This is a genomic window from Pseudomonas sp. FG36 (assembly GCF_057809275.1).
The window spans coordinates 1-56605 of sequence record NZ_JBMDJQ010000033.1; the positions used below are offsets into that span (position 1 = coordinate 1).

A 56605-nucleotide genomic window follows, 5' to 3' on the forward strand; every position below is an offset into this window, starting at 1 on the left:
GCGATGACCTCATCGCGGGGCAAGCCCGCTCCCACGCAGACGCTGTTGGCCGACAGGATACCGCCGAATCAAGGCTCCCGTGTAGCACCACTGGGGCGATTGGCCACCACGCGGCGCCGGCGGATCAGCCCGACCGCCAGGATCAACCCCAGTAACAACGCCACCAACCCATACAGCTCGTCATACCCCAGCAACGGCTTTTCGATGCGCAGGTATCCCGGCTCCTTGAGCAGCTCGCGCAGCGCCGCATCGGCCTGTTTCAGGCTGACCTGGCGAAGCTCTCGCACCGGGTCGGTGAAACGCCCGTCCTCGTAGGCGTTGAGCGCCCCCCAGTAGTAGTCGGCGAGCGCCGCGTTGCCCTGGGTGGTCCAGCTCTCCCGGGCAATCGTTGCTTCCTTGATGCGGGCGAAGGTGTCCGGGTCCAGGCCATGCTTGCGCAGGTGGTCGAACAACTGCTCGAGTACCTTGAGTGCCTTGTCGAGGTCCTGGCGCTCGAGGTCGGCATTCAGGCTGAGCAGCCCGCTGTCGCCAAAGCTCTCGCGTTGTGCCGACGGCCCGTAGGACAACCCGTGGCGCAGGCGCAACTGGTCGTACAGCGCCCAGTCCAGGTAGCGCGACAGCAGCTCGAGGGTCTGGTCATGCCCCTCCTCCAGGGTCGGCTCGATGAACAGCCAGTGCAACTTGACGCTGTCGCCCAGCCAGCCGCGGGTCAGGTCGCGGCGCTGCTCGGCTTGCTGGCTGATGCTTTCGAGGTTGCGGCGTTCTTCGGGCTCGGTCGCCGGCAGCTCGCCAAAGGTGCGTTCCAGGTAGGCTGGCAGTAGGCGGTCGAGGCCGCCGACGACGATCAGCGACATGTTGTTGGCCACATACCAGTGCTCGCGCAACTGCTGGACCTGTTCCAGGGTCATGTCGTCGAGGTTGGAGCGCTCGGGGCATTTCAGGCCCAGTTCGGTGGCCAACTGGTCGCTGGCTGGGTGGCCGATGTCCTGGCGGTCCAGCCAGCGCTGCAGGCGGCCGTAATGGCCACCGTCCTCGCGTTCGATGATCTTTTTCGCGGTGGCCAGCGCCTTGGCGTCGATTTGGGTATCGCGGACCACCGCCAGCAGCAGGTCGAGCACCTTGCGCTGGTTGCGCGCCGGGGCTTCGATGACGAAGGTGGTGTCGGCGCTGCTGGTGAAGGCGTTCCACTCCCCGCCCAGGGCCTGGATGCGTTCTTCCAGGCCGCCCTCGCCCGTCTCATCGATACCGCTGAACAGCAGGTGCTCGAGCAGGTGTGGCAGCTCGCGCTGGTCACAGTCGAAGTCGTCCAGGCCCACGCCCACCACCAGGCGGATCGATACATGGTCGCGCTCGTAGCCGGACTTGAGGATCACCTGCAGGCCGTTGGGCAACAGGTAGCCCTCGACCCGCGAGCGGTCGAGGGCGAGCGTGGGCAGGCTGCAGATCAGCAGGCAAACGAACAACAGGCAACGCATAGGCGAGCTCAGGTCTCCGGGTGTCTTGGCTCAAGGCTGGCGGGCTTCGTCCGGCACGCTGTCGAGCATCAGCCCGCCGGTGTCGGTGCCGCCCAGTACCACATAGGCACTGCTGCAGAACAAAGAGTTCAAACGCTTCATGTCGGCAATGAGCTCCAAGTGTAGCGAACTGGTTTCGATACTCTGCACCACTTTACGTTGCAGGCGGCTGACATGGGCGTGGGCCAGGCGCCGCTCCTGGGCGCGGAAGCGACGTTTTTCGCGCAGTAACTGGTGCGCGCTCTGCGGGTCGGCGCTGAGGAACACCGACAGGCCCAGGCGCAGGTTGGCCAGCAATTGCTCCTGCAGGCCGGTCAACTCCTCCAGGCCGACCTGGGAGAACTCCCGGCGCTGCGAGGTTTTCTGCTGCTGCACCTTGCGCAGCATGCGCTCGATCAGGTCGCTGGCCAGCTTGAGGTTGATCGCTACTTCGATAATCTCTGCCCAGCGCCGGTTGTCCTGCTCGGCGAGGTCTTCACGGGGCATCTGCGCCAGGTACAGCTTGATGGCGTTGTACAGCGCCTCGGCATCCTCCCCAAGGGCCCGGACCTGTTGCGGCAAGGCTGTCTGGGTGCCGCGCAGGGCGCCAAGCATGGCCTCGAGCAGGCTGTCGACGATATCGCCCAGGCGCAGGGTCTCGCGCACGGCGTTGACCAGCGCCAGGCTGGGGGTGTTCAACGCGGTCGGGTCCAGGTGGCGTGGCTGGTGGTGGCCATTGCCGTTGTCGCGTTCGGGCAGCAGGTAGCTGCACAGGCGGCCCATGGGTTTCACTGTTGGCAGCATCAGCAGGCAGCGCAAGGTGTTGTAGAGCAGGTGGAAGCCGATCACCAGCTCTTGCGGGCTGAAGCTCAGGCTGTCCATCCAGGCCACCAGCGGGTGCAGCACCGGGATGATCAACAGCAGGCCGACCACCTTGTACAACAGGCTGCCCAGCGCCACCCGGCGCCCGGCGCTGTTCTGCAGGCTGGTGGTGAGGAAGGCCAGCAGGCCGCTGCCGATGTTGGCGCCAATCACCAGGCCGATGGCCACCGGCAGGCTGATCACTTCGGCGCCCGCCAGGGTGGCGGTGAGCAGCACGGCGGCCAGGCTGGAGTAGGAAATCATGGCGAACAGCGCGCCGATCAGGGCGTCGAGGAGGATATCGCCGGTGAGCGAGGCGAACAGCACCTTCACCCCTTGGGCGTGGGTGATCGGCGCGGCGGCGTGGACGATCAGTTGCAGCGCCAGGATGATCAGGCCCAGGCCGATGCCGACGCGGCCCAGCTGGCCGGCGCGGGTCTGCTTGCGCGAGAGGAAGAAGATCACCCCGAGGAAGATCAGCAGCGGCGACAGCCAGGACAGGTCGAAGGTCAGCACCCGCGCCATCAGCGCGGTCCCGACGTCGGCGCCGAGCATGATCGCCAGGGCCGGGGTCATGGCCATCAGGCCCTGGCCGACGAACGAGGTAACCAGCATGGCAGTGGCGTTGCTGCTCTGCACCATGGCGGTGACCAGGATCCCGGCGATGAAGGCCAACGGGCGCTTGTTCATGTTCTGGCCGAGCACGCGGCGCAGGTTCGAGCCATAGACCCGCAGGATGCCGGTACGCACGATATGGGTGCCCCACACCAGCAACGCCACGGCGGAGAGCAGATTGAGCAGGGTCAGCATGGTCGGGCCCCCTTTTCTTCTATGCCCCTGGGCGGGGCCAATGGGTGCAGCGGTGAGCCTGGCCCGGGGGTGGGCTGTTTTTTCCAGTGCTCACTGAAGCTTTAGTTGTTTTGCCTGGCTGGCGCCAGCTTGGCATGGGTGAAACGTATTTGAAACATGCCCTGGCCTCATCGTCGGCAACAAAAAAGGCCCCGAAGGGCCCTTTCGCTACCGCGCTTCCTGGGCTTATTGACCCGGGATGTCCTTGCGCAGTTTCACTGGATCGTGCTCCTTGCCCTTCTTGCGTGCCATCGCCGTGCGCATGCGGATGTTGATCGCCTCCACCGCCAGCGAGAAAGCCATGGCGAAGTAGACGTAGCCCTTGGGCACATGCACATCGAAAGATTCGGCGATCAGCACGGTACCTACGACGATCAGGAACGAAAGCGCAAGCATCTTCAGTGATGGGTGCTTGTCGATGAAGTCGCTGATGGTGCCGGCGCAGAGCATCATCACCAGTACCGCGACGATGATCGCGGCGATCATCACCGGCACGTGGGAGACCATGCCCACCGCGGTGATTACCGAGTCCAGAGAGAACACGATGTCGATGATGGCGATCTGGATGATGGTGTAGAAGAACTTGCCGCCCGCGCCTTTCGGCTCGTCGGGGTTCTCGTCCTCGCCTTCCAGGCCGTGGTAGATCTCCTGGGAGCTTTTCCACAGGAGGAACAGGCCGCCGAAGAACAGGATCAGGTCGCGCCCGGAGATACCTTCGCCCAGCACATGGAACAGGTCGTCGGTCAGGCGCATGACCCAGGTGATCGACAGCAGCAGCATGATCCGCGTGACCATGGCCAGGGCCAGGCCGAAGATCCGCGTGCGCGGTTGCATGTGCTTGGGCATGCGGCTGACCAGGATCGAGATCATGATGATGTTGTCGATCCCGAGCACGATCTCAAGCGCGGTGAGGGTGAAAAAGGCAACCCAGATTTCCGGGCTGGTCAGCCATTCCATGTGTATTCCTTCGAGCGGTAAAGGCAAAGCGCCCTGGTGGCGGGCGCTTTGCGGTTGGATGAGGCGCTTGTATTACAGACTGCTGAACAGCGGGAAAGTCCCCAGTGCCAGTGCGCCGAACATTATGCACAGGCACACCAGCACTGCCCACTTGAGGGTGAAGCGCTGGTGATCGCCGAACTCGATGCCGGCCAGGGCCACCAGCAGGTAGGTGGAGGGTACCAGCGGGCTGAGCAGGTGTACCGGCTGCCCGACGATCGACGCGCGGGCCATTTCCACCGGGGTGACGCCGTAGTGGCTGGCGAACTCCGAGAGTACCGGCAGCACGCCGTAGTAGAAGGCGTCGTTGGACATGAAGAAGGTGAACGGCATGCTGACCAGTGCGGTGATCACCGCCATGTAGGGGCCGAACGCTTCCGGGATCACCGCCAGCAGGCTCTTGGACATGGCATCGACCATGCCGGTACCCGACAGGATGCCGGTGAAGATGCCCGCGGCGAAGATCAGCCCGCTCACGGCCAGCACGCTGGAGGCGTGGGCGGCGATGCGGTCCTTCTGCTGCTGCAGGCACGGGTAGTTGACGATCATGGCGATGCTGAAGGCGATCATGAACAGCACCGGCAGCGGCAGCACGCCAGCGATCAGCGCGACCATCAGCGCGGCGGTCAGGGCGCCGTTGAACCACAGCAGCTTGGGCCGGCGGGCTTCCGGGAACTGTGACACGCTGATTTCGCTGTGGTCGATGTCGTCGGTCGGCAGGTGCAGTTCACCGAGGCGGGCACGTTCACGCAGGCCGTACCAGTAGGCGATGGCGAGGATCGCCAGCACACCGAAGGCCATGGCCGGGATCATCGGCACGAAGATGTCCGAAGGGTCCACGTGCAGGGCGCTGGCGGCGCGCGCGGTAGGGCCGCCCCACGGGGTCATGTTCATCACCCCGCCGGCGAGGATGATCAGGCCGGCCATGATTCGCGGGCTCATGCCCAGGCGGCTGTACATCGGCAGCATGGCGGCGCAGCAGATCATGTAGGTGGTGGCGCCGTCACCGTCCAGGGACACCACCAGGGCCAGCACCGCGGTGCCGACCGAAACTTTCAGCGGGTCGCCCTTGACCAGCTTGAGGATCTTGCGCACGGCCGGGTCGAACAGGCCGGAGTCGATCATCAGGGCGAAGTAGAGAATGGCGAACATCAGCATTACGCCAGTGGGCGCGAGCTTGCTGATGCCCTGCAGCATCATCGGGCCGATGTCGCTGTAGAAGCCGCCGAACAGGGCGAACAGGATCGGTACCAGGATCAGCGCGATCAAGGCCGACAGGCGCTTGGTCATGATCAGGTACATGAAGGTGATGACCATGGCGAAGCCGAGGAAGGTCAGCATGGCGGTACTCCAGGCGTGGCGCGGCGAAAGGAAGGACGATTCGGGCGGATCAGCGCGTCAGGCGCTGCGCGAGGAGCAGGCGGAGGGGGACTGCGAAAAGGCGGGCACAGGAAAACATCAGAATCACCATTGTTGTTGTTGATTGGGCCGGGGCGCGGAAGTTTCCGGGTGCCCTGGCTGGCCGGTCTGCTGCCGGTGGTGGCGCTATCCTATGTGGGCAAGCTTTCAGCCAGCTTTCGGCTGGTGCCAGGCGACGGGAGGTCGTTTCGATGGTGGATGTCGTAGAAGGCGGGTGCCATTGCGGTGCCCTGCGTTATCGCTTGTCGGGCGCCTTGGGCGATGTCGCCCATTGCCATTGCTCGATCTGCCGGCGGGTCAGCGGGGGCACTCTGGTGACCTGGGTCACCCTGCCCTTCGAGGCTTTTCAATGGTTGGCGGGCTCACCGCAGCGCTACATGGCGCCGGAAACCTGTAGCCGGTATTTCTGTGGCAGTTGCGGGGCGCACGTGGCGCTGGTGACGACCCATAGCCCGGATTCGATCGATGTAACCGTGGCGACGCTGGATCACCCGGAGCGGGTGCCGGCCAATCGGCATATCTGGGTGGGGAGCCGCTTGCCGTGGTTGCAGGTGGATCAGGGGTTGCCGGAGGAAGACGAGGAAAACCTGTAGGGCATTGTGCTGCCTCTTCTGGCCCTATCGCCGGCAAGCCGGCTCCCACAGGGTTATGCGATCCCTGTGGGAGCCGGCTTGCCGGCGATAGAGGCTGACCTGCCATGTACTAGGGCAGCTGCAACCCCCCGGCAGCCTTGTGCAACGCCCTCAGATGCTCGCCCACCTGCTTGATATTGGCCTCCACGGCCTTGATCTTCCTACCCCGCTCGGGCCCCAGCAGCGCCCTCACCTGCTGGTCGAGGTCGGTGCTCAGGCGCAGCAGTTGCGCCTGGCGCTCGCTGCTCACCTGCTCCAGTTGCTTGCGCTCGTCCGGCTGCGGCAGGCCGTAGCCCCCTGCCCCGAGCAATTCCGCCGGGCGACTGAGGAAGCCGCTGTTGGCCAGCATCGCCTGCAAGGTTTCGTTGGCCTTGTCGAAACTGCCGTCCTTGAGCGCCCGCCCGTTCAGGTAGCGTTGCTTGACCTCATCCTGGGCCAGCAGCAGCTGGCGCCGCAGCCCGGCCTGTTCGAGCAGCAGCAAGGCCGCGCTGGTGCGCAGGTCGGCGCGGTCGAACCACTGGCGGCGCTGCTCGGCGTCCAGCGCCAACCAGTCTTCCACCGTCGTCTGTTTGATCGGCAGCTGCTTGCGCAACACCTCGAACATCGCCTGGTAGCGGTCGCGGTAAGAGTCGAAGCGATAGCCCAGGCGCAGCGCTTCGCGTGGATCGTCGAGCACGCTGGTATCGGCCAGTCCCCTGCCCTTCATGACCTCGAGCAGGCCGTTGGGCATGATGCTGTCCAGGTCGTTCAGGCGTGGATTGCCAGTGCCGCTGCGCAGCAGCTTGAGCGACTCCACGGCGCAGTTGTTGGACAGGAAGTAGTAGTTGCCGTCGTAGCTCCAGTGCATCTCGGCGGCCTGGCGCACCAGGTTTTCGATCTCGGCGCGGTTGAGCTTGAGCGGCACCGAGGCCAGGCTGCGCAGCTCGGTCTTGGTGTACTCGTCGATCACCTGCCCCAGCGGCAGCACGAACAGCCGCGACGGGTAGGCGCCGACCAGGCCGTCCCAGCTGGACAGCTGCACATCGTTGACGAAGGCGCGGTATGACAGCACCAGGCTCTGGTCGAGGTCCAGGCGACAGGCCGGCCCGCGTGGGCGACCCGGGGCGCAGATCACCAGGCGCAGCATGCTGTGGCCCCAGCGGCTGACCCAGTTCTGGTTGGCTTCGGCCAGCAGGTAGTCAACCTCGTAGACCCGCTCCGGATCGATCTCGCCCAAGGGTTGGCGGGCGAAGTCGTTGCCGGCGTTGAGGAACGGCAGGCCCTTGGCGCAGGCGTCCTGGCGCGGCGCCCAGTCGAAGTGGTCGCGCAGGTACTGGTTCAGCGCTGGGCGGCGACAGGCGTAGCTCGGGTCGAGGAGGAAGTACTCCATGTTGACCGCGATGAACTCCTTCGGGCTGCTCAGCTCGTAGGGATCCGGGCTGCGCACCAGCTGGCCGTTGTGCTGCTCGCGCTCGCCGCGCCGGCCGACGTACTGCGGCCAGCCGGCCAGGTCCAGCAGGCGCGGGTCGTCGCTCAAGGTGAAGCGGCGTTCGGCCTGGCCGCGACAGTCCTGCGGCAGGCCGACCTTGCCAAGCGCGCCCTGCTGGCGCTTGCAGCGGCTGATCAGCTGGCGCTCGGCCTGCGGCCACAGGCGGGCGCGGTCATAGATATGGGTCAGCTCGTGGAGCACGGTGGCGAGCAGTTCTTCGCGGACCGTGCCATGGGGGCGGTTGGTCTTCTTGCGAGCGGCGCTGCCGTCTACGAGGCCCGGCAGCAGGCGCCGGTTGAGATCCAGGCTGGCGACCGGCGAGGCCTGGCCATAGGCATCCTCGGGCATGCGCGAGGCCCAGCTGACCAGAATCTGCCGATCAAGCTGCTGCTTGAAGCGCGGTGGCAGCTTGGCCATGGCTTCGTCGAGCAGCAGTTGGCTGGCCTGCTGTTGCGAAGGGTCGAGGCCGTCGGTCTGCAGCACCAGCTGCAGATCGGCCAGGGCGGGCGTGCCAAGCAGCGTCAGGGCGCAGCCCAGCAGCCAGGCACGCATGCGCTTCACAGGGCGAGGATGGCTTCGGCCAGCACCTGGTCGCTGGCGTCGCGGGCTTCGGGCACGCGGGCGCGCAGGGTGTCGAAGGCGGCTTCGAGCTGCGCGCCGCGGATGTCGCCATTGCTGGCGACGAAGCTGGCGGCGTCGGCGTGGGCTTCACGCACCACTTTCGAGTCGCGGATCGAGGTGGTGGTGTCGGAAGTGAAGTCGATCGACCGGCCAAAGGCGCGGACGATGATGTTGCTGGTGGCCACCAGGGTGTGTGCCTGGGCCAGGTCGGCGAGCAGCAGCATGCCGAGGGTGGCGGCGATCAGCGGTTTACGCATGGAGCATCTCCGGAAATGCAAGGGAGCGGGTGTAGTTATTGGACGAGAATCGCCTCGGCCAGTTCACGGTCGCCGACAGAGTGCCGGGCGCAGCCTTGGCGCAGGGCGTCGAACGCCGCCTCCAGGCGCGCGCCACGGATCAGGCCGTCGCTGGCGACGAACACGGCGGCATCGTCACGGGCCGCGACGATCCGTTTGCGGTCGAAGGGGGCGGCAGTCACCTGGCTGGTGACGTAGCCCGTGATGACCAGGCTCTGGGTGGTGGCATCCATCGCCTGGGCGCTGTTCATGCAGGCCAGGGCGACAAAGGAAAGCAGTAGGTAACGCATGGGCTTTGAAGTGGCGATTGTCTCGGGCTGCGAAGGCTACCCCGGATGCACGGCTCGGGGCCAGTGAATCCGGGGCAAGGGCAAGGTCAGATGGCGAGGATGGCGCGCGCCAGCTGCGCATCGCTGGCTTGCAGGGCCGGCAACTGCTGGCGGATGTGCACGAATGCGCTTTCCAGCTTGGCGCCGCGGATGGCGCCATCGCTGCCGACGAAGCTGGCGGCATCGTCACGGGCGGCCTTGACGATCTTGTCGTCGCGGAACGAGGAGGAGATATCGGACGTGGCGTCGGTCGAGGCGGCTACGGCGCCGACGACGGCGTCGGTGGTGACGACGAAGCTGGTGGCGTTGGCGGCACCGGCGAGGGACAGCAGCAACGCGGCGCCAATCAGGTGATAACGGGACATGTTGGTGGACTCCTGCACAGGGTCAAGGTTGGTTCTGGTTATCGGACGCTCGCTTGGCTCGTCACGGTACTTTATATGCCAGGCGCGTAAGACAAGCGTAACACGCGGCGGTTCTGACGCCTGGGCGCGAAAAACAGATCAAATCGGAACTGTATCTATAGAATTTGATTTTTATAAAACTGTTACGCTTGCGTGCGCAAGTGCTCTACTGCGCGGCTTAAAACAAAAAACCCGCCGCAGTTGCCTGCGACGGGTTCTTGAGAATTCACGGTGCCGGCCTGGGCCGGCGGCCGGCGCTTAGCGCCAGAAAGGCTTGCTCAGCTCTTCGTAGCGCTGCGATTCGCTGATACCGGCGTCGGCCAGCAGGCGGGAGTCCAGGCGCGCCAGTTGGCGGCGGCTGGCCATGCGGCGCTGCCACAGTACCAGGGTGGACAGGACGCGCAGCGGCAGGGCGGCGTTGGAAGCTTGGGCGTTTTCGAAAACCAGGTCGGAACTGAGGGTACGTTCCATGATGTGTCATCCTTCCGCTTGTGGCGGCATTAGGGAGTGATTTAACTGGTGCCCATCTTCCTCCTCTCTCGTCCAGAACAGTAGGTACAGTTCAGGTGTATTGTGATGGGCCAGTTAACTGTTGAAAGCGACTGTTGCACTGGTTATTAAGGGAACTGTACTGGTGCGCACTTTTTTGGTGCGGTTTTGTGGTGTTGGCAGTGAAATAGTCGGCAGGAAGTGAGGTATATAGCAGTACAGTAGTACAGTTTTAGATGGATGCTGGTTTCAAAGTGTTCAGCGACACAGTTGCGGCGCTTGTGAAATCGAGCGCCGCCCGCGCGGCGATGGCGCGCGCAGCGGCTCCGGGGGTCTCAGACCGACAATGCTGCCCGCCGTGCACGCTCAGCCTTGCCCAGCAGCCGCTTCATCCGCCACTCGAAGCCGAACGTCAGCGCCACCGCCGCGCAGGCCAGCCCCAGGGCCAGCCCCCACCAGATACCCTGTGCACCGCCACCGAAGGTGAAGGCGAACAGCCAGGCACTTGGCGCACCCACAAGCCAGTAGCACACCAGGCCAATCAGGAAGGTGGTCTTGGCGTCCTTCAGGCCGCGGATCGAACCCATGGCAATGGTCTGCACGCCATCGAACAGTTCGAACCACGCCGCCACCATCACCAGTTGCACTGCCAGCATGAAGATCGCGGCGAAGGCCGGGTCGTTGCGGTCGATGAACAGCCCGACCAGGGCATCCGGCAGCAACCAGAACAGTGCGGCGAAGGCGAACATCAGCGATGCGCCAAAGCCAATGCCCACGCGCCCGGCGCTACGGGCCGCCAGCAAGTTGCCGGCGCCGTAATAAAGGCCGACGCGCATGGTCACCGCATATGAAAGGCCCGTCGGCACCATGAACGCGGTGGAGACGATCTGCAGGGCGATCTGGTGCGCCGCCAGTTCCGTGCTGCCGAGCACGCCCATGCACAGGGCGGCAAAGGCGAACAAGCCCACTTCGACCATATAGGTGCCGCCGATCGGCAGGCCCAGCCGCCACAGCTCGCGCAGTGCCGGCAGGGAAGGGCGCAGCAGGCCCTTGCGCAGCGGGTAGGCGGCATAGGCCTTGTGCCAGCGGATATACAGTGCGAGCGCGATGGCCATGCCCAGGGTCACCACCGCCGTGACCAGGCCGATCCCCATCAGGCCCAGCTTGGGCAGTCCGAACATGCCCTCGATCAGGGCGTGGTTGAACAGGTAGTTGAACACCGTGCCCACCAGGCTGATGACCATCACCGGCGTGGAGTGGCCCAGGGCGCTGGTAAAACCGCGCAGGGCCATGAAAGTCATGTAGCCGGGGAGGGCGAGCGGCAGCAGGGTCAGCAACTGCATCGCCGAGTCGACGTTCTCCGGTTTCTGGCCGAACAGCAGCAGCACCGGCTTGAGGTTCCACATCACCAGCGCCGAGACCAGCGCCAGGCCCCAGGCCAGCCACAGGCCGCTCTGCGCCAGGCGGGTGACGCCCTCGATGTCGTTGGCGCCCTTGCGGATGGCCACCAGCGTGCCGACCGCGGCGATCACGCCCAGGCAGAAGATCGACACGAACGAATAGCTTGCCGCGCCCAGGCCGCCACCGGCCAGGGCCTGCGGGCTGATGCGGGCCATCATCAGGGTGTCGGTGAGCACCATCAGCATGTGCGCCAACTGCGAGGCGATCAGCGGCCCGGCCAGGCGCAGCAAAGCCTTGAGTTCGGTGGTGGGCGCGACGTGCATGGGGGTGGTCCTTGTTGATGATTCTGGAAGCGAGCCGTCGATTCTGAGGCTTCGGTCAGCTTTGCACAAAAGGATAAATGCGATCGGTGTCATGAGTATGACTCATGCCTGTATGATCCTCCGCACCGGCCCAGCTCCCGTATGACAGGTGCATCATGATCCGCCAACTGCCTCCGCTCTATGCGCTGCGCGCATTTGAAGCCGCCGCTCGGCTGAGCTCGTTCACCCGTGCCGGGGAAGAACTGGCGATCACCCAAAGCGCGGTGAGTCGGCATATCCGCACCCTGGAGGAGCATTTCGCCTGCCGCCTGTTCGTGCGCAATGGCCGCAGCCTGCAGCTGACTGAAGCCGCGCGCATGTTGCTGCCCGGTGTGCGTGATGGTTTTGCTTCCCTGGAGCGGGCCTGCGAAACCTTGCGCGGTGAAGATGACATCCTGCGCATGAAAGCCCCCTCGACCCTGACCATGCGCTGGCTGCTGGCACGCCTGAGTCGCTTCCGCCATCTGCAGCCGGGCAACGAGGTGCAACTGACCAGCGCCTGGATGGATGTCGACCATGTCGACTTCAACCAAGAGCCGTTCGACTGTGCGGTGCTGCTCAGCGATGGCAGCTTCCCGGCGGACTGGGAGGTGCGCCGGCTGTTCTCCGAGTTGCTGATTCCGGTAGGGGCACCGGACCTGCTCGATGACGCGCCCTGGGACGAGCGGCGCCTGGCCGGCATCGAGCTGCTGCACCCCACGCCGGACAAGCGCGACTGGCGGGCCTGGCTGGCGCGCATGGGCCTGACCGACAAGGTCTCGCTCAAGGGCGGGCAGGTATTCGACACCTTGGAGCTGGGCATGATTGCCGCCGCGCGGGGCTACGGGATCTCCATGGGCGACCTGCTGATGGTGGCCGAGGATGTGGCGCAGCGGCGGTTGAGCCTGCCCTGGCCGACCGCGGTGGCCAGCGGCATGGACTACTATCTGGTGTGGCCACGGACCCGGCCGGGCGGGGAGCGGTTGCGCAGGCTCAGCGTGTTTCTGCAGGAGGAGGCGGAGGCAATGGATTTGCCGGCTGTGCAGATCCTTTCTGCGCAGGGCTAGCAACGTTCGAAAGGCCACGGAAAGAAAACGTTTGCGAATATCCCGGTCCTGCACTCAAGTATTTCCTGCAGACGCCGATCAACTTGCACCAGCGTCCCGGAAGAGGACGCGATTCCCCGTTGATAGGAAGCGGGCGGTCAGCGTGATCAGGACGATCCCGGCCTCTTGCCAGGAGCCTTGCCATGTCTCAACCGCGTGCCCGAATCGCCTCGCAACTCGGGATCGCCCTCGCCATCGTGCTGGCGCTGGTGATCACCGGTAGCACCCTGTTTGCCCTGCGTTCGCTGGACGACGCCAACCTCACCACCCGCCAGGCGCACCTGGCCAGCGAGGCGCGGCTGCTGGCCGACCAGCTCGACACCTTCCACGGTTCGCTCAAGGACAACACCCAGCGCCTGAGCGGCCTGTTCGAGCGCCGGTTCGCCACGGGCCTGGCGCTGCACGCGGGGGAAACGGTCAACGTCGCAGGCGCCGCGACGCCCGCGTTGTACCTGGGTGATCACCTGCTGAACAACGATTTCCACCAGGTCGACGAGTTCCAGCAGATGACCGCCGGGGTCGCGACCCTGTTCGTGCGCAGCGGCGACGACTTCGTGCGCATCAGCACCAGCCTGACCAAGCAGGACGGCAGCCGCGCCATCGGCACCCAGCTCGACCGCCAGCACCCGGCCTATCCGAAACTGATGGCCGGGCAGACCTACGTCGGCCGCGCCGTGTTGTTCGACCGCAACTACATGACCCGCTATGTGCCGGTGCGTGATGGCAGCGGCCGGGTGATCGCGGTGCTGTTCGTCGGCTTCGACTACACCGACGCGCAGAATGCCCAGTTCGCCAACCTCAAGCGTTTCCGCATCGGCCAGACCGGCTCGCTGGCATTGCTGGACGAACAGGGCAAGTGGCTGGTGCCACCGGCCGAAGTGCGTGACGGCGAGGCGGCGGCCCAGGCGATCAAGGCGATCAAGCCGGGGGCAGGGCGGTTCTGGAGCAGTGCCGGCGAGCAGCTGTTCAGTGTCACCGAGCCGTTCGCCGAAGGCCCTTGGACCGTGGTGGCAAGCATGCCCGAGGGCGAAATCCGAGAAGTGACCTGGAGTGTCGGCCTGCGCCTGGCCATTGGCAGCCTGTTGGCGATGCTGCTGGCCGTGGCCGCGACCCTCTGGCTGCTGCGTCGCAAGCTGCGCCCGCTCGGCGACCTGGTGCGCCAGGCCGAGGCCCTGGGTGCCGGCGACCTCAACGCCCGCCTGAGCGTCACCAGCCATGACGAGATCGGCCAGTTGGCCCGCAGCTTCAACCAGATGGGCGATGCGCTGGCGACCATGGTCGAGCATATCCGCACCGCCTCCGACCAGGTCAGTGGCCGCGCCCGCTCGCTGTCGGGCCTGTCGTCCGGCGCCTGCGAGGGCATGGACCAGCAATCCGGCGAGATCACCAGCATGGCCGGCGCGGTGGAGGAGTTCAGCGCCACCTCGATGAACATTGCCGACAACATGGCCGGGACCGAGCGCATGGCCCGCGACAACGCCCAGCAGACCCGTATCGGTCGCAGTGCCATGGACGAAGCCTCGGTTTCCCTGCGGCAGATCGCCGAAGCACTGGGCGGTACCGCCAGTGTGATGGATACCTTGGGCGCTCGCTCGCAGGAGATCGGCGGCATTGTCGGCGTGATTACCTCGATTGCCGAGCAGACCAACCTGCTGGCGCTCAATGCCGCCATCGAAGCGGCCAGGGCTGGCGAGCAGGGCCGTGGTTTCGCCGTGGTCGCCGACGAGGTCCGCGGCCTGGCCGCGCGCACCCGTCAGGCCACCGACGAGATCTCGGGCATGATCGCCAGCATCCAGCAGCAGACCGGCCATGCCATCAGCACGCTGGAGCAGGGCAACCAGCTGATGCAGGAAGGCCTGGCGCGCAACGACAAGGTGGCCGAAGCCCTGGCGCGCATCGACGAGCAGAGCCGGGTGGCGGGCGAGCAGTTCGCGGTGATCAGCACCGCGACCCAGGAGCAGAGCAGCACCGCGACGGTGCTCAGCCGCAACCTGCAGAGCATCGCCCAGGCCAACAGCGAGCAGCGAGATGTGGCCAATGAGCTGGCCACGACGGCCCGCGAACTGGAAGGACTGGCGGGGCAGTTGCGCCAGGAAGTGGATCGGTTCCGAGTGGGCCGCTAAAACTTTCGCGGGGCAAGCCCGCTCCCACCGACCCTGTGGGAGCGGGCTTGCCCGCGATGACGTTTATAGGGCCGACAGCCCCAACGCCTGCGCACACGCCTGCAACGACCTGCGCTCGCTCTGTGCATACAGTGCCAGCTCATCCTGCACCTTCAACCCCAACGCCTGCTCGAAGGCATCCCGATTGGCGTTGCTGCCATAGTCGGCCTGGCCATCATCCCCCAGGTTGGACTGGAAGATCCCCGCCGCACTCACCGGCAGGAAGTCCTCGTACACCAGCGCCTCGTAATGCACATGCCCGGCGTCGATCAGCCCTTGCAGGGTAGTGGGGCGGCCGGGCTGCCCGCGCGCCGCCAGCCCCTTGTCGGTGGCGAAATAGCGGAAGTAGGCCAGCCCTTGTTCGCGCATCTGCCCCAGGTCGTCCGGAAATTCGGCGAAATGCTCGGCGAGCAGGGTCATGTAGCGTTCGGCATTGGCCTCGGCCGGCACGCCGCCCAGGGCCGCGCGGGTCGCGTCCAGCAGGCGGTCGTACAGCTGGCGCCCCTTTGGCGTCAGCGCCGCGCCGCGTTGTTCGATCTCGCCGAAGCGCGCCGTGTGGCTGCCCTGGGAATCGCTGAAAGCAACCTTTTCCTGCAGGGCCTTGAAGCTGGTCTGGCGCAACAGGATCGGCTGGCTGCGGGTGGGCGGCCCCTCGACCACGGCCTTGGGTGGGATGCCCTTGGCCGGCATGCCGAGCTGGATGGCGTCGATGTCCAGGGTGCGTGGTGTCAGGTGGTTGATGTGGGGGCCTTTGAACGCCACCACATCAGCGATCAGGCGGTGCTGGTCGTGCAGTTGCTGGTACTGCTCGGCGGTAACGGTGGCGTCCCGGTGCCAGCGGAAGGTGTGGAGTGCTTCGTCGACGAACGTGTCGGCATCGCTCGCGTTCAGGCCACCATCGCGTTCGCATTGGGCGATCAGTTCCAGCACACGGGCGGTGAAGATCTGCCGCTTGTCGAGAATGCCTTGAGCCAGTTTGCGCAGTTGCGGGTTGTCGATCAGTTCCAGGCGCAGCAGCGAAGTGAACACGCGGAACGGGCTGACATGCAGCGACTGCTCGTGCACGGCGCGGAACGCGGTGGAATGCACCGGTACGCCGGCCGAGCTCAAGTCGTAGTAGCCGACCGGCGCCATGCCCATGACCGCGAACAGGCGGGCGATGGTGGCGAGCTCCTCGGCGGTGCCCACGCGGATGGCGCCATGGCGCTCCTGGTCGAGGCGTTCGATCTCGCCGGTCCAGCGCAGGGCCTCAGCCACCTTGGGCTGCGCGGCCATGACCTGCCGGTTGGTTTCGCTCACCAGTTCAAGCAGCGTGCCGTACAGGGGGACTTCCTGCTTGTACATGAGCGACATGGCGGCAGAGAACTGCGCACGGATGCTGTCGGGGCTGACGAAATCGTGGGCGGGCATCGCAAGCTTCCTGGGTGAGTGGAGGACACTTACATGAAAGCTGGGAATGGAGATGCCGTACAAGCGAAAAAAAGTGCGGGTTTCATTCCTTTTTTGATCGACCTTGACGGTCCCATAGCGGGCAAGCCCGCTCTCACGGTGGCATCAGTGGTCGCGCCGCTGGATCTGCTCGGCAACCCACTCCACCAACGCCCGCACCTTGGGCACCTCCGCCGCATGTTCGGCATACGCCAGGTAATGCGCGCCATTGCTTTTCATCGCATGGTCCCAGGCCAGTACCAGGCTGCCCTCGGCCAGCTCTTTGGCCACCAGGTAACTGGGCACCAATGCCACCCCGCATCCGGCCTGCGCCGCGCTCAAGGCCATGTAGAAGGTATCGAAGCGCGGCCCATGGTAGCTGTTGTCGGTATGCAGCCCTTGCTCCAGGAACCATTCGTGCCATGCCTGCGGTCGCGAGGTGCTCTGCAGCAGCACCAGCTCCGCCACCGCGCCGGCGTCAGGCAGCGTGCGCCCTTGCAACAGCTCCGGCGCGCACACCGGCACCACTTCTTCGCCGAACAGCTCGATGCAGGTGGCCCCGGGCCAGGTGCCCTGGCCATAGAAGAACACCACGTCGGCCGAGCCCTGCAGCAGGGCGAACGGCTCCATTTCGTTGCGGATGTCCAGGTGCAGGTTCGGGTGGCGCTTGCCGAAGCCCTTGAGGTGCGGGATCAGCCAGCGCACGCCGAAACTCGGTTGAGTGGCTACCTTCAGTACTTCGGTCTGCGAGCCGTAGCTCAGGACATAGCGGCTGGACATGTCCACCTGGGTAAGGATCTTGTTCACCTCGGCCAGGTACAGGCTGCCGGCCGGCGTCAGTTGCAGGCGGCGGCGAATGCGCAGGAACAGGTGATGGCGCAGCATCTCCTCGAGCTGCGCCACTTGCTTGCTCACCGCGCTCTGCGTCAGGTGCAGTTCCTCGGCGGCGCGGGTGAAGCTCAGGTGACGGGCTGCGGCCTCGAAGCACTGCAGGGCGGTCATGGACGGTACCAGGCGTTTGGACATAAGCGGTCTCGGCGGCTGAAATCATTACCTGGTGGAATGATATGCGGAATAAAGGTCGTTTGTTGCACCCGAGTAATCGGATTAATACTGACCCACGACATTTTCAACCCCTTCACCCGATGTAAGGAGAAGCACGATGGTTGCTGGATTGCTCGAGCGCCTTGGCGTTGCCGCCGCGGCTCACACCCAGGGCGATTACCCTGTCCATACCCCCATCGACGGCAGCCAGATCGCCTCGGTGAAGTTGCTCGGCAAGGCCGACACCGTTGCCCGCATCGACCAGGCGCAACAGGCCTTCGAGGCCTGGCGCAGTGTGCCGGCCCCTCGTCGTGGCGAGTTGGTGCGCCTGTTCGGCGAAGTGCTGCGCGAGCACAAGGCCGACCTCGGCGAGCTGGTGTCCATCGAAGCTGGCAAGATCACCCAGGAAGGCTTGGGCGAAGTGCAGGAAATGATCGATATCTGCGACTTCGCCGTTGGCCTGTCGCGCCAGCTGTACGGCCTGACCATCGCCTCCGAGCGTCCGGGCCACCATATGCGTGAAACCTGGCACCCGCTGGGCGTGGTCGGGGTGATCAGTGCCTTCAACTTCCCGGTGGCGGTGTGGGCGTGGAATACCGCGCTGGCGCTGGTGGCGGGTAACGCCGTGGTGTGGAAGCCGTCCGAGAAGACCCCGCTCACTGCACTGGCGTGCCAGGCGCTGTTCGACAAAGCCCTGAAAGCCTTCGGCGATGCCCCTGCAGGTGTGGCGCAACTGGTGATCGGTGGCCGCGACGCCGGCGAAGCCCTGGTCGACGATTCACGCGTGGCCTTGGTCAGTGCCACCGGCAGCACCCGCATGGGCCGCGAAGTGGGCCCCCGTGTGGCGGCGCGCTTCGGCCGCAGCATCCTCGAACTGGGCGGCAACAACGCCATGATCCTGGCTCCGAGCGCCGACCTCGACCTGGCCGTGCGCGGCATCCTGTTCTCTGCCGTGGGCACCGCTGGCCAACGCTGCACCACCCTGCGCCGGCTGATCGTGCACCGTTCGATCAAGGACGACGTGGTCGCCCGTGTCAAAGCCGCCTACGGCAAGGTGCGCATCGGTGACCCGCGCAAGGACAACCTGGTCGGCCCGCTGATCGACAAGCAGTCGTTCGATGCCATGCAGGGCGCGCTGGCCAAGGCCCGCGATGAAGGTGGGCAGGTATTCGGTGGCGAGCGCCAGCTGGCCGAGCAGTACCCGAACGCCTACTACGTGTCGCCGGCCATTGCCGAGATGCCGGCCCAGAGCGAGGTGGTGCGCCACGAGACCTTCGCGCCGATCCTCTACGTGCTGGCCTACGATGACTTCGAAGAGGCTCTGCGCCTGAACAACGAAGTGCCGCAAGGCCTGTCGTCGTGCATCTTCACCACCGACCTGCGCGAGGCCGAACGTTTCCAGAGTGCTTCGGGCAGCGACTGCGGCATCGCCAACGTCAACATCGGCACCAGCGGCGCGGAGATCGGCGGGGCGTTCGGTGGCGAGAAGGAAACCGGCGGTGGCCGTGAGTCTGGTTCGGATGCCTGGAAAGGCTACATGCGTCGTCAGACCAACACCGTGAACTACTCTCGCGAATTGCCGCTGGCGCAAGGGATCGTGTTCGACTGATGATCGTCGCGGGGGCTTTGCCCCCGTTTCGCCGGTAAGCCGGCTCCACAGCGACCGCGTCGATCTCTGTGGGAGCCGGCTTGTCGTGGCGACGAACCGCGACGATGGGCCGCAACAAGAATAAAATCTGCTGGAGCCGGTCATGTCCGAACTGCGTCAAGAATGCTTGTGGGAACACCTCACCCAGCCGACCGTTGCCGCCCAGGCCCTGGCCGGCGAGCACAAGGCCGATGTCTGCGTGATCGGCGGCGGCATCACCGGCCTGTCGGCGGCCATCCATCTGCTGGAGCAGGGCAAGACGGTGATCCTGCTGGAGGCCTGGAAGATCGGCCATGGCGGCTCCGGGCGCAACGTCGGCCTGGTCAACGCCGGCACCTGGATCCGCCCCGACGACGTCGAGGCCACCCTCGGGCACAAGCAGGGCGGACGCCTGAACAAGGTCCTCGGCGAGGCGCCGGGCGAAGTGTTCGCCATGATCGAGCGCCTGGGTATCGACTGCCAGGCCCGGCACCAGGGGACGCTGCACATGGCACACAATGCCACCGGCATCGCCGACCTCGAAGCTCGCCACCAGCAATGGACCCGGCGCGGCGCCGACGTCGAGCTGCTGACCGGCGCGCAATGTCAGGAATACTGCGGTACCGACAAGATCTCCGCCGCGCTGCTCGACCGCCGCGCCGGCACCATCAACCCCATGGGTTACACCCAGGGCCTGGCCGCTGCCGTGACCCGGCTGGGCGGCAAGCTGTTCCAGCAGTCCGCGGTCGAAGGCCTGGAGCGCGACGGCGATGCCTGGCGGGTGCGCACAGCACAGGGCGAAGTGCGTGCCGACAAGGTGGTGATCTCTACCGGTGCCTACACCGAAGGCGATTGGAGCAACCTGCAGAAGCACTTCTTCCGCGGCTACTACTACCAGGTCGCTTCCAAGCCGTTGCGCGGCGCCGCCGCCGACCAGGTCCTGCCCCATGGCCAGGGCTCGTGGGACACCCGAACCGTGCTCAGCAGCATCCGCCGCGACGAACAGGGCCGGCTGCTGCTCGGCAGCCTAGGCCGGGTCGACAACAAGCCCGCGTGGTTCGTGCGCAGCTGGGCCGACCGCATCCAGAGCCACTACTACCCGGCGCTGGGCAAGGTCGAATGGGAGATGCACTGGACCGGCTGCATCGACTTCACTCCAGACCACCTGATGCGCCTGTTCGAACCGGCGCCGGGGCTGGTGGCGGTCACCGGCTACAACGGGCGGGGCAACACCACCGGCACGGTGATTGGCCGGGCCTTTGCGGAATTTCTGCTCAAGGACGACCCGGACAGCCTGCCGATTCCGTTCTCGCCGATGAAGCCGGTGAGCGCGCCATCGTTGCGCACGGCGTTCTACGAGTCGGGGTTCTCGCTGTATCACGCGGGGCAGTGCCTGCGGGTGGTGCTGTAGTTCCTGTTCCGGCCTCATCGCTGGCAAGTCGCGGCGGCGAACCGCAGCTCCCACAGGCTTTTCCACGTGCCCTGTGGGAGTCGGCTTGCCGGCGATAGGGCCCGTGCGGGCGACGAAGCTCGGTCATTTGTGCAACCAGCTGAGGAAGCCACCCTTCTTCACCACCGCCGGCTTCTGCAACAACAGCGACTCGCGCTTCTGCCGCCGGAACCGTTGCAGTTTGGTCAGTGCCGACTTCACATCGCCACTTTCGGCCAGGCAACCGCGCACCTGTTCCTTGTCGATGCGATACAGCATGCAGCCACTCAAGGCGCGAAACTCGACAGGCGAGGCCTCGTCATCCACCAGGCCCTCGAGCCCGAGCACCTCGCCGGGCCCCATGCGGCCACCCTCGATAAGCCGCTCGCCATCGCGCACCGACGCCAGTACCACGCCGCGGCTGATCAGCAGCACATGCTCCGAGCGCTCGCCGATGTCGAGGATCACCTGGTCAGCGAGGTATTCCACCGTGGTCATGCGCTGGCTCAGGGCGTCGCGCTCTTCGTTGCTCAGCGAGCGGAACACCCGCACTTCGTCCAGCAGCTCGCGCTGGCGGCTGCGCACCGGGGCGCCCAGCTCGGTGTTCCAGGTCACGCCGCTGGCTTCCAGGTGGCGGTGGGCGAGGTCGAACAACTGGTTGCGCACCTCGGTCTTGCGCGACATCTCGGCGATGAAGCCGCTGGCCTCGTACTCCACTGACTCCAGTGTCGAAGCCTTTACCGTGACCTTGGGCGCCGGCTTGTCCAGCAGGATGCTGGTGCCTTGCAGAGTCTTCTCCAGCGCATCGAACACCCTTTGCGGGCGCACCTTGGCCGGCACCACCACGCTGATCGACACCCCGTGCACCTCGGCCGGACGGCTGAAGTTGAGGATCTTGGCCTTGGCCGCCACCGAGTTGGGGATCACCGCCAGGCTGCTGTTGCCAGTGATCAGCCGGGTGGCCCGCCAGTCGATATCAACCACCTTGCCCTCGGTGCCGTCGATCGAGATCGCGTCGCCGATCTGGTAGGGCCGCGTGGTGTTCAGCACGATCCCCGAGAACACGTCGGCCAGGGTGCTCTGCAGCGCCAGGCCGATGACGATGGCCATGACCCCTGAGGTCGCCAACAGGCCTTTGACCGGCAACTGCATCACATAGGCCGCCGCCGCCACCGCTGCGACCAGGAAAATCAGCGCCCCGACCACATCCTGCAGCAGTCGCCCGCCGTGGCTGCCCCGCGCCACCAGCAACAAGCCGAACACCACCGTCACCGTGCGTGCGCCGAACAGCCACCAGCCGATCCCCAGCACTGTGGCCATCAGGTTGCGCGAGACATCGTCGGCCCAGGGCGGTGGTTGCAGCGGGCTCATGCCCGCGGCCAGCAAGAGCCAGCTGAACAGCAGGAAAATCGCCAGCCGCGACGCGATGCGCCAGGCGCGGCGCTCCAATGGGATCAGGTGCCAAAGCAGCAGGTCGAGGAAGATCAGGGCGGTGCCGAGCAACAACGGGGAGGACTCGATGAAGGCCAGCATGATGGTCTCGGTGCGGGGGAGGGCTGTGGCTAGTAATAGAGCAGGTTGAAGGGGCACGCAATGGGCATGCAGGAGGCGTAGAACGGGCTGCTTCGAGGGCATGCCGTTCTTGCTGTAAGCCGATGAGTTGGAAACAATGGCGCGCGGCCGGTCTGATTCCGTCGAATGGGGCATCCAATTGGTGGAGCATGCCGGCAAGGAGCAGCAATGACATTGTGTGAAACCCTCAGGTTCATCAATCTACTCATGTTCGGGGGTGTGATGGTGTCCGCATCCGCCCTGGCGATCTATGCCTGGTTCTTCGCCAGGCAGCGCGGCTTGGACATCAACACCTTCGAAGGGGCGGGCGAGGTCCACAGGCTGGCCATGACCTTCGAGCACAAACTGCTCTCGTTATTGCTCATCCTGGGGCTTTATGTGTTCCCCCTGTTGCTTGCCCTGTCGTTCGGCCCGTTGATCTGGGGGTTGTTCCAGGGGTGCGAGTACAGGCTCAGTGGTCGCAATTCACACATTGTCTGGAAGCTGGTCCGTTGAGCGGCTCTGCGTAAAGGGAAAACTATCGTTCATAAAACAGAACGCTAGGGCCAATTTTTGCCGTCTACCGGCTCAAAGGTGATCAATCTAATCTTTGCCCATCAACGCGAAACACCGATGGCAACGAAAATCACACACCTTTGGGAGCAACGACCATGAGCAAATTCACTTACAACCGCCTGAACAAAGACGACGCCGCCGTACTGCTGGTCGACCACCAGGCCGGCCTGCTGTCCCTGGTCCGCGACATCGAGCCGGACCGCTTCAAGAACAACGTGCTGGCCCTGGCCGACCTGGCCAAGTACTTCAACCTGCCGACCATCCTCACCACCAGCTTCGAGCAAGGCCCCAACGGCCCGCTGGTGCCGGAGCTCAAAGAGCTGTTCCCGGATGCCCCTTACATCGCCCGCCCCGGCCAGATCAACGCCTGGGACAACGAAGACTTCGTCAAGGCAGTGAAGGCTACCGGCAAGAAGCAACTGATCATCGCCGGCGTGGTGACCGAAGTATGCGTGGCCTTCCCGGCCCTGGCGGCCCTTGAAGAAGAGTTCGATGTGTTCGTGGTCACCGATGCCTCCGGCACCTTCAACGAAATGACCCGCGACGCTGCCCACGACCGCATGAGCCAGGCCGGTGCCCAGCTGATGACCTGGTTCGGCGTGGCCTGTGAACTGCACCGCGACTGGCGCAACGACGTCGAAGGGCTGGCGGCGTTGTTCTCCAACCACATCCCTGATTACCGCAACCTGATCACCAGCTACAACGCCCTGACCGCCGGCAAGTAAGACACCGGGCGCCGGAAACGGCGCCTGGTTGTTCCCGCTGCTAGTCTTCCACGGCCAGCCCAGCCCCCTTCTCTGTCATGCATCGGTGGCAAGCTCAGTCGCGCTTGCCGCCCTCGAGGGAGAACACCATGTCCCAGGATCCCAACGACAAGAGCCGCCGCCAGTTTCTGGCCACCAGCACGGTACTTGGCGCCGCTGGCGCACTTTGGTCCGCATTGCCCTTCGCCGGCGCCGCCGGTTTCGCCCACGCCGCCACCCAAGGAGGCGCCATGACTGCCGACCTCATCCTGTTCAACGGCAAGCTGCATACCATTGACCGTGAAAAGCCCACCGCCAGTGCCGTTGCCATCAAGGACGGCAAGTTCCTCGCCGTGGGCAGCGATGCCGAAGCCATGGCCCACAAGGGCGCCGCTACTCAGATCATCGACCTCAAACAGCGCACGGTCATCCCGGGCCTCAATGACTCGCACCTGCACCTGATCCGTGGCGGCCTGAACTACAACCTCGAACTGCGCTGGGAAGGCGTACCGTCGCTGGCCGACGCCCTGCGCATGCTCAAGGACCAGGCCGAGCGCACGCCGAGCCCGCAGTGGGTACGCGTGGTTGGTGGCTGGAACGAATTCCAGTTCGCCGAAAAGCGCATGCCCACCTTGCAAGAGATCAACCAGGCCGCGCCGGACACCCCGGTATTCCTGCTGCACCTGTACGATCGCGCCTTGCTCAACCGCGCCGCGCTCAAGGCCGTGGGCTACACCAAGGACACGCCGAATCCGCCGGGTGGCGAGATCCAGCGTGACAAGTTCGGCAACCCCACCGGCATGCTCATCGCAAGGCCCAATGCCACGATCCTCTACGCCACCCTGGCCAAGGGACCGAAGCTGCCATTGGAGTACCAGGTCAACTCCACCCGTCAGTTCATGCGCGAGCTCAACCGCCTCGGCCTGACCAGCGCCATCGATGCCGGCGGCGGCTACCAGAACTACCCGGACGACTACCAGGTGATCCAGGAACTGGCCGACAACGACCAGCTGACCGTGCGCATTGCCTACAACCTGTTCACCCAGAAGCCCAAGGAAGAGCTCACCGACTTCAAGAACTGGACGCAGAAGGTCAAGCCGGGCGACGGCAATGACTTCTTCCGCCACAACGGTGCCGGCGAGATGCTGGTGTTCTCCGCCGCCGACTTCGAGGACTTCCTCGAGCCGCGTCCGGACCTGCCGCAGACCATGGAGCAGGAGCTGGAGCCGGTGGTGCGCCACCTGGTCGAGCAGCGCTGGCCGTTCCGCCTGCACGCCACCTACGACGAGTCGATCTCGCGCATGCTCGACGTGTTCGAGAAGGTCAATCGCGACATTCCGTTCAATGGCCTGCCATGGTTCTTCGACCATGCCGAGACCATCACCCCGCAGAACATCGAGCGGGTGCGGGCGCTGGGCGGCGGTATCGCCATCCAGGACCGCATGGCCTTCCAGGGTGAATACTTCGTCGACCGCTACGGCGCCAAGGCCGCCGAGCACACCCCGCCGATCAAGCGCATGCTCGACATGGGCGTGCCGGTGGGTGCCGGTACCGACGCGACCCGGGTGTCCAGCTACAACCCGTGGACTTCGCTGTACTGGATGGTCAGCGGCAAGACTGTCGGTGGCCTGGAGCTGTACCCGGAGGGCTTGAGCCGAGAGACCGCGCTGCAGCTGTTTACCCATGGCAGCGCCTGGTTCTCCAGCGAGCAGGGCAAGAAGGGGCAGATCAAGGTCGGCCAGCTGGCGGACCTGGCGGCATTGTCGCTGGACTTCTTCAGCGTCGATGAAGAGGCGATCAAGGGCATCGAGTCGGTGTTGACCGTTGTCGACGGCAAGGTGGTGTACGGCGCCGCCGAGTTCGACAAGCTGGGCCCGGCGCAGGTGCCTGTGTTGCCCGAGTGGTCGCCGGTGGTCAAGGTGCCGGGGCACTGGCGCGCCGGGGCGCCGATGGCGGCGGCGCTGCACCAGTGCGTCGGGCCGTGCGGGGTGCATGCCCACAGCCATGAGAAAGCGCGGCACTCCAGTGTGCCGGTAAGTGATTACCAGGGCTTCTGGGGGGCGCTGGGCTGTTCCTGCTTCGCCTTCTGATGGCCTGATCGCGGGGCAAGTCGGGTCGCCGCATCGCCGCTCCCACGCAAGGTAACTGACCTTCGTGGGAGCGGCGATGGCGTGCTACGCCATGTCGCTGACCGCGAACTCTTCAGCCAGATGATCGATCAACGACCGCACCGACGGCAGCAGCCCGCGCCGCGACGGGAAGATCGCATGCACGATGCCGCATCGCGGGTTCCAGTCCGGCAAAATCTCCACCAGTCGCCCCGCCGCCAGGTCCTCGCGCACCGCCACTCTGGGCAGGTGCGCGATCCCCACGCCCGCCACCACGAAGTGTCGCAAGGCAAACAGATCATCGGTGACCATCCGCGGCGTGTGCGGGATCACCAGGCTGCGGCTCATGTCCTCGCCCTGGAACAGCTCCCACTGGTACTCACGCTGGGCGCTGCCCCAATGGACGCTGGGCAGCTCACTGAGCTGCTGCGGGTCGAAGCCTTCGGCAAGCTGTTCGAGAAACGACGGATGCCCGACCAGGCACTGGGTGCTGTTGCTCAGCACCTTCATCACCATGTCGGTGTTCTCCAGCGGCGGGAAGCGCACCCGCAGCGCCACGTCGAAGCCCTCGTGCAGCAGGTCGACGCGGCGGTTGGTGCTCTCGATGAACAGCTCCACCTGCGGGTACTTGAGCATGTAGCGGGTGAGCATCGGACCGACCCAGGAGTTGAGCAGGGTGGTCGGGCAACTGATGCGTACCAGCCCGCGGGGTTCGCTGCGGTTGCGCTCGATGATCTCGGCGGCGCCCTCTGCCTCCACGCGCATGGCCAGGCAGCGGTTGTAGTAGGCCTGGCCGATCTCGGTCAGCGAACAATGCCGGCTGGTGCGGTGCAGCAGGCGCACGCCGAGGCGCTCCTCGAGGTCGGCAATGCGCCGGCTGAGCTTGGATTTGGGCATGTCCAGCGCCCGCCCGGCCGGGGCAAAGCCACCGTGCTCGACCACCTGGGTGAAGTAGTAGAGGGAGTTGAGGTCTTCCAAGGGGCGATCTCCACAGCGCGCCGGGGTAGTGGGGCGCAGTCTACCGGGCGGTGATGGCCTTCATCCAACTCCCTGAAGGCAATGTCGCTCAGGGCGACTCGATACCCTCCAGCATCGCCTCGGTCAGGCCCTCGGCCATCTCGATCCCATGCAGGCTGGCCCACAGCAGGCTCCTGCCGGTTTCATCCGTATGCTCCAACGCCTTGTAGCCGACGTTGTAGGCGCTGCGCAGGTACTCGGCGACATGCACCAAGGCGTCGTGGGCGTTGATATTGGGGTTGACCGCAAACAGCGGTGGGTGGCCGGCGTCGCATTTGCCGAAGGCGTGGTGACGGGTGTCGGGGAGGGGTGGGTCGGGAACGATTTTTTTCATTGCAGATTCCTTCTTCAGGTTTGACTGCAACCGTCCGTTTCCACGCAGAGGGCGGCAGTTGTACACGGGGTGGAAATCCGGAAAGAAGGTCACCCGGTAGGCCAGAGGCCTCCCGCATACAACTGCCATTACGGCACCTTCTCAGGACTACCGGGTTTCCACGCCCGATCGCTGAACCGACAGCGACCCGGTCAGCCTAGAGGGCATGATTTCCCCGGACAATCAGAAGGGTATCGACAGACCTTGTAGGGTATTTCTTGGGCTGTAGGCTGCCCAGTGGGAAAGGTTTTCAGCTCACGTAGGACATGGATGAATTCGGCAGATTCGAGCGTTTTTAGAACACGTTCCTTCGAGCTTGTCGGAGGCTTCTCGGTTGATCTTCTCTGCCGCTGTTGTATGGTTTCAGGCGAGCGCGAAACCAGTTGCTATCCAGTGGCGAGAACTGGCGTAGGAACCCCGTTGGTGGCTGGATCATCAGCGTAGGGTGAGACCTCGATCTGCTGTTTGAACTGGGGGGCGCAAAGCGGCCCCAGATTTCAAGATGAAGTGACAATCATGCACAACCCTCCCCACCCCGGAGAAGCCCTGCGCGAAGACGTCCTGCCCGCCATTGGCATGAACGTCTCCTCCCTGGCCCGCCACCTGGGCTATTCACGTGGTCAGTTATCCACAGTGCTCAACGGCCACGCAGCCATTTCAGCCGACCTGGCCTATCGCCTCGAACTGGCCGGGCTTGGCAGTGCCTGTCAGTACCTGGCCGAACAGGCGGCCTACGACCTGTGGCAGGCCGCGCACCGCGAGCATCCACCTATCGAGCGGCTGGCGTTCGCCTGAGCCTCAATCCTCATCCGACGCAAACAACCGTTCCAGCTCCACCCGCGCTTCCTTGGCCGTCTGCATCACCTTGGCCCGGTCGTCGCGGACCTGCCCTTGGGCCTCCAGCACCTGCTCGTCATGTTCGGTGAACCGGGCGATGCGGTCTGTCGCCTGTGCTTCGGTGAGCCCCAGCCCGACCAGCGCGCGGCGGCTCATCTCCAGGCTGGAATAGAACGTCTCGCGGATCGGGTCGGCACCCACGTCCATCAGCTTGTGCACATGCTGACGGTTACGTGCCCGGGCGATCACCTTCAGGTGCGGGTACAGGCGCTTGGCCCGCTCCGCGGTGTGAATGGCTACCTCGGGGTCGTCGATGGTGATGATGAAATACTCGGCCTCGCCGACCTTGGCCGCGTGCAGCACTTCGGGGCGCAGTGGGTCGCCATAGAACACCGGCACCTGTTCGAACATGCGGGTCATCTCGATGGCGTCCACCGAGGTCTCCAGGGCTATGAACGGGATCTTCTGCGCCCGCAGGATGCGCGCGACGATCTGGCCCATGCGGCCCATGCCGGCGATCACCACGCGCGGGGTGCCAGCGTCGATGGCCTTGTACTGCTCGGGCACCTCGCGGGCGGGCTGCGGGCGCTTCAAGGCGCGGGCGCAGCCGAGCATCAGCAGCGGCGTTAGCGCCATCGACAGGGTGATGGTCATCAGCAGCAGGTCGTAGGTCTGGGTGTCGAACAGGCCCTGGTCCTTGCCCAGCTTGAACACCACGAAGGCAAACTCGCCGCCGGCAGCCAGCACCATCCCCAGGCGCAGGGCGCTGGCGCTGTTCAGGCCACCGGCCAGGCGGCCGACGCCGATCAGCAACGTAAGCTTCACGCCGATCAGCAGCAGGGTCAGGCCCAGCAGCACCAGCGGCATTTCCAGCAGCAGGCGCAGGTTGGCGCCCATGCCGACGCTGATGAAGAACAGGCCCAGCAGCAGGCCCTTGAACGGCTCGATCTGCGATTCCAGTTCATGGCGGTATTCGGAGTCGGCCAGCAGCAGGCCGGCGAGGAAGGCGCCCAGGGCCATGGACACGCCGGCCTCCTCCATCAACCAGGCGGTGCCGATCACCACCAGCAGCGCGGTGGCGGTGGACACTTCCGGCAACCCGGTGCGGGCGACGATACGGAACAACGGGCGCAGCAGATAGCGGCCGCCGACGATGACGATGGCGATGCTGGCGAACACCTTCAGGCCATGTTCGAGGCTGTCGCCGTGGCTGGTGTCCGGGCCGCTGGCGGCCAGCAGCGGCACCAGGGCGATCAACGGGATGGCGGCGATGTCCTGGAATAGCAGGATGGCGAAGGCCAGCCGACCGTGGGGCGCATTGAGCTGCTTGCTTTCGGCCAGGCTCTGCAGGCCCAGCGCGGTGGACGACAGGGCCAGGCCAAGGCCGAGCACGATGGCCGCGGGTAGCGTCTGGCTGAAGCCGAACAGGGCGATGGCGCCCAGTACCGCGCCGGTCAGGACCACCTGCGCGGTGCCGACGCCGAACACCGATTTGCGCATCAGCCACAAGCGTCGTGGTGAAAGCTCCAGGCCGATGATGAACAGCAGCAACACCACGCCCAGCTCGGAGATGTGCGCGACGCTCTCGGTGTCGCGGATCAGCCCCAGGGCCTGCGGGCCGATGGCCACGCCGGCCAGCAGGTAGCCGAGCACGGCGCCCAGTTGCAGGCGCTTGGCCAGCGGCACGGCGACCACGGCGGCGAGGAGGAAGATGACGGCGGTTTGTAGAAGGCTGCCTTCGTGTGGCATTGCTCGGACTCCTTGAACTGCGTGCGGCAGCGTGTGATGCAACAGCTTATGTCATCGATGAAAGAGGCGGGCATTTTCGGGGGACGAGGGACACAGGACAATCCTGGAGTTACAGGAAGCAGCGTTCCGAAAGTGGGACCTTTGCTGAATCAATCGCGGGGCAAGCGCGCTCCCACGAAGGTCTGATACCTGCGTGGGAGCGCGCTTGCCCCGCGATCAACTGCTTACTGCAAATGGGCTTTCAGCGCCTGCGCCGCCTGGTCCATGGCACTGCGCACACTGGGCACGGTGCTCAGCACGTTGAGCAGGCCGTAGTCATGGATCATGCCGTTGTAGCGCACGGCGATCACCGGTACCCCGGCGGCGTCCAGCTTGCGGGCGTAGGCTTCGCCTTCGTCGCGCAGCACATCCATCTCGGCGGTCTGTACCAGGGCTGGTGGCAGGCCTTGCAACTGCTCGAGGCTGGCGCGCAGTGGCGAGGCATGGATGTCGTCGCGTTGACGCGGGTCGGTGGTGTAGTTGTTCCAGAACCACTGCATCATGTTGCGGGTCAGGAAGTGGCCTTCGGCGAACTGGTTGTAGGACGCGTTGTTGAAGTTGGCGTCGGTCACCGGCCACAGCAGGGCCTGGAAGCGCAGCTTCGGTGTGCCGGCCTCCTTGGCCTTCAGTGCCACCACCGCAGCCATGTTGCCGCCGACGCTGTTGCCGGCTACCGCCAGGCGGCTACCGTCAACACCGATCTCCTTGCCGTGCTCGGCGACCCAGCGGGTGGCGGCGTAGGCCTGGTTGATCGCGGTGGGGAACTTCGCTTCCGGTGACGGCGTGTAGTCGACGTAGACCGCCGCAGCGCCGGAGCCCACCACCAGGTCACGGATCAGGCGTTCGTGGGTGGGGTAGTCTCCCAGCACCCAGCCGCCGCCGTGGAAGAACATGAACACTGGCAGCTCGCCCTTGGATCCTTCGGGCCGCACCACGCGGATCTCCAGCGGCTGACCGTCGGCCTGGATGGTCCGGCGTTCGACGCGGATCCCCGACACATCGACCTTCACCCCGGCCTGGGCACCGCTCAGCACCGCACGGGCATCCTTGGGCGCGAGCGTCTCCAGCGGCTTGCCGCCACCGGCGGCCAGGGCGTCGAGGAAGCCTTGGGTGGTGTGCTCGACGCCGGGGCTGCCGGCGGCGAAGGCGCTGTTCACGGCAAGGGCCAGCAGGCCGGCGGTCAGGGTGTGGGACAGTTTCATGTTCTAGCTCCTTTGGCGGGCGAGCCGCGGCTCAGTTCTGGTTGGCGAGGACGGTGGGTTGCACGTAGCTCACGGCGCGCAGCTGGCCGCTGCTGTCGCGGTAGGTCAGGGTGGCGGTGCTGGTCTGGCCTTGGGTGCTGACGGGGGCATCGACGCTGACGACCTTGGCGATGTCCAGGTCCATGCCATAGCGGTACGGGGTGGCTTCGCTGGCGAAGCTGCTGACGCTGGTGCCGAGGGCCAGGGTGGTGACAGTGACGGCGAAGGCTTTGCGAAGGGTCATGATCGTTCTCCGGGTTCTGCTGAGTGGGGTTGGCGACTGCTTGCTGCTTGAGATGAATAATGCGCGCAAATATTTAGCGCACAAAATATATTTCCGCTATGACGCTGATTGAGTGGGTCTGTCGAAGGGGCTCAGCCTTGATGCAGCGGGTGATTGCGCGGAAAACCGCCGTAAAAGATCAGGCGCTGGGCCGATACTGCAGCGCCTCCGCCAGGTGCGACCTGGCTATGGCTTGCGCGCCCTCCAGGTCCGCCAGGGTGCGGGCCACCTTCAGCAACCGGTGCGCTGCCCGCAACGAGAGCGTCAGCCGTTCGCAGGCCTGCTCCAGCCAGGCCTGGTCGACCGGCTCCAGCGGGCAGTGCCGGCGCAGCCCCTTGAGGTCGAGGAAGGCATTGGCGCAGCCCTGCCGGCGCTGCTGCAGCTTCCGTGCCTCGGCCACCCGCTGGCCAACACTGGCGCTGGTCTCGCCGCTGGGCTGGTGGGTCAGCACGGTGCTTTCCCGGGCCACCGTCAGGTGCAGGTCGATGCGGTCGAGCAGGGGGCCGGACAACTTGTTGCGGTAGCGCTGGATCTGCTCGCTGCTGCACCGGCAACGACCGGTGGGGTCACCCAGGTAGCCGCAGGGACAGGGGTTCATGGCCGCCACCAGTTGAAAGCGCGCCGGGAAGCGCACCCGGTCCTTGGCCCGGGCCACCACGATCTCGCCGGACTCCAGCGGCTCGCGCAGCACCTCCAGCACGCGCCGTTCAAATTCGGGCAGCTCATCGAGGAACAGCACGCCATGGTGCGCCAGGGTGATCTCGCCGGGTTGCGGCCGGCTGCCACCACCCACCAGCGCCGGGCCGGAGGCCGAGTGGTGGGGGTGGCGGAACGGCCGCTGTGGCCAGCAATCGAGCGGGGCATGGCCGCTGACCGAGCGGATCGCCGCCACCTCAAGCGCCTCGCGCTCGTCCAGCGGCGGCAGCAGCCCGGGCAGGCGGCTGGCGAGCAGGGTCTTGCCGGTGCCCGGCGGGCCGGAGAACAACAGGTTGTGCGCGCCAGCTGCGGCGACCAACAGCGCCCGCTTGGCGGCGATCTGGCCTTGTACTTCGCTGAGGTCCGGGTAGGGGCGTTGCTCAAGCAACAGGCCATTCGCGGCGTAGGGTGATAATGTCGGTTGCGCATTCAGGTGGGCGACCAGTTCCCGCAGGTGCCCCACCGCGTACACCACGAGGCCGCTTGCCAGGCTCGCCTCTTCGGCGTTTTCCCTGGGCACCACCAGCGCCCGACCCGCGTCTCGCGCCGCCAGTGCCGCAGGCAGTACGCCCTGTACCGGACGCAACGTACCCGACAGCGCCAGTTCGCCCAGGCATTCGATGCCGTCGAGGGCGGCAACCGGTACCTGGCCGTTGGCGGCCAGGATGCCCAGGGCGATGGCCAGGTCGTAGCGGCCACCGTCCTTGGGCAGGTCGGCCGGGGCTAGGCTCTGGGTGATGCGCCGGGCCGGATAGTCCAGCCCGGAGTTGACGATGGCGCTGCGGACCCGATCCTTGCTCTCCTTGACCGTGGTTTCCGGCAGACCAACCAGGGTGAGCGTGGGCAGGCCGTTGGCCAGGTGGGTTTCGACGCTGACGGCGGGTGCTTGCACCCCCACCTGGGCGCGGCTGTGGACGAGGGCGAGGGACATGGGGCACTCCGTGTTTGCAGGTGATGGCCGCATCCTGCGGCCTGGCAGAGCTTAGTGGTGTTCCTTGCCTGTTGGGCTCAAAGAGTGCGTCGAGTTTTGTCCGACCTGGCGCCCGGAGATGTGGACGCCCAACGTGCCGGACATCGGCGTGCCCCGACACGCCGACCTGCCTGGTTTCATGAATCAGGTTGCGACCTCATTCGAATACGCCGCGCAAGGTCAGCACGAAGTTGCGTGGCTCACCGTAGTAGTTGCCGTACTCGGATGTGCCGACGCTGGCGTAGTACTTGCGGTCGAACAGGTTGTTGCCGTTCAGGGCCAGGGTCCAGTGATCGTCGACCTTGTACTCGACCATGGCGTCGTAGACGGCGTAGCCGCTCTGGCTGAAATCGAACGGGGTTTCACCCACGGTGTTCCAGTTGGCGTCGAAGCGGTAGGCCTTGCCTTCCACGTAGCTGGCGCTCTGGGCGGTTACCCCGGCGCCGACGCGCCACGCCGACCAATCGCCCGGCAGGTTGTAGACCGACCAGAGCTTGAACAGGTGCTTGGGCGTGACGGTGCTGTACAGCGTCTCCTCGCTCTGGTCATCCATCAGGTTGAGGGTATAGCCGGCGATCACATCCCAGCCCGGCAGGACTTCGCCGGTGGCCTCCAGATCGATACCCTTGCTGACCACCTTGCCCTGGCCGATGAAGCAGCAGGAGGCGCTGTAGCTGAACGGTGTGTCAGGGTAGGCGGGGTCCTTGATCGCCTGATGTTCACGCTTTGTGTAGAACAGCGCGGCGCTGAGGTTCAGCGCTCCATCGAACAGCTCGCCCTTGATCCCGGTCTCGTAGGTCTTTCCGGTCATCGGGTCGAGGGAGGTGCCGGACTTTTCCGGGCCCTTGAGTTTCTGCGCCTGGGGTTTGTAGATCTCGGCGTAGCTGACGTAGGTCGACCACTGGTCGTCGAGCGCGTAGATCAGGCCACCGAATGGCACCAGGGTGGTCGGCTCGCTGTGCGAGACCTGGTCCTGGCGAGCCCAGTCCCCGGAGCCATCGCGATTGCGTGTGGCGTAGGCCTGTTCGAAGGTATCGCGCTGGGCGCGGGCGCCGATCACCAGTTTGAGCGGCTCGGCCAACTGCAGGCGTAGGGTGGAGTAGAGACCGTACTGCTTGCGTTTGTTGGGGTAGTAGTCGCGGTAGAAGGCATGGTTGGTGGCCTCGGTCGGCAACGGTGTCGACTGTGGGTCCCACAGGTCGATCATGCCGCCCAGGCCGACCTTGCCCTGGGCCGCGCGCCAGCGGCTGGTGACCTCCTGGTAGTCGCCACCCACCAGCAGTTCGTGTTGGCGGCCGAAGGCGTCGAAGGTGCCGGAGAGGTTGACGTCGAACACCGACTGCTTGCTCCAGCTGGAGACATAGCTGCCCCACCAGTAGGGGCCGGTGTTGCTGTTCTCGTCAACGGAGCCGTAGGGGATCACGCCCTCGGTGGAGCCTTCGTTGTACGAATAGGTGTAGGAGGTGTTGAGCTTCCAGTCATCGGAGAAGTGATGGTCGAGCTTGGCGAATAGCTCGCGGGTGTAGCTGTCGTTCCAGGCGCTGTTGGTGGTGTACCAGGTGTGCCGCGGCAGTTTCAGGTCGCCGCCGGTGCTGTAGCGCGGCAGGCCGTCGCCCACGCCGTTTTCATGGACCTTGTCGTAGCTGCCGCCGAAAGTGAGCATGGTGTCGTCGCTGACGTCGGCCTCGAGCACGCCATAGAAAAACGGCCGTTCGGTGCTGCGGTTGTCGAAGAAGTACTGGCGGTCCTGGTAGGCGGCCACCATCCGTCCGCGCAGCTTGCCGTCGAAGGCCAGGGGACCTGTGACATCCACTTCGCTGCGGTAGTTGTCCCACGAGCCCGCCGAGGCTTCGAGCTTGAGCTGGTAGTGATCGAGCGGGCGCTTGCGCACCAGGTTGACGATGCCGCCCGGGTTGCCGGTGCCGCCGAGCAGGCCGCTGGCGCCGCGCAGCACTTCGACATGGTCATAGGCGGCCAGGTCGTACTTGCGTTGGCTGTAGAAGGTGCCCAGACCGTTGCCGATGTCCATCGGTGCCGTGCCGTCGATCTGCAGGTTGTCGATCGGGAAGCCGCGGGAGATGAATTCCTGGGTGTTGAAATTGACGTTGCGCAGCGTGATGCCGGGGGTGAATTTCATCGCGTCGTCAAGGCTGACCATGCGCCGGTCCTCGATCAGCTGGCGGCTGACCACCGATACCGACTGCGGGGTGTCCTTCAGGCTTGTCGGGGTCTTCGAACCGACGCTCACCAGCCCGGTAGTGTAGGAGCGTGTGCCCTCGGTGGCCTGGCCCATGCCTTGACCCTGAACCTGCGTGCTGCCGAGTTCCAGGGCGTCGCCAGCGCTGGCGGCGAACTGCAGCGCCCAGTTGCCGTCGGCGGCCTGCACGGCCTTGAGCCCGGTGCCTTCGAGCATCAGGTACAACGCCATGTCGGTGGGCAACTGGCCGCGCACCGGCCTGGCCTGCTTGCCCTGCACCAACTGCGGGTCGTACGGCAGGGTGATGCCGGCCTGCTCGGCGAAGCGGTTGAGGGCTTCGGCCAGTGGCGCGGCGGGGAGGTCGTAACGGCGCAGAGGCTGTTCGGCCAGCACGGGATGGGCCAGGCCGATGCTGGCGCCAAGCAACAGGGCCTGGGCGAGCAAGGTGGGGCGGTAGCGGGACAGCAGATCCATCGGAAGCTCCTGGGAATTGGCAGGTGTTTTTCCTGTTTGTCGAAGGAGCGGGGAAAACCCGTAAACGAGAATCGATTTTCTTTACGCCGGGAGGATGCGCACCCACAACGCGGTTCGCCATTGCAGGCGCACCGGCCAGGTGTGAGCCAGGCTGCGCAGGGCATTGTCGGTGTCGTCGAGCTGGAACACCCCGGAAACGCGCAGGCCGGCCACCGTCGGATCGCAGCCGACCCAGCCTTCGCGCTGACGGGCCAGGGTATCGGCCAGTTCGGCCAGGGGCATGTCGTTGGCGATCAGCAGGCCACGGGTCCAGGCCGAGCCCTGGGCCTGGGGATTGGCCAGGGGCTGCGCGCCATGGCGGTCGATGCGGTACTGCTCGCCGGCCTTGGCCAGTTGTTGGGCTCGCCCGGGCACCTGGATCGCGATCTGGCCCTGGTCGATGGCCAGGCGCGTGTTGCCGCGCGCCTGGCAGACATCGAATGCCGCGTCGAATGTCCACAGGCTGGCCTCGGCGCTGGTCACGCACAGGGGGCGTTGCCGGGTGTCGCCCCGCGCGCGGACATAGACCTGCCCTTCAAGCAGTTCGACCAGACGCTCGGTCGCGCTGAAGCGCACGTTGACCGCACTGCGGCTGTTGAGCTGCAGCTCGCTGCCATCGGCCAGCTGGACACGGCGACGCTCTCCGGTGCGGGTGCTGTGGTCGGCCAGACTCAGGCGCCAGGGTGAGTGTTGCAATGCCTTGCCGCTTAGGCCCAGCCCCATCAGGCCGAGTGTGAGCAGCTTGAGGGCGTGTCGGCGATCCGCCCGCTCGGGCGCCGTCAACGCACGCAGGGCAACGCCACCGGGCAGCTCGCGGGCCTGGCTGAAACATGCTTGGGCTTCCTGCAGGGCCTGCCAGGTGGCTTCATGGCGTGGGTCGCTCTGGCGCCAGGTGAGGCAGGCGGCACACAGTGCCGGCGCATGCTGCGCCGACTCGAGCCTGACCAGCCAGCCGATGGCCTGGTCGAGCACGTCGTCGCTCATGATTCCAGCCTTGCCAGATAGCAGTGGCGGATGGCCTTGACCATGTACTTCTCGACGCTGCTCAGGCTGATCCCCAGGTGATGGGCGATTTCCTGGTAGCTCATGCCTTCCAGTCGTGACAGCAGGAAGGCCATGCGCACCTTCACCGGCAGGCCATCGAGCATGGCGTCGATCTGCATCAGCGTCTGAAGCAGGATCAGCTGGCGCTCGGCCGAGGGCGCCTCGGGCTCCGGCAGGCTGGCCAGGGCCTGCAGATAGGCGGTCTCCAGCTTGTGTCGGCGTTGGCGGTCGATCATCAACCCTTTGGCCACGCTGCTGAGCCAGGCTCGCGGTTGGCGCAGCGTCGGAATCAGCTCCGGCCGGCCGAGCAGTTGCACGAAGGTGTCGTGAGCCAGGTCAGCTGCGTTGTCGGCATGTTGCAGGCGTCGCCGCAGCCAGCCCAGCAGCCAGGCGTGGTGATCCTGGTACAGCACATCCATGGCCTGGCGCGGCGGCGGAATTGAGGGTGAGGGCACGACGAACCTCTCCTGCAAAAGGAATGAGCGAGATGCAGATGGGAATCGCTCTCAATCCTACGGGGTTTGCGGTCGTGTGCTCAAGAGGGCTACGGAATGTTCTGATGGGGGACGCCAAGCGCCCCCTCAGATCGTGGTCAGGTCAATGTGACCGTGGCTGTCTGCCGCAGATCACCGGAATCCCCGAACCCCGCGCCCGGGCCAGCAACTCCTCGGTATCGTCGCCGCCCGGCAGCGCCAGCACCAGGTCGGGCCGGCTGTCGCGCAGCATGAAGACGTTGCGCAAGCGCTCGGCCAGCTTGCCGTGCAACTGCCAGTTGGGCGGATAGCGCACGATGTCAGCGCCCTGTTCGCGGGCCCAGCCTTCGATTTCGCCGCCCAGGTGCTGGCTGCCGCCGTGGATCAACACCTGGATCGGTTGCTGGCGCTGGAGGGCGTCCAGCGCCTGGCGGCAGCGTTGGTTGTCGGCGTAGTTGCGCCCCGCGCAGATCAGTACGCGCATGTCCACCCCCTCAGAACCACTGGCCGAAGCGGCGGATGTACAGGGTCTTCATGCCCTGGGCCACCAGGCAGTAGCCCAGCAGGGTAGCGGCCAGCCATGAGAAGTATTCCCACGGCAGCGGCACCAGCCCGACCATCGCCCCCAGTGGCGAGAACGGGATGTAGATGCCCAGGCACATCACCAGGCCGGTGGCCAGGATTACCGGCAGCGCCGCGGTGCTTTGGAAGAACGGCACCTTGCGGGTGCGCAGCATGTGCACCACCAGGGTCTGCGACAGCAACCCCTCGATGAACCAGCCGGACTGGAACAACGCCTGCATTTCCACGCTGTTGGCGGCGAACACGTACCACATCAGGGCAAAGGTGGTGATGTCGAAGATCGACGAGGTTGGGCCGATCCATAGCATGAAGCGACCGATGTTGCGGGCATCCCACTTGCGTGGCTCGCGCAGGAATTCCTTGTCCATGCGATCCCACGGCAGCGACAGCTGGGAGAAGTCGTACATCAGGTTCTGCAGCAGCAGGTGGATCGCCAGCATCGGCATGAACGGGATGAACGCGCTGGCCACCAGCACCGAGAACACGTTGCCGAAGTTGGAGCTGGCGGTCATGCACAGGTACTTCATGATGTTGCCGAAGGTTTCGCGGCCCTTGAGCACGCCTTCCTCCAGCACCATCAGGCTCTTTTCCAGGAGGATGATGTCGGCCGATTCCTTGGCGATGTCGGTGCCGCTGTCCACCGAGATGCCCACGTCGGCATCGCGCAACGCCGGGGCGTCGTTGATGCCGTCACCGAGGAAGCCCACGGTGTGGCCATTGGCTTGCAGCGCCTTGAGTACCCGCGACTTCTGCAGCGGAGTGAGCTTGGCGAACACCGTGCGCTCTTCGACCAGGGCCTTGAGCTGGGTGTCGTCCAGGCGCTCGATGTCCTGGCCGAGCAGCGGCTGGCCGGGCTCCAGGCCCACTTCGCGGCAGACCTTGCAGGTGACCACCGGGTTGTCGCCGGTCAGCACCTTCACCTTCACGCCCATCTCGCGCAGGGCAGCGATGGCCGGGCCGGCGGTTTCCTTGGGCGGGTCGAGGAAGGTCAGGAAGCCACGGATCACCAGCTCGCGCTCGTCATCGGTGTGGTACTGAGGCTTGCTGTCGGCAGCTGGGATGTCACGGGTGCCGACCAGCAGCACGCGGAAGCCTTCCTGGTTGTAGGTGCTGGCGCTGGCCAGCAGTTGCTGGCGTCGCCCGGCATCCAGAGCGATCCGCTGGCCGCCTTCTTCCACATGGGTGGCGATGGCCAGCATTTCCTCGACGGCGCCCTTGCTCACCAGCAGGTGGTCGCCCAAGGCATCCTTGACGATCACCGACAGGCGCCGGCGGATGAAGTCGAAGGGCAGTTCGTCGACCTTGGCGTAGGCATAGGGCGGCTGGAAGCCCTGGTCTTCGCCGGCAAAGCGCAGCACGGCCTGGTCCATCAGGTTTTTCACGCCGCTCTGGTGGTGGCTGTTGAGCCAGGCCAGTTCCAGCAGGCGCGGGTCCTTGTGGCCGCTGGGGTCGACGTGGTGTTCGAGGATGATGCGGTCCTGGGTCAGTGTGCCGGTCTTGTCGGTGCACAGGACATCCATCGAACCGAAGTTCTGGATGGCGTTCAGGCGCTTGACCACCACCTTGCGCCGGGCCATGGCCACGGCGCCTTTGGCCAGGTTGGCGCTGACGATCATCGGCAGCATCTCCGGGGTCAGGCCCACGGCAACGGCCAGGGCGAACAGGAAGGCATCGCTCCAGTCGCCCTTGACCACGCCGTTGAGCATGAACACCACCGGCACCATCACCAGCATGAAGCGGATCAACAGGCGGCTGACGCTGTTCACCCCACGGTCGAAGGCAGTCTGGCTGCGCGAGCCGACGATGGCCTTGGCCAGCGAACCGAAGTAGGTGCGCTTGCCGGTGGCCACCACCACGGCGCGGGCGCGGCCGCTGACCACGTTGGTGCCCATGAAGCCGATGTTGGGCAGGTCGAGCAGGCCGCTTTCATCGCTTGCGCTGCCTCCGGCGGACTTCTGCGCGACGTGGCCGAGGGTGTCGTACTTTTCCACCGGCAGTGCTTCACCGGTCAGTACCGCCTGGCTGATGAACAGGTCGCGGGACTCGATCAGGCGGATATCGGCGGGGATCATGTCGCCAGCCGCCAGTTGCACGATGTCGCCGGCCACCAGTTCGTTCATCGGCACTTCGCGCAGGCGCGCCGGCTGGTCGTGGCGCTCGCGGCGCAGCACGGTGGCGGTGGTGCGGACCATGGCCTTGAGGGCGTCGGCGGCCTTGCCCGAGCGATACTCCTGCCAGAAGCGCAACAGGCTGCTGAGGCTGACCATGGTCATGATGATGATGACCTTGGTCAGGTCCGCTTCTTCCAGGTCGCCTGCGCGTACCGGCAGCCAGTAGTCGGTGACGAAGCTGATGCCGGCGAGGGTGAGCAGCACGTAGATGAAGGGGTTGTGCAAGGCCTTGAGCAGTTGCACCAGGGCCGGTTGCGGCTTGTCATGGGCGACTTGGTTGGCGCCGTCGCGCTGCAGGCGCTTGGCGGCTTCGTGCTCGGTCAGGCCCAGTTCGCTGGCATCGAGGTTGGCCAGGGTCACGGCCAGGCCGTTGCGTGCTTCGCGGGCGGCGCGCATGGACAGGCGGGTGTCTTCGCCGGCTTTGCTGCGGGTGTTGCGGTCTTTTACGGTCATTTGGCTGTGCTCCTGCCGCAGGAGGCGGCACGACACACAGTCGACTCACGGTGGGGAAGGTGAGTGAACGTGTCCCGTGTCGCAATGATTCAAACAATGAAAAACGTGGTTTTTCCGACGTTTACGTGTTCGCTGGCGAATGCCGGAAATAAGATCGGCAGCGAACTTTCTACTGGCTGATTCCATGGTCGGTTAATTCCATTTGTTAAGTGGCGGGCAATAGAAATCCAATGAACTTTAATTACTTAAAGTTCGGAAGTTTCTGACGATTTAAATGGCGTCAGTTCAGCGAACGGACAGCATCGCGCGCGTCACTGCAGGCAGCAACGGGCGCGCTATCGACTGGGCGGTTTCAGGGGCGAAGACAAGCCCCAGCCGCGGACAGCACGGTACGGGGCCTTGTGCGCAAAGGCGCGCAGGCGAGGGGTAGCGATATCAAGGTTCATGAGCTTGCCTCCGACCGGGCGGGCACCCGGCGCGGCAAGCTACGGCGGAGCATCAGGCTCTGGCGCGGCTTGCCCGACCTAGGGGCGGGCCCGGAGTTCCGGTTCAAGTGCCTGGCGGCCAACAGCTGCCAGACAGCGACTAGATACTGTGTCCATTGAATTCTTCGTGAGTTGAAATAAAGGCCCGCTTTTCGGGGCGGGTGAACTTTATGCAAAGCATAGCGGGGAAGTCAACCGGGAAGACGTAACTTAAATAAGTTTCATCTGCTGGGAGGGGAATTAATCCAGTGTGCCGCGCGATTAGCATCGCGGGGCAATCCCGCTTCTACCTGGACAAGGTAGAAGCGGGCATTCGATCAGGGCTTGGCACCCAGGATGATGTGCGAGGCCTTGATCAGCGCGGTGGCCTTCACACCCGGCGTCAGGCCAAGCTCCTGCACCGCTTCGCGGGTGACGATGGCATACACCTCGGTGCCGCCGGACAGCTTCAGCACCACCTCGGCATTCACCGCGCCGTCGCCGACCCGCAGCACTTCGCCTTCGAGGCTGTTGCGCGACGACAGCCTGTAGCCGGCGGCATCGGTCATCAGCACCACCCACGGTGCCTTGACCAGCGCCACGGCCTGCTTGCCGACGTTGATGTTGAGGTTGTGCAGGCTGGCCATGGTGACCACCGCCACCAGTTTCTCGCCGCCGCCGAGGGTCAGCTCGACCTCGGCATTCACCGCGCCAGGCTGGACGGCGCTGACGGTACCTTCGAATACATTGCGGGCACTGACTTTCATGGCAAACACTCCGTGTATCGATCGTTATTCCTTGGCGGACGGCGCCATCCTGGCTTCCAGCTCGGCGAATTGCTGCTCGAGGGCTTCGAGACGGGCGCGGGTGCGGGCCAGCACCACCATCTGGCTGTCGAACTCCTCGCGGCTGACCAGGTCGAGCTTGCTGAAAGCACCCTGCATCAGCACCTTGAACTGGCTTTCCAGTTCGGCGCGGGGCGCGGCGGTGTCGCCGCTGAACAGGCGCGAGGCCTGGTCGCTCAGGGCATCGAGGAAGGCTTTGGGCGCGAGCATGTCTGGTATCCGCTGATCACTGAAAGGGCAGCAGTGTAGCACGGGGCTTTTGCCCGCTTGCCCTGCACGCTTTTCGCGCAGGGCGGCCAAAAGTCGCGCACCGATTTTGTGCACTTTTTCGCTGCTGGCAACTGGCCAATCCCTACCGATTCACGCAACTCCCTGTTTTCCCGATCGTTGTTCGAACTGGCAAGGTTTCTGCAAAGACCCGAGTGAGCCATGCACTGATGCAGTCCCTTGTGACCAGGCAGTGCGCAGGCGGAGCCGCAAGGTCCTTCGTCACAGGCGGATCGTGTGTCGGCGGGGAGAATGGAGCCGACGACGCGTTACAAAGCCAGGCGCTGCGCTTAGACTTGAGACGGGTTTGTTTTCCTGGGGCAAGTCCATCAAATCGGGAGAGAGTTTCATGAAGCTAGTCACTGCCATCATCAAGCCGTTCAAGCTGGACGACGTGCGCGAGTCGCTGTCGGAAATCGGCGTGCAGGGCATCACCGTGACCGAGGTCAAAGGCTTCGGCCGGCAGAAGGGTCACACCGAGCTGTATCGCGGCGCTGAATACGTGGTCGATTTCCTGCCCAAGGTGAAGATCGATGTCGCCATCGACGACAAGGACCTCGATCGGGTGATCGAAGCCATCACCAAGGCAGCCAACACCGGCAAGATCGGCGACGGCAAGATCTTCGTGGTCAATCTGGAGCAGGCGATCCGCATCCGTACCGGCGAAACCGATACCGACGCGATCTAAGCGCCAAGCAAAGCCTCACCAAACCCAACGCCCCAGGAGAAAACAACATGACTCTGCGCAAGATCGCAGGGCTAGGAGCCCTATTGTCCCTCGTAATGCCAGGGCTGGCCCTGGCCGAGGAAACTGCCGCCCCCGTGCTGAACTCCGGCGACACCGCCTGGATGCTCACCGCGACGGCACTGGTCCTGTTCATGACCATCCCGGGCCTGGCCCTGTTCTACGGCGGCATGGTGCGCTCGAAGAACGTGCTGTCGGTGATGATGCAGTGCTTCGCCATCACCGGCCTGATCAGCATCCTCTGGGTCATCTACGGCTATAGCCTGGCTTTCGATACCGCCGGTATGGAAAAGGGCGTGCTCAACTTCAATTCCTTCATCGGTGGCTTCTCCAAGGCCTTCCTCAGCGGCCTCACGCCGTCGGGCCTGACCTCGGCTACCGCGCTGTTCCCCGAGGCAGTGTTCATCACCTTCCAGATGACCTTCGCCATCATCACCCCGGCGCTGATCGTCGGTGCCTTCGCCGAACGCATGAAATTCTCGGCGATGCTGATCTTCATGGGCGTGTGGTTCACCCTGGTCTATGCGCCGATCGCGCACATGGTCTGGAGCGGTGACGGCGCGCTGATGTGGGACTGGGGTGTGCTGGACTTCGCCGGCGGCACCGTGGTGCACATCAATGCCGGTATCGCCGGCCTGGTCTGCTGCCTGGTGCTGGGCAAGCGCAAAGGCTACCCGACCACGCCGATGGCCCCGCACAACTTGGGCTACACCCTGATGGGCGCGGCCATGCTGTGGATCGGCTGGTTTGGCTTCAACGCCGGTTCCGCCGCCGCCGCCAACGGCACTGCCGGCATGGCCATGCTGGTGACCCAGATCGCCACCGCCGCCGCCGCCCTGGGCTGGATGTTCGCCGAGTGGATTTTCCACGGCAAGCCAAGTGCACTGGGCATCGCCTCGGGCGTGGTCGCCGGTCTGGTCGCCATCACCCCTGCCGCGGGTACCGTCGGCCCGATGGGCGCGCTGGTGATCGGCCTGGTGTCCGGCGTGGTCTGTTACTTCTGCGCCACCAGCCTCAAGCGCAAGCTGGGCTATGACGACTCCCTCGACGCCTTCGGCGTGCACGGTATCGGCGGCATCGTCGGCGCCCTGCTCACCGGTGTGTTCGCGGCGCCTGCCCTGGGCGGCTTCGGCGCGGTCACCGACATTGCCGCGCAGTTCTGGATCCAGGCCAAGGGCGTGATCTTCACCGTGGTCTACACCGCCATCGTCACCTACGTGATCCTCAAGGTCCTGGACCTGGTGATGGGCCTGCGGGTCAGCGAAGAAGAAGAGTCGGTCGGTCTCGACCTGGCTCAGCACAACGAGCGCGGCTACAACCTGTAACCGCCACGCTGGAAAACTTGCCCGGTTCGCCGGGCATTTTTTTGCCTGTAGTTTGCCGGTTCGCGCCGGGCAAACGGTTTCTCTGTCCTGATCGCGACGTAGGTAGAAAACTTACAAGTCATTGGGCGTTTCTGGTGCTTTGCTTTTTCTGCGAGCGCGCTAGAATGCGCGCCGAAGGGGCCGGACGAGTAGTCCACACACTTCGCTACCCTTTGCTAGGCTTGCCAATAGCCTGTGGCCAGCAAGGGCTCAAAAGATTTTGTCAGGCCTTGCCAGGAGCAAGGCCTGCAGGGTGCCAGGCCCCCCATGAGGGGGTGGACACCCAGGGCAGTGGCCAATCCACGGCCAGTTGAATTTTCACTGGTGGCTGCCGGTCTACGGCTGCACCGGTCTATAACTAACCTGCTTTTCGCAAGTCATGAGGTAGAACATGAGCGACGACGATCTGGAAAATGATGACCTCGAAGTAGGCGACGAAGACGAGGCTGATGACGGCCTGGAAGCTGCGGCCGACGATGGCGCGGAAGATGCCGGCGATGACGACAGCAGCCCGGCACCCGCTGCCAAGGGCAAGTCCAAGGCGGCTGTCTCGGTAGACGAGATGCCGAGCATGGAAGCCAAGCAGAAAGAGCGCGACGCGCTGGCCAAGGCGATGGAAGAGTTCCTTTCGCGCGGTGGCAAGGTGCAGGAAGTGGAGGCCAACGTGGTCGCCGATCCGCCCAAGAAGCCGGACAACAAGTACGGCAGCCGCCCTATCTGAGTGGCTGAACGCAAAAAAGCCCGCCGTCGCTGCGGGCTTTTTTGTGGGTCAGTGATATCAGCTCAGCAGGTTACGTACATTCCCCATCGCCTCATCGGCAAAGCCCTGCAGGAACGCCTGGAAGCCCGGCAGAGCCTCCGGGCCACCTTCCCAGGGAACGGCCTGGATGGTCCAGGTGGCCAGGCTGCGGCTGGCGTCGATCGCCTGCACTTGCATGGCCGCCCACAGATTGCCGATATTCAAGCTGGTGTAGATCAGGCTCCAGGTCATGTTCATGGCTTGATCGTCACGGCTGTTCAACTGCTCGATCACCACGTTGCCATCCTTGAACAGCTTCTTGCGCACCGAGCGCACACCGCTGCCGGTCATCTCGATATGCGCCAGGGCAGGAATGAACACCGGGAAGCCAGCGAAGTTGCCGACGATGTTCCACACGTTGGCTGCCGGCGCGGCGATCTCCACGCTGGAAACCACCAGACAGCCTTGCGGGTTGCGGATCAGGGTATCGGGTTTGAGTGCTTGCATAGGGGTATTGCTCCTGTTGTGTATGAAAGGGATCAGATAAAGCCGATGTCGGCCAGGTAGCGGCAGCCGCGGCTGAGCAGTGCCGAGTCCTTGCTCGGGTAACGGGCGCCCATGCGCTGCACGCCGGCACGGGCGTTGTCGTGGGCGATGCCAGAGATGTCACCGATGTCTTCCTCGAAACCGTCCAGGTAGAAGCCCAGGACGTCGTACAGCGCGTTGTCGCTATCGACCCTGGCCAACTGGCGCTGCCATTGCTCGATGCTGACCAGTTCGAAGGCATGGCCCTGGGCATGGAATGAAGCCAGGTAGTCACGCCAGCGCAGGGGTTCGGGGTTGTGCAGGTTGAACACGCACTGGCCGGCCTGGTGACGGCTGCTGTGGAAAGCGATGAAGCGGGACAGGAAGTCCACCGGCATGAGGTCGAAGTCGATCTCGAGCTCCGGCACCTGGCCCAACTGCAGCGAGCCCTTGAGCATCAGCATCAGCCGGTTGCGCTGAGGCTGGCAGGCCCCGGTGCGGCTATCGAAGGTGATGTTGCCGGGGCGGAACAGGTTGACCCACACACCCTGCTCACGGGCACGGCTGAGGATGCGCTCGCCGACCCATTTGCTCAGGTTGTAACCGTTGCGTATGTAGATCGGCGGGGTACTGCTCGGATCGCTCTCCAGCACGCGACCGTCAATGTCCACCGCGCTGCAAGCGGACAGGGTCGAGACGAAGTTGAAGATCTTTTTGCGTCGGCCTTCGCATAGCCGCAGGCACTCGAACAAGGGCTCGATGTTGTCGGCTGCCAGGACCTCGTAGTCGAGCACATGGTTGACCTGCGCGGCGTTGTGCAGCAACGCGCCATAGTTGCTGTCCAGGTAGTCGTAGTCGGCCTGGGCCAAACCCAGCAGTGGCTTGCGCAGGTCCGCTTCGAATACCCGTACGCGGCTGCGGTCCAGGGTGACGTGGTTGTCCCGCAGGGCCTGCGAGAAACGCTCATCGGCGGATAGCCCTGCGGCGCTGCGTACCAGGCAAGCGACTTCACTTGCGCCCCACTCAAGCAGGGCCTCGACCAGATGCACGCCAAGGAAGCTGTTGGCCCCGGTGACGATCACCTTGTGCACATCGCCCAGGCGCTCCATCGGTTGCACCTGCAGGCCCAGGTCGCGATTGGCGTCCTGCTCCAGGCGTGCCAGGGAGGTTTGCAACGCCTCGTGATCGCCATCGAGCAGCGCGCCCAGGCGTTGCAGGGTCGGCTGTTCGATGAAGCGGTTGATGGCCACCCCCTGGCCGAAGTGTTCCCTGACCTCCAGTAGCAGGCGCGACAGCAGGATGGAGTGACCGCCGAGGTTGAAGAAGCTGTCGTCGACGGAAATCTCGCTTTGTGGGAGCTCCAGCAGCGCACTCCACAGGCAGCGCAGGCGCTCCTCGGTGGTTGTCCGTGGTTCGATGCGCTGGCTGGTCGGCAAGGCCAGTGGACGCAACGACAACGCCCGGCGATCCACCTTGCCGTTGGCGGTATAGGGCATCTGCTGCAGCACCTGATAGAACATCGGGCGCATGTAGTCGGGCAGGTGTCGCTCGGCATGCTCGCGCAGCAAGGTTTCGGCATCGGCCTGTTGCGGGTGGGCAAGGAAGGCCAGGACCCGCCGCTGGACGTCGATCACCACCGCCACCTGGGCGAACAGCTGGCTATCGCGCAGGCAATGCTCGATTTCTTCGGGTTCGACCCGGAAACCACGGATCTTCACCTGGTTGTCTCGCCGCCCGCACAACTCGATACCTTGCTCGGTCCATTTGCCGATATCCCCCGTGCGGTAGGCGCGCAGTGTGCGGCCCGCGGGCAAGCTCAGCTCGACGAAGCGTTCGGCGCTCAGTTCGGGGTTGTTCAGGTAACCCAGGCCGACACCTGGCCCGGCGATGTACAGCTCGCCGGGGGTCTGCTCACAAACCGGCTGCAGGTGCTGGTCGAGTATCAACACTTGGGTGTTGGCAATCGGCAGCCCCAGGTTGCGGTTGTCGTCGCCGGCGTCGAACACCCGGGTTGTGGCCAGCACGGTGGTTTCGGTCGGCCCATAGATGTTGTGCATCCGGCATTGCCCGGCCAATCGGGCGATGACCTCCGGTTCGCAGACGTCGCCGCCGGTGACCAGATGGCGCAGGCCCAGATGGAGATCCCGGGGCAGGATGCTCAGCAGCGCCGGTGGCAGAAACGCGTGGCTCACTTCCTCTCTGTGGATAAGTTGTACCAGCAGCTGCGGATCGCGACGCTGGTCCTCACTGGGCAGGACCAGTTCCGCGCCACAGGCGAACGTCGGCAGGATATCCAGCAGCGAGGCATCGAAGCCGATGGTGGAGAACTGCAGGACCCGGCTGTGCCGGTCCAGATCCACATGCTCGCGATACCAGGCCATGAAGTGCGCCAGGTTGCCCTGGCTGAGCAACACGCCTTTCGGTTGGCCGGTGGTGCCGGAGGTGTAGATCGCCACGCAGGCCTGCTCGGCGGCAGCCTGGCGCAACGCCAGGCTGGGCAGCGGCAAGTCCTGCGCCAAAGCAAGGTTGCGCACATCCACATCAGGGATATCCACAGGCGTCTGGCCGTCGTGCAGCATGACGCAGGCGCCAGCGTCGTCGAGGATCAGCTGGCGGCGCTCGGCCGGTGTGGCCGGATCCAGTGGCAGGTAGATGGCGGCGCAGCCCAGCACCGCCAGCAGGCTGGCGTAGAGCTCGGGTGACTTGCCCATGCACACGGCGACCACAGGCGGCTGTTCCCCGGCTTTGGGCAACAGCGGCAACAAGGCCCGCTGGATGACGGCGGCGCGGGCATGCAGTTGCTCATAAGTGCAACACTGGCCATCGTGGTTCACGGCAGGAGACCCGGCGTGCACACGCAGGCTGTGTTCCAGGCCGCCGATCAGGCCTGTTTCGGCCTTCTCCAGCAAATCGGCGCGCAGCGTGCGGTTGAACGGGTGGCGGTAGGCCAAAGTGTCCAGCCAGTCCAGGCCGTGCTCACGCTCCTGGTCTCCAGGGCTTACCGCAGGCGTCTCCTGCAAATGCGACGGGTTGCGGGCGAAGCGGGTGACCTGCAGCGCCAGTTGCTCGCACAGGGCTTGCAAGGTGTCCTCGCGTAGCTGTTGGCCATTGCCGGAGGGTGGCGTGTGTATCGGCACGCGATGGATCAGCCGCTGGGCGCTGGCACTGCCGCACCAGCACAGGGCCTCCAGTTGCGGCAGGGTGTCGGCGTAGCTCGCACCCAGGCGTAGCCTGAGCAGCGGCGTGCCGCCCAGGGGCTGCCAGTCACTGCTGCTCAGTGCCAGGCTGCCATCTTCCACCACCAGGTCGGGATGGGCCGACAGCTGCCGGGGCAGGGCCTGGGCGCAGTCGGCCCTGGCCGAGCCATGTCCGTGCTCGGCGAGCAGGCGGGCGAACTCCTCCAGGGGCGGGCTGGTGCCCACCAGGAGTATGTCGAGGCGTCTCATGTCTAGGTCCTCAGGGCAGATAGTCGCGCAGGGCGTCCTGTACGCAGGGCGACTCGAGCATCGAGCTGCTGCGGAAGAAGCGCAGGATGTTGCCCAGCAGCGGATGCTGGCGGTTGATCGGGTAGGCCAGGCCCAGCGCTTCCTCGCGCAGGGCCTGGCGTACCGTATCGCTCACCGGCAAGGCGTCGATCAGGGCACAGTCGAAAGCCTGCTGGATGTCGTTGGTCAGGTACTGGCGCAGGAACAACGGCAGTACCTTGGCGATCATCTGGCGATCCGCCTCAGGCGCGGTATGCCAGTAGATGCGCGTCAGGCGCGCCCAGAAGCTCGAGTGACGACCTTCGTCCAGCAGGTGATCGGCCATCAGGCCCTTCACCGAGGGCTTGACCGAGTCGTCGCGGGCAAAAGCCGCGACATCGTCGGTCAGGGTGTTCTCGGCGATGCCCACGCAGATCAGCTCCAGGGCGTCACGCAGGGCCTCGGGAACCTGTTCCAGCACGGCTGGAATGGCGCGGCTGAGTTCGATTTCCTGGGGCAGGGCGATCGGCTCGATGCCGGTCAGGGCGGTGGTCTGCTGCAGGAAGTCCATCGCGACCAAGGCGTGATAGTCCTCGTCCACCACCACGGTCATCGCGTCGTAGCGGCAGGCGAACGGGAAACGCACGGCAAAGCGGTCCTTGGCGATGCGCCTGGCGGTGCGGTCGACGATCTCGGTCTCGAAGATCACCACGTCATTGATGAACTTGTAGAGGCTCTGTACCAGCACGAAGTCGCGCAACTGCGGGCACTCGCGCTGGAACGTCGCGCCGAGCACCAGGGGCTGGCGGCTCAGGGGGTAGATCAGGCGCTGGTCATCCTCCACCAGGCGCCGCGGCCGGGTGCGAATGGTTGCCCTGGCCTCCCAGGCCTCGGCAAAGGAGCGATACTCGAGGGCATTCATGGGGTGACCTCGGCAACAGCCGTTTTCAGCGACGTACGCAGGCGGTCCCACAGGGCCATGCGGCTGTCCACCGCGGCGATGGCGGCCACGTAGACGTCTTCCTGGCGCAGCGGATCGTGATCGACCAGGCGTGCCAGCAATTGCTCGGCGGCGGGGCCGTGGTCCTCGGAGTCGACCTCGATGTGACGTTGCAGGTAGTAGCGGAAGGTCGGTGCCTGCTCGGTGCCGATGCCCCACTCGTCGAGAATCTGCTGGAACATTGCTGGAATGACGCTTTCCCGCCCATGCAGGAAGGCGGCGGCAACCTGGTGGGCCGGTGCCTCGATGGCCACTTCGAGGGTGTCGCGAACGAATCGCTGCGCGGCTTCACTGGCGCCGCAAAGTTGCAGCGCGTCGAATGCCGCGACGCCTTGTTGCTGCAGGCTGACGAAGCGCTCGATGGCCTGGGTGCTGGCACCGACTTCGCGCATGGCATCGAGGTATAGCTCGAAGTGGCTGTAGTGACCATGATCGAGGCGATCGTCCGATTCCTCGCCCAGGACGATCTCGTTGATCAGGCGCGCCGCGGCCGGGTCCCTTGGTGGCAGCCAGGGCAGGCTGACGCAGGTCAGCTCCTGCTGCAGGCGCTTGGTCAGCGACATGAAGTCCCAGACGGCGAACACGTGGGTTTCCATGAACCCACGCAGCGTCTCCAGAGAATCGATTTCGGAAAATAGCGGGTGCAGGGAAAGTTCATGTTTCTTGTCGGAAAGTGTGCGCTTCAATGTGCTCATGATGAGATCCATTTAGAGGTGATATGCAGGGACGCTATGCTCTGGAAGTTGCAAGGCAACTAAATGCCGGGCGAATGAAGGCCTCGAGTGAAAACTCGAATTCGAACAACGGTCAGAGGCCGCCAGGGCTTGTTTGGCGAGGTGTCCACGGTGACGCCTGGCCGCCATTGGCTGGCGATATAAAAGTTAGAACAACTTCAAAGTTGGTCGCAATTGTTTTTTTGATTATTTTATGCTCGGACTTTTCTTGAAATATAAGTGCCTGAATAAAACTTTGAGTAAGTTTTATTTTGGCAATGCGTGCTCCTTCCGATAATTAACGATCAGAAAAATAGACACAGAGTGAATGCCTCACTCGGAGCACGAATGAACGGAGATGGAGAGAGGGACTATTCAGGGGCGGCTGATCGCTTGCGGTCCTTGCCCCGGTGCCAGGTTCCTTCTGCAGGTGAATGAGGAGGCAGACGGCCAGGTCCACGTCTGATGATCAGCGGCCGCTGCGGGGGGTAGAGTGTGCCCAAAATGCTGGCACTGCCATGGCCAGGCACTGACCAGGCAGCGGAAAAGCTTTGATCAGCGCACGGATGGCAAGGGGAGAATTAGAAGCTTAGCAACCCGAGGTGGGCGTTGAAGATGCGCACCAAGCGCTGGTTCAACAGCGAAGTATCGACCGCTTGCACCGGTAGCTCAATGAGCTCCAGCTCCCGGCGTACCAGGCTGTGCCAGCCGAGCATCGCTGCCAGCGAGCCCGGCGGATAGAGCACGGTCATGGGGATATGCAGGGGCAGGTAGGTGGTGCTGAATTGTGGGCTGTCACAGCTTGCAACAAACAAGTGCCGGGTCAGGCCCGGGCAAGCACTTTGCACCTGCTGTATCAGCGCCAAGGCGATGTGCGCGCCCAGGCCTTGGGCAAACACCGCATGCGGCTGCATGAGGTAGGGCTGGAGCTGTTCGACCAGGGCCTGGGTCAGGCGCCCGGAAATGGGCAGGGATTGTTCGAGGTCGGCAATGGAGGGGACATCGACCGCGACCAGCTCGATGGGGTCGCTCAGGGTTCTTGCCCAGGTGCGGTACTGGGCAAGTTGCTGCCGTGTGCTTGCCAGGCAGATCAGGCGAATCCTGGGCGGCTGGTCGGGCATGGTGTCCTGTCGAGTCTGCACGTGCGCTGCCGTTCCTTGTGGCGGATCGTGTCGGCGCAGCAGGTTGGTCGCCAGGGGCGGCTGCGCGGTTGGGCAGGATCAGTTGGCCGATTGCCTGTCGAGGTATTTCCTGATGGTGCGCGCGGCGTGGTTGAGGTGCTCTTCCAGGAGCTTCACAGCCTCGTCCACCAGTCTGTCGTTGGCGGCATCGACAAGGGCAATGTGGTCATCCTGGGTGAGTTTGCCCAGGCCCATCGAGGACAGATGGAAGCGCAGGAAGCGTTCCTCTTCGTTCAGCTCGATCTCGATCATGCGCAGCAGCTTCTGGTTCCGCGCCTTGCTGTAGAGGGCCATGTGGAACAGGCGATTGAGCCGGCCGATTTCGGCATGACGGGTCTCGGTCTCCAGTTGGCGAATGTAGGCCCTGGCCTGGGCGATGTCATCGGCATCGAGCAAGGGGATCGACTGGCGCAACGCCTCGGTCTCGAGCAGCACGCGCAGGGCGTACGTGTCGACGGCATCCTCACCGATCAATGGCGCTACCACGGCGCCTTTGTGCATCACCACCTGCAGCAGGGACTGGGCTTCGAGTTGGCGCAGTGCCTCGCGCACAGGCATGCGGCTGACACCGAACAGGGTCGCCAACTCTTGCTGGCGCACGGCGGTGCCCGGGGGCAGGCGGCCATCGAGGATGGCACTGCGCAGGCGCTCTTCGATAACACCCCGGGCCAGGTGCGGTGGTACTTGTTCGCTGCCCAGGACGGTGCTCAGGAGTTTGGGTTTCTCAGCCACGCGGGGTTCGCCTCGGCAACATGAAAATTGGATCCAATAACCCTAGTGAGGGAAGGGGGCGCTTGTCAAACGGATTGATCAAGCGATGCGCCGTGGCGCAGAGTCAAAACGCGGCTATCGTGAAGCAAGTTGCCGGCATTGGGAAGACAGCCAAGGTCGCCAGCCCTTGTACGAAGCGGGTTTGCCGACAGTTGGCAGCATGATCGCACGGTGCCATTGTCTTTTGCGCCTCCAGCCCGCACCATCGCTGCTTTCGACTGATCTGAACGGGTGTCCGCAGTGGCGATACCTTGGCCTCTCAATGCGACCGCACGCCGGCTCGGCCTTGCCGCGCTGCTCGGTTGCCTGTGGCTGGGCGTCATTCAGGCTGATTGGGACTTCTCGCAGATCAGCCGTCGCGCCCAGGCTCTATATGGCCCGATGGGCGCGGGGCAGGGGCGTATCGATGCCTGGCAGAACCTGATGGCGACACAGAAGCAGGGCAGCGAACTGGAGCAGCTGCAGGTGGTCAACCTGTTCTTCAACAAGCAGCTGCGCTATGTCGAGGACATCGACCTGTGGCACGAGGTCGATTACTGGGCCACGCCGGTACAATCGCTGATAAAGGGTGCGGGCGACTGCGAGGACTATGCCATCGCCAAGTACTTCAGCCTGCGGCGCATGGGCATCCCCGCCGAAAAGCTGCGCATCACCTACGTCAAGGCCTTGCGCCAGAACCGTGCGCACATGGTCCTGACCTATTATTCAAGCCCACAGGCCCAGCCGCTGGTGCTGGACAGCCTGATGGACGCGATCAAGCCGGCCAGCCAGCGTACCGACCTGCTGCCGGTGTATGCCTTCAACGGTGAAGGCCTGTGGTTGACCGGCGCGGGCGGCAACAAGAAGGTCGGCGACACCAAGCGCCTGTCGCGTTGGCAGGATCTGCTGAAGAAAATGCAGGCCGAAGGGTTCCCGGCCGAACCGGTTTACTGAAGGAGCACAGATGTCACTGTTCAAACAATTGCTGCTAGCCATTTGCCTGTTCCTGGTGATCGCCTTCAGTGGCAGCTTCATGGTCAGCCTGGAGAGCTCGCGCAGCCAGTACGTCAACCAGCTGCGCTCCCATGCCCAGGACGCCGCGACCGCGCTGGCGTTGTCGCTGACGCCGAACATCGACGATCCGGCGATGGTGGAGCTGATGGTCAGCTCGATTTTCGACAGCGGCTACTACTCGAGTATCAAGGTCATCGACCTGGACTCCAACGCCGTGCTGGTCGAGCGCCACGCAGAGCCCGACGCTGGCGGCGTGCCGGGCTGGTTCATCCAGCTCATCGGCCTGGAGCCGGCCGGTGGCGATGCCCTCGTCAGCCGTGGCTGGCAGCAGGCGGCGCGGGTCGAGGTGATCAGCCACCCGATGTTCGCCCTGGGCAAACTCTGGCAGAGCGCCCTGGGCAGCCTTGGCTGGCTGCTGCTGTGCGGCGCGGTGAGCGCGGTGCTCGGGGCCCTGCTGCTGCGCCGTCAGTTGCGCCCGCTCGACTACATGGTGGCGCAGTCCCACGCCATCGCCCGTCGTGAATTCCTCAGCCTGCCCGAGCTGCCGCGCACCCCCGAGCTGCGCCGTGTGGTGCAGGCGATGAACCAGATGGTCGAGAAGCTCAAGGCACTGTTCACCGAGCAGGCCGAGCGCAGCGAGAAGCTGCGTGCGGAGTCCTACCAGGACAGCCTCACCGGCCTTGCCAACCGTCGTTACTTCGAAATGCAGCTCAATGCCCGGGTCAGCAACCTGGAGGAGGCCCGTACCGGCTACCTGCTGTTGCTGCGGGTCCAGGACCTGGCCGGGCTCAATGCCCGCCTGGGTGGTCAGCGTACCGACCAGTTGCTGCAGGCAGTGGGTGAGCAGCTGCGCCGCACCTGTGCGAACTATCCGGAGACCAACGACCTGATCACCCGCAGCCGTGGCGGCGAGTTCGCGGTGTTGGCGCCGGGCATGGTCCATGACGAGGCGATCCAGCTGGCCCAGGCCCTGGAAGCCACCTTGCAGAGCCTGCACGAGACCGGTGCCAGCGATGTCGACCCGGTGGCCTGCATCGGCCTTGCCCCCTACAGCCCCGGCGATGCGCCGCAAGCGTTGCTCAAGCTCGCCGACGAGGCCCTGGCCCGCGCCGAGAGCCAGCCCACGCCGGGCTGGGTATGCCTGGAGCAGGGCGCCGCGGGCCAGGCCGCCGACAGCCACCACGCCTGGCACACGCGCCTGGACCAGGCGCTGGGCAAAGGGCAGTTCGAGCTGTTCTTCCAACCGGTCGTGGACGCCAAGGCGCCAGAGCGGGTGCTGCACTACAAGGTCATCTCGCGCCTGCACGACGAAGAGGGCGAAGCCCTGGCGGCCGGCCGCTTCCTGCCCTGGCTGGAGCGCTTCGGCTGGATGGCGCGGCTGGACCTGCTGGTGCTGGAGAAGGTGCTCAAGCATCTGCAAGGGCATGGTGAAGCGCTGGCGCTGAACCTGTCGGCCGCCACCCTGGCCGACCCCAAGGCGTTGCAGCGGGTCTATGAACTGTTGGGGCAGCACGGCGCGTTGGGGCAGCGGCTGACCTTCGAGATCGGCGAGGAGCAACTGCCCGAGCAGACGGTGCTGGAGCAGCTCACCCGGCGCCTGCGCGCTTTGGGCTTTAGCCTGGCGCTGCAACGCTTCGGCGGGCGCTTCAGCATGATCGGCAACCTGGCCCACTTGGGGCTGGCCTACCTGAAGATCGACGGTGGCTACATCCGCAACATCGACCAGGAACGGCACAAGCGCCTGTTCATCGAGGCCATCCAGCGGGCTGCGCACAGCATCGACCTGCCGCTGATCGCCGAGCGGGTGGAGACCGAAGGGGAGTTGAAGGTGCTGCGGGAGATGGGCGTGCAGGGCATCCAGGGGCAACTGGTGGGTGGCCCGGCACCCTGGCGTTGAGCAGGCTCGGCGTTATCGCGGGGCAATTCGCACCGCGATGCGCCGCCAGCATGATCAAATCAGCCCGCCTTCCTCATCTTCCTCGATCAGGTTGTTCAGGCTACCCAGCGCCTTGCGCGCGGTGGAGCGGTTGAGCAACTTGGCCTGGGCGCCGGGCGGCAGGTCGGTGATGCTGAACACGCCTTTGGCAGTCAGCACCTCGATCAGGTCCTCCAGCACCCGGATCATGTCCAGATCGCTCTGCTTGAGCTGCTTGAGGCTGTTCTCGACGACATCGTCGGCGAACCATTCCTGGATCTCGGCACTGTCGGCGGGGACCATGTCCGTAAATCCATCAAACCCGGCGGCTTCCACTCGCAGCAAACGGCCGTCAGCGTCGCGTTGCACGTAGAACATGGCGGCGTCCCTCGTCACGATGATTCCTTGTTGGTAGTCAGCAGCATAGGCAAAGTTCACCGGGCGTGTAGGCCCGGTGCACGAGTATGCGCGTGAAGCGTTGGCGGGGAAAGCCCGCCCCGACGCGGCGGCCGTTGCCGGCTGCCGCGGGGGTGGGGATCAGCTGTTGGAGTTGTCGATCTTGATGGTCGGGTCGCCACCGCTGATCAACGAGTTGATCGTGGTGTTGGACCAGTTGACACCTTCGAGCTTGATGCTCACATCGGCGTTGGCCAGGCCGCCGGCGGCGTTGAGCTTGCCTTCGGTACTGACTTGCAGGGTCGACTCGCCATTGACCGTGGTGATCTTCAGGAAGTTGTCGATGGTGCTGGCCTTCTCGCCCTGGAGCAGGTCTCTGAGGTCGAGGCGGTCGCCTTCGCTTGCCTTGAAGTCCTTGATCACGTCGTTGCCCAGGTCGCCGGCCTTCCACACGAAGGTGTCGGCACCGCTGCCACCGGTCATGATGTCATCGCCCTTGCCGCCGATGAGGGTGTCATTGCCGGCACCGCCAAACAGGATGTCGTTGCCTTCACCGCCGAGCAGGGTGTCGTTGCCGGTGCCGCCGAGCAGGATGTCGTTGCCCTTGCCGCCGTCGATGTAGTCGTTGCCACCCTGGCCGAAGATGATGTCGTTGCCGTTGCCGCCCAGCAGGGTGTCGGCGCCATCGTTGCTGCGTGAGACGTCGAACTCGGTGTAGTGCTCGGTGATGTACTTGTGCATCGCCCGTGCGTCCACGCTGCCCGCGTCTACGCCCAGCTTGTCGGCGACATAGCCGCGGATCGCCTCGACACCGGTGCCGGCAATACCGTCGAAGACCATCAGGTCGCCGAAGATGATGTCGTTGCCGTCGCCGCCATTGACCGTGTCGTTGCCCGGCTGGGTGACTTCGGTATGGCCGAGGATGGCCTCGGCCAGCTTGCTCGGGTCGATGTTGGTCTGTGGCTTGCCGTCGGTGTCGTACGGTTTCAGGTCGTTGGTGTTGACGCCATTGTTGAGGCCGATGGCCTCGACCTCGGACAGGCCCGAGAGCAACTTGAAGCTGTCCTGCGAGTTGCTCGTGGTGGTGCTGTTGGTGTCGTAGCCCAGGCCACCACGCGAAGACAGCTCGTAGGTGCCGTTACCTTCCGCGTGCAGCTCGCCCGATACGCCGTATTTCCAACCGTTGCGGTAGTACTGCACCTGCAGGTTACC

At 64.7% G+C, this 56605-nt stretch carries 48 protein-coding genes and 1 pseudogene (1 of these 49 cut by a window edge); 15 read left to right on the forward strand and 34 right to left on the reverse strand.

Features of this window, described 5'->3' with window-relative positions; translation table 11 throughout:
- Positions 1-68 precede the first annotated feature (68 nt).
- The 4 genes from ACODS9_RS21105 to ACODS9_RS21120 all read right to left on the reverse strand — a co-directional run bounded on the left by ACODS9_RS21105 (position 69) and on the right by ACODS9_RS21120 (position 5540).
- A complete protein-coding gene (locus tag ACODS9_RS21105; RefSeq protein WP_489094680.1) occupies positions 69-1475 on the reverse strand; it encodes a M16 family metallopeptidase in 1407 nt (468 codons plus the stop codon).
- A 30-nt stretch (positions 1476-1505) separates the two neighbouring features.
- Entirely contained in the window at positions 1506-3164 is a 1659-nt protein-coding gene (locus ACODS9_RS21110; protein ID WP_401108215.1) for a Na/Pi cotransporter family protein, read from the reverse strand.
- A 225-nt stretch (positions 3165-3389) separates the two neighbouring features.
- Positions 3390-4160: a TerC family protein gene (locus tag ACODS9_RS21115; RefSeq protein WP_023629725.1), complete on the reverse strand. Its 771-nt coding sequence runs from the start codon at positions 4158-4160 to the stop codon at positions 3390-3392.
- A 72-nt stretch (positions 4161-4232) separates the two neighbouring features.
- On the reverse strand, positions 4233-5540 hold the full coding sequence (locus ACODS9_RS21120; protein ID WP_046853643.1) for a CitMHS family transporter: 1308 nt from the start codon (positions 5538-5540) through the stop codon (positions 4233-4235).
- A gap of 269 nt (positions 5541-5809) precedes the next feature.
- On the opposite strand from ACODS9_RS21120, the gene ACODS9_RS21125 reads away from it, so the two are divergent.
- A complete protein-coding gene (locus tag ACODS9_RS21125) occupies positions 5810-6211 on the forward strand; it encodes a GFA family protein (RefSeq protein ID WP_401108221.1) in 402 nt (133 codons plus the stop codon).
- A 109-nt stretch (positions 6212-6320) separates the two neighbouring features.
- On the opposite strand, the gene ACODS9_RS21130 is transcribed toward ACODS9_RS21125, so the two are convergent.
- From ACODS9_RS21130 to ACODS9_RS21155, 6 genes are all read right to left on the reverse strand, one after another.
- Positions 6321-8279: a DUF7844 domain-containing protein gene (locus ACODS9_RS21130; RefSeq protein ID WP_489094681.1), complete on the reverse strand. Its 1959-nt coding sequence runs from the start codon at positions 8277-8279 to the stop codon at positions 6321-6323.
- Positions 8276-8596, reverse strand: a complete 321-nt coding sequence (locus tag ACODS9_RS21135; protein WP_489094682.1) for a DUF2388 domain-containing protein — start codon at positions 8594-8596, stop codon at positions 8276-8278. The genes ACODS9_RS21130 and ACODS9_RS21135 overlap by 4 nt, the downstream gene beginning before the upstream one ends.
- Positions 8597-8631: 35 nt before the next feature.
- The gene (locus ACODS9_RS21140; RefSeq protein WP_110697006.1) at positions 8632-8925 is read right to left on the reverse strand and encodes a DUF2388 domain-containing protein; all 294 of its coding nucleotides are present in this window, start codon (positions 8923-8925) and stop codon (positions 8632-8634) included.
- An 86-nt stretch (positions 8926-9011) separates the two neighbouring features.
- Entirely contained in the window at positions 9012-9329 is a 318-nt protein-coding gene (locus tag ACODS9_RS21145; RefSeq protein ID WP_046853647.1) for a DUF2388 domain-containing protein, read from the reverse strand.
- Positions 9330-9626: 297 nt separating this feature from the next.
- The gene (locus ACODS9_RS21150; RefSeq protein WP_011531561.1) at positions 9627-9839 is read right to left on the reverse strand and encodes a DUF1127 domain-containing protein; all 213 of its coding nucleotides are present in this window, start codon (positions 9837-9839) and stop codon (positions 9627-9629) included.
- A gap of 353 nt (positions 9840-10192) precedes the next feature.
- Complete coding sequence (locus ACODS9_RS21155; RefSeq protein WP_038707124.1) at positions 10193-11581, reverse strand: NorM family multidrug efflux MATE transporter; 1389 nt, start codon at positions 11579-11581, stop codon at positions 10193-10195.
- 155 nt (positions 11582-11736) lie between these two features.
- Between ACODS9_RS21155 and ACODS9_RS21160 the strand changes: the two genes are divergently transcribed.
- The 3 genes and pseudogenes from ACODS9_RS21160 (at position 11737) to ACODS9_RS21170 (ending at position 14828) form a co-directional block, all read left to right on the forward strand.
- The gene (locus ACODS9_RS21160; protein ID WP_046853649.1) at positions 11737-12666 is read left to right on the forward strand and encodes a LysR substrate-binding domain-containing protein; all 930 of its coding nucleotides are present in this window, start codon (positions 11737-11739) and stop codon (positions 12664-12666) included.
- Positions 12667-12848: 182 nt separating this feature from the next.
- Positions 12849-13961: pseudogene (locus tag ACODS9_RS21165) on the forward strand (Cache 3/Cache 2 fusion domain-containing protein); the annotation flags it as partial.
- A 135-nt stretch (positions 13962-14096) separates the two neighbouring features.
- Entirely contained in the window at positions 14097-14828 is a 732-nt protein-coding gene (locus ACODS9_RS21170; protein ID WP_371041516.1) for a methyl-accepting chemotaxis protein, read from the forward strand.
- A 63-nt stretch (positions 14829-14891) separates the two neighbouring features.
- On the opposite strand, the gene hglS is transcribed toward ACODS9_RS21170, so the two are convergent.
- Together hglS and ACODS9_RS21180 are read right to left on the reverse strand one after the other, a co-directional pair.
- The gene (gene hglS, locus ACODS9_RS21175) at positions 14892-16277 is read right to left on the reverse strand and encodes a 2-oxoadipate dioxygenase/decarboxylase HglS (protein ID WP_489094683.1); all 1386 of its coding nucleotides are present in this window, start codon (positions 16275-16277) and stop codon (positions 14892-14894) included.
- A 144-nt stretch (positions 16278-16421) separates the two neighbouring features.
- Positions 16422-17321, reverse strand: coding sequence for a LysR family transcriptional regulator (locus tag ACODS9_RS21180; RefSeq protein WP_367857562.1), 900 nt, complete (start codon positions 17319-17321; stop codon positions 16422-16424).
- Between the two features lie 136 nt (positions 17322-17457).
- Here ACODS9_RS21180 and amaB point away from each other — a divergent pair, with 136 nt between their 5' ends.
- Positions 17458-18948, forward strand: a complete 1491-nt coding sequence (gene amaB / locus ACODS9_RS21185; protein WP_102683042.1) for an L-piperidine-6-carboxylate dehydrogenase — start codon at positions 17458-17460, stop codon at positions 18946-18948.
- A 142-nt stretch (positions 18949-19090) separates the two neighbouring features.
- Positions 19091-20377 carry an L-pipecolate oxidase gene (amaA, locus tag ACODS9_RS21190; protein WP_489094684.1) on the forward strand — a complete coding sequence of 429 codons (1287 nt, stop codon included), beginning with the start codon at positions 19091-19093 and terminating at the stop codon, positions 20375-20377.
- Between the two features lie 123 nt (positions 20378-20500).
- On the opposite strand, the gene ACODS9_RS21195 is transcribed toward amaA, so the two are convergent.
- On the reverse strand, positions 20501-21928 hold the full coding sequence (locus tag ACODS9_RS21195) for a mechanosensitive ion channel domain-containing protein (RefSeq protein ID WP_489094685.1): 1428 nt from the start codon (positions 21926-21928) through the stop codon (positions 20501-20503).
- 207 nt (positions 21929-22135) lie between these two features.
- Between ACODS9_RS21195 and ACODS9_RS21200 the strand changes: the two genes are divergently transcribed.
- From ACODS9_RS21200 to ACODS9_RS21210, 3 genes are all read left to right on the forward strand, one after another.
- Positions 22136-22462 (forward strand): hypothetical protein, encoded by a 327-nt coding sequence (locus ACODS9_RS21200; RefSeq protein WP_214500746.1) that lies wholly within the window; start codon positions 22136-22138, stop codon positions 22460-22462.
- A gap of 155 nt (positions 22463-22617) precedes the next feature.
- Complete coding sequence (gene ycaC, locus ACODS9_RS21205) at positions 22618-23247, forward strand: isochorismate family cysteine hydrolase YcaC (RefSeq protein WP_401108239.1); 630 nt, start codon at positions 22618-22620, stop codon at positions 23245-23247.
- 269 nt (positions 23248-23516) lie between these two features.
- The gene (locus ACODS9_RS21210) at positions 23517-25355 is read left to right on the forward strand and encodes an amidohydrolase (protein WP_489094703.1); all 1839 of its coding nucleotides are present in this window, start codon (positions 23517-23519) and stop codon (positions 25353-25355) included.
- A gap of 84 nt (positions 25356-25439) precedes the next feature.
- Here ACODS9_RS21210 and ACODS9_RS21215 read toward each other — a convergent pair whose 3' ends face one another.
- Both ACODS9_RS21215 and ACODS9_RS21220 read right to left on the reverse strand, forming a co-directional pair.
- Positions 25440-26351: a LysR substrate-binding domain-containing protein gene (locus ACODS9_RS21215; RefSeq protein ID WP_401108241.1), complete on the reverse strand. Its 912-nt coding sequence runs from the start codon at positions 26349-26351 to the stop codon at positions 25440-25442.
- Between the two features lie 88 nt (positions 26352-26439).
- The gene (locus tag ACODS9_RS21220) at positions 26440-26724 is read right to left on the reverse strand and encodes a DUF3077 domain-containing protein (RefSeq protein ID WP_489094686.1); all 285 of its coding nucleotides are present in this window, start codon (positions 26722-26724) and stop codon (positions 26440-26442) included.
- Positions 26725-27279: 555 nt separating this feature from the next.
- On the opposite strand from ACODS9_RS21220, the gene ACODS9_RS21225 reads away from it, so the two are divergent.
- Entirely contained in the window at positions 27280-27558 is a 279-nt protein-coding gene (locus tag ACODS9_RS21225) for a HigA family addiction module antitoxin (RefSeq protein ID WP_489094687.1), read from the forward strand.
- Positions 27559-27561: 3 nt separating this feature from the next.
- On the opposite strand, the gene ACODS9_RS21230 is transcribed toward ACODS9_RS21225, so the two are convergent.
- The 11 genes from ACODS9_RS21230 to ACODS9_RS21280 form a co-directional block, all read right to left on the reverse strand.
- Positions 27562-29349, reverse strand: a complete 1788-nt coding sequence (locus ACODS9_RS21230; RefSeq protein WP_489094688.1) for a monovalent cation:proton antiporter-2 (CPA2) family protein — start codon at positions 29347-29349, stop codon at positions 27562-27564.
- Positions 29350-29573: 224 nt separating this feature from the next.
- Positions 29574-30590 (reverse strand): alpha/beta hydrolase, encoded by a 1017-nt coding sequence (locus ACODS9_RS21235; RefSeq protein WP_489094689.1) that lies wholly within the window; start codon positions 30588-30590, stop codon positions 29574-29576.
- A gap of 31 nt (positions 30591-30621) precedes the next feature.
- The gene (locus ACODS9_RS21240; protein ID WP_489094690.1) at positions 30622-30873 is read right to left on the reverse strand and encodes a DUF2790 domain-containing protein; all 252 of its coding nucleotides are present in this window, start codon (positions 30871-30873) and stop codon (positions 30622-30624) included.
- 178 nt (positions 30874-31051) lie between these two features.
- Positions 31052-32539, reverse strand: coding sequence for a YifB family Mg chelatase-like AAA ATPase (locus tag ACODS9_RS21245; RefSeq protein WP_489094691.1), 1488 nt, complete (start codon positions 32537-32539; stop codon positions 31052-31054).
- A gap of 196 nt (positions 32540-32735) precedes the next feature.
- Positions 32736-35249 (reverse strand): TonB-dependent siderophore receptor, encoded by a 2514-nt coding sequence (locus tag ACODS9_RS21250; protein ID WP_489094692.1) that lies wholly within the window; start codon positions 35247-35249, stop codon positions 32736-32738.
- Positions 35250-35330: 81 nt separating this feature from the next.
- On the reverse strand, positions 35331-36272 hold the full coding sequence (locus ACODS9_RS21255; RefSeq protein ID WP_489094693.1) for a FecR domain-containing protein: 942 nt from the start codon (positions 36270-36272) through the stop codon (positions 35331-35333).
- On the reverse strand, positions 36269-36751 hold the full coding sequence (locus tag ACODS9_RS21260) for a sigma-70 family RNA polymerase sigma factor (protein ID WP_489094704.1): 483 nt from the start codon (positions 36749-36751) through the stop codon (positions 36269-36271). The genes ACODS9_RS21255 and ACODS9_RS21260 overlap by 4 nt, the downstream gene beginning before the upstream one ends.
- A 178-nt stretch (positions 36752-36929) precedes the next feature.
- A complete protein-coding gene (locus ACODS9_RS21265; protein ID WP_489094694.1) occupies positions 36930-37289 on the reverse strand; it encodes a DUF2493 domain-containing protein in 360 nt (119 codons plus the stop codon).
- A gap of 10 nt (positions 37290-37299) precedes the next feature.
- Positions 37300-40011 (reverse strand): magnesium-translocating P-type ATPase, encoded by a 2712-nt coding sequence (mgtA, locus tag ACODS9_RS21270; protein WP_489094695.1) that lies wholly within the window; start codon positions 40009-40011, stop codon positions 37300-37302.
- An 802-nt stretch (positions 40012-40813) separates the two neighbouring features.
- Positions 40814-41242 carry a TOBE domain-containing protein gene (locus tag ACODS9_RS21275; RefSeq protein WP_401108276.1) on the reverse strand — a complete coding sequence of 143 codons (429 nt, stop codon included), beginning with the start codon at positions 41240-41242 and terminating at the stop codon, positions 40814-40816.
- A 24-nt stretch (positions 41243-41266) separates the two neighbouring features.
- A complete protein-coding gene (locus ACODS9_RS21280; protein WP_102683536.1) occupies positions 41267-41530 on the reverse strand; it encodes an accessory factor UbiK family protein in 264 nt (87 codons plus the stop codon).
- Between the two features lie 406 nt (positions 41531-41936).
- On the opposite strand from ACODS9_RS21280, the gene glnK reads away from it, so the two are divergent.
- The 3 genes from glnK to sutA all read left to right on the forward strand — a co-directional run bounded on the left by glnK (position 41937) and on the right by sutA (position 44417).
- Entirely contained in the window at positions 41937-42275 is a 339-nt protein-coding gene (glnK, locus tag ACODS9_RS21285; protein ID WP_002555808.1) for a P-II family nitrogen regulator, read from the forward strand.
- Positions 42276-42322: 47 nt separating this feature from the next.
- Complete coding sequence (locus ACODS9_RS21290; RefSeq protein WP_489094696.1) at positions 42323-43657, forward strand: ammonium transporter; 1335 nt, start codon at positions 42323-42325, stop codon at positions 43655-43657.
- A gap of 430 nt (positions 43658-44087) precedes the next feature.
- Positions 44088-44417, forward strand: a complete 330-nt coding sequence (gene sutA, locus ACODS9_RS21295) for a transcriptional regulator SutA (protein WP_023632536.1) — start codon at positions 44088-44090, stop codon at positions 44415-44417.
- A gap of 57 nt (positions 44418-44474) precedes the next feature.
- On the opposite strand, the gene ACODS9_RS21300 is transcribed toward sutA, so the two are convergent.
- From ACODS9_RS21300 to ACODS9_RS21325, 6 genes are all read right to left on the reverse strand, one after another.
- A complete protein-coding gene (locus ACODS9_RS21300) occupies positions 44475-44942 on the reverse strand; it encodes an SRPBCC family protein (RefSeq protein WP_489094697.1) in 468 nt (155 codons plus the stop codon).
- A 32-nt stretch (positions 44943-44974) separates the two neighbouring features.
- Positions 44975-48406, reverse strand: coding sequence for an amino acid adenylation domain-containing protein (locus ACODS9_RS21305; protein ID WP_489094698.1), 3432 nt, complete (start codon positions 48404-48406; stop codon positions 44975-44977).
- Between the two features lie 10 nt (positions 48407-48416).
- Positions 48417-49346 carry a diiron oxygenase gene (locus ACODS9_RS21310; protein ID WP_489094699.1) on the reverse strand — a complete coding sequence of 310 codons (930 nt, stop codon included), beginning with the start codon at positions 49344-49346 and terminating at the stop codon, positions 48417-48419.
- On the reverse strand, positions 49343-50119 hold the full coding sequence (locus tag ACODS9_RS21315) for a DUF3050 domain-containing protein (RefSeq protein WP_489094700.1): 777 nt from the start codon (positions 50117-50119) through the stop codon (positions 49343-49345). Before ACODS9_RS21315 ends, ACODS9_RS21310 begins: the two co-directional genes overlap by 4 nt.
- 599 nt (positions 50120-50718) lie before the next feature.
- On the reverse strand, positions 50719-51279 hold the full coding sequence (locus tag ACODS9_RS21320) for a hypothetical protein (protein WP_489094701.1): 561 nt from the start codon (positions 51277-51279) through the stop codon (positions 50719-50721).
- A gap of 78 nt (positions 51280-51357) precedes the next feature.
- The gene (locus ACODS9_RS21325) at positions 51358-52050 is read right to left on the reverse strand and encodes a GntR family transcriptional regulator (RefSeq protein ID WP_401108290.1); all 693 of its coding nucleotides are present in this window, start codon (positions 52048-52050) and stop codon (positions 51358-51360) included.
- A gap of 270 nt (positions 52051-52320) precedes the next feature.
- Here ACODS9_RS21325 and lapG point away from each other — a divergent pair, with 270 nt between their 5' ends.
- Both lapG and lapD read left to right on the forward strand, forming a co-directional pair.
- Entirely contained in the window at positions 52321-53022 is a 702-nt protein-coding gene (lapG, locus tag ACODS9_RS21330; RefSeq protein ID WP_401108293.1) for a cysteine protease LapG, read from the forward strand.
- A gap of 10 nt (positions 53023-53032) precedes the next feature.
- Positions 53033-54979, forward strand: a complete 1947-nt coding sequence (lapD, locus tag ACODS9_RS21335) for a cyclic di-GMP receptor LapD (RefSeq protein WP_401108296.1) — start codon at positions 53033-53035, stop codon at positions 54977-54979.
- A 54-nt stretch (positions 54980-55033) separates the two neighbouring features.
- Here lapD and ACODS9_RS21340 read toward each other — a convergent pair whose 3' ends face one another.
- Positions 55034-55375: a hypothetical protein gene (locus ACODS9_RS21340; RefSeq protein ID WP_046857559.1), complete on the reverse strand. Its 342-nt coding sequence runs from the start codon at positions 55373-55375 to the stop codon at positions 55034-55036.
- A gap of 159 nt (positions 55376-55534) precedes the next feature.
- Positions 55535-56605 carry part of the coding region annotated (locus ACODS9_RS21345; RefSeq protein ID WP_489094702.1) for an immunoglobulin-like domain-containing protein on the reverse strand (this coding region is incomplete at its 5' end). Its footprint extends 9403 nt past the window's final position, so 1071 of the 10474 annotated nt are shown.

What these genes read in the sequence shown, in the direction of transcription:
- ACODS9_RS21245 (WP_489094691.1), bottom strand. Translation starts at nt 32,539, where the DNA reads ATGTCCCTCGCCCTCGTCCACAGCCGCGCCCAGGTGGGGGTGCAAGCA.
- ACODS9_RS21275 (WP_401108276.1), bottom strand. Translation starts at nt 41,242, where the DNA reads ATGAAAGTCAGTGCCCGCAATGTATTCGAAGGTACCGTCAGCGCCGTC.
- ACODS9_RS21140 (WP_110697006.1), bottom strand. Translation starts at nt 8,925, where the DNA reads ATGCGTTACCTACTGCTTTCCTTTGTCGCCCTGGCCTGCATGAACAGC.
- ycaC (WP_401108239.1), top strand. Translation starts at nt 22,618, where the DNA reads ATGAGCAAATTCACTTACAACCGCCTGAACAAAGACGACGCCGCCGTA.
- ACODS9_RS21110 (WP_401108215.1), bottom strand. Translation starts at nt 3,164, where the DNA reads ATGCTGACCCTGCTCAATCTGCTCTCCGCCGTGGCGTTGCTGGTGTGG.
- ACODS9_RS21195 (WP_489094685.1), bottom strand. Translation starts at nt 21,928, where the DNA reads ATGCTGGCCTTCATCGAGTCCTCCCCGTTGTTGCTCGGCACCGCCCTG.
- ACODS9_RS21115 (WP_023629725.1), bottom strand. Translation starts at nt 4,160, where the DNA reads ATGGAATGGCTGACCAGCCCGGAAATCTGGGTTGCCTTTTTCACCCTC.
- ACODS9_RS21235 (WP_489094689.1), bottom strand. Translation starts at nt 30,590, where the DNA reads ATGAAACTGTCCCACACCCTGACCGCCGGCCTGCTGGCCCTTGCCGTG.
- ACODS9_RS21250 (WP_489094692.1), bottom strand. Translation starts at nt 35,249, where the DNA reads ATGGATCTGCTGTCCCGCTACCGCCCCACCTTGCTCGCCCAGGCCCTG.
- ACODS9_RS21240 (WP_489094690.1), bottom strand. Translation starts at nt 30,873, where the DNA reads ATGACCCTTCGCAAAGCCTTCGCCGTCACTGTCACCACCCTGGCCCTC.
- ACODS9_RS21170 (WP_371041516.1), top strand. Translation starts at nt 14,097, where the DNA reads ATGGCCGGCGCGGTGGAGGAGTTCAGCGCCACCTCGATGAACATTGCC.
- ACODS9_RS21145 (WP_046853647.1), bottom strand. Translation starts at nt 9,329, where the DNA reads ATGTCCCGTTATCACCTGATTGGCGCCGCGTTGCTGCTGTCCCTCGCC.
- ACODS9_RS21105 (WP_489094680.1), bottom strand. Translation starts at nt 1,475, where the DNA reads ATGCGTTGCCTGTTGTTCGTTTGCCTGCTGATCTGCAGCCTGCCCACG.
- ACODS9_RS21210 (WP_489094703.1), top strand. Translation starts at nt 23,517, where the DNA reads ATGACTGCCGACCTCATCCTGTTCAACGGCAAGCTGCATACCATTGAC.
- ACODS9_RS21315 (WP_489094700.1), bottom strand. Translation starts at nt 50,119, where the DNA reads ATGAGCACATTGAAGCGCACACTTTCCGACAAGAAACATGAACTTTCC.
- ACODS9_RS21230 (WP_489094688.1), bottom strand. Translation starts at nt 29,349, where the DNA reads ATGCCACACGAAGGCAGCCTTCTACAAACCGCCGTCATCTTCCTCCTC.
- ACODS9_RS21340 (WP_046857559.1), bottom strand. Translation starts at nt 55,375, where the DNA reads ATGTTCTACGTGCAACGCGACGCTGACGGCCGTTTGCTGCGAGTGGAA.
- lapD (WP_401108296.1), top strand. Translation starts at nt 53,033, where the DNA reads ATGTCACTGTTCAAACAATTGCTGCTAGCCATTTGCCTGTTCCTGGTG.
- amaA (WP_489094684.1), top strand. Translation starts at nt 19,091, where the DNA reads ATGTCCGAACTGCGTCAAGAATGCTTGTGGGAACACCTCACCCAGCCG.
- ACODS9_RS21220 (WP_489094686.1), bottom strand. Translation starts at nt 26,724, where the DNA reads ATGAAAAAAATCGTTCCCGACCCACCCCTCCCCGACACCCGTCACCAC.
- ACODS9_RS21180 (WP_367857562.1), bottom strand. Translation starts at nt 17,321, where the DNA reads ATGTCCAAACGCCTGGTACCGTCCATGACCGCCCTGCAGTGCTTCGAG.
- ACODS9_RS21290 (WP_489094696.1), top strand. Translation starts at nt 42,323, where the DNA reads ATGACTCTGCGCAAGATCGCAGGGCTAGGAGCCCTATTGTCCCTCGTA.
- ACODS9_RS21225 (WP_489094687.1), top strand. Translation starts at nt 27,280, where the DNA reads ATGCACAACCCTCCCCACCCCGGAGAAGCCCTGCGCGAAGACGTCCTG.
- ACODS9_RS21280 (WP_102683536.1), bottom strand. Translation starts at nt 41,530, where the DNA reads ATGCTCGCGCCCAAAGCCTTCCTCGATGCCCTGAGCGACCAGGCCTCG.
- ACODS9_RS21150 (WP_011531561.1), bottom strand. Translation starts at nt 9,839, where the DNA reads ATGGAACGTACCCTCAGTTCCGACCTGGTTTTCGAAAACGCCCAAGCT.
- ACODS9_RS21135 (WP_489094682.1), bottom strand. Translation starts at nt 8,596, where the DNA reads ATGCGTAAACCGCTGATCGCCGCCACCCTCGGCATGCTGCTGCTCGCC.
- ACODS9_RS21310 (WP_489094699.1), bottom strand. Translation starts at nt 49,346, where the DNA reads ATGAATGCCCTCGAGTATCGCTCCTTTGCCGAGGCCTGGGAGGCCAGG.
- ACODS9_RS21255 (WP_489094693.1), bottom strand. Translation starts at nt 36,272, where the DNA reads ATGAGCGACGACGTGCTCGACCAGGCCATCGGCTGGCTGGTCAGGCTC.
- ACODS9_RS21305 (WP_489094698.1), bottom strand. Translation starts at nt 48,406, where the DNA reads ATGAGACGCCTCGACATACTCCTGGTGGGCACCAGCCCGCCCCTGGAG.
- ACODS9_RS21200 (WP_214500746.1), top strand. Translation starts at nt 22,136, where the DNA reads ATGACATTGTGTGAAACCCTCAGGTTCATCAATCTACTCATGTTCGGG.
- amaB (WP_102683042.1), top strand. Translation starts at nt 17,458, where the DNA reads ATGGTTGCTGGATTGCTCGAGCGCCTTGGCGTTGCCGCCGCGGCTCAC.
- ACODS9_RS21300 (WP_489094697.1), bottom strand. Translation starts at nt 44,942, where the DNA reads ATGCAAGCACTCAAACCCGATACCCTGATCCGCAACCCGCAAGGCTGT.
- ACODS9_RS21155 (WP_038707124.1), bottom strand. Translation starts at nt 11,581, where the DNA reads ATGCACGTCGCGCCCACCACCGAACTCAAGGCTTTGCTGCGCCTGGCC.
- ACODS9_RS21260 (WP_489094704.1), bottom strand. Translation starts at nt 36,751, where the DNA reads ATGGATGTGCTGTACCAGGATCACCACGCCTGGCTGCTGGGCTGGCTG.
- glnK (WP_002555808.1), top strand. Translation starts at nt 41,937, where the DNA reads ATGAAGCTAGTCACTGCCATCATCAAGCCGTTCAAGCTGGACGACGTG.
- sutA (WP_023632536.1), top strand. Translation starts at nt 44,088, where the DNA reads ATGAGCGACGACGATCTGGAAAATGATGACCTCGAAGTAGGCGACGAA.
- hglS (WP_489094683.1), bottom strand. Translation starts at nt 16,277, where the DNA reads ATGCCCGCCCACGATTTCGTCAGCCCCGACAGCATCCGTGCGCAGTTC.
- ACODS9_RS21160 (WP_046853649.1), top strand. Translation starts at nt 11,737, where the DNA reads ATGATCCGCCAACTGCCTCCGCTCTATGCGCTGCGCGCATTTGAAGCC.
- ACODS9_RS21265 (WP_489094694.1), bottom strand. Translation starts at nt 37,289, where the DNA reads ATGCGCGTACTGATCTGCGCGGGGCGCAACTACGCCGACAACCAACGC.
- ACODS9_RS21125 (WP_401108221.1), top strand. Translation starts at nt 5,810, where the DNA reads ATGGTGGATGTCGTAGAAGGCGGGTGCCATTGCGGTGCCCTGCGTTAT.
- mgtA (WP_489094695.1), bottom strand. Translation starts at nt 40,011, where the DNA reads ATGACCGTAAAAGACCGCAACACCCGCAGCAAAGCCGGCGAAGACACC.
- ACODS9_RS21120 (WP_046853643.1), bottom strand. Translation starts at nt 5,540, where the DNA reads ATGCTGACCTTCCTCGGCTTCGCCATGGTCATCACCTTCATGTACCTG.